Here is a 57,671-nt window from a genome sequence, read left to right on the forward strand (position 1 = left end):
GCGGCAGGGCCCCATAGAAGTCCACCAATTCCGACTTCAAAAAAGACCGTCCCCATAGATGGTCACCAATGAGAATTCCCATAAACCAGCACCTCAATCCCAAATCCACACACCCCATTCCCCACAGCTTTCCACCTAGGCCCCAAATCCACATACCAGTCAACCCAGATACAGTCACCTCAGCCCCCATAAACCAACACCGAAGTGCCGCTAAGTCCTTGTCGCGTCTGGACTTTTTTCACCCCAAAGGTATTAAAGCGATGAAAGTGTCTATAAAGACACAAAGGCGATGACGCTCCTTCGTGTCCCCAAATGCCAACGCAATTAAGTCTTGGCAAACAAAGGGAAAGGCATCAAAATACTTTCCACCATTCCACTTATTCACCATTCCACCTGTGGCAACCAAGCGCAAAACCCAAAATAGTTCCGCTGGCCAAGTGTCGCTGTTCCAGGCCACTGAAGTGCCCGAGCCATTCCGAAAAGCAGTGCAGGTTGTTCACAGCAAGCCACACGTGCAAATGTCGCTGATGGAACGCAAGATCAGCAACTCCTGGATCAAGAACGCCCTGGACCGGAAGCCCGATGAAGAGGGGTGGTGGTATATCAGCGTCTCGCACATGGGTGAGCAAATTGGGTTCGATTCAAACAACGTTGGATACCTCAAGGAGGTGTCACGCCGCGTGATGTCGATCCGCTTCGAATGGGACGTCTTGGCCAAGGAAGGGAAGGGTATCGGGTGGAAGGCATCGGTCTTGTTTCCTGAGGTGGAAATCCGTGGGGACCACATCCGATACCAGGTCAGTCGGCAATTGAGAGAGCAACTACTGAACCCAACCATGTACGCCATGCTTGACATGGCGGTCGTTCGAAAGTTCAAGCGAGCACCGGCACTTGGTCTCTATGAACACTGCATCCGGTTTGAGAACATTGGGCAAACCGCTCGTATTCATTGGACCCAGTTGCGCGACATCCTCTTGGGAGAAGGTACCGATAGCAAGTCCTACCAGGACTTCAAGTACTTCAACGCCAAGGTGGTAAAGCCCGCCGTCGCCGAAATCAATGCCGTAACCGACTTCCAACTGGAAGCACACACGGCGCGCATGGGTCGCACGGTTACCGAAATATGGTTCACCATCGTCAAGATCGTTCAGAAAGACGCGGCAGAAAACATAGACTCAGCTGAAGAGCTAGCCGCTGTTGGCGAACTCATCAAGATTGGCATGCCACAGTCCGAAGCAAAGCGGCTAGTACGCCAACACGGCGTGAACTCAGTCACCGCGGCACTCGCGTACACGGAGCGCCGCGCCAATGACAAGAAGCAAACCACACTCGGTAACAAGGCCGCCTATTTCCGAGCAGCCCTCACTCAGAAGTGGGGTGTCATCGATGAGTTGACTCAGCCTGAAGTAGCAGCAAAGGCACCTCCCAAACCCAAAGCGAAGTCGCTACAGGAAGCACTGAAGGACAAACGCTCCAAGGATGCCGAAGAGTATTTCAAGGAACTCGATCCAGCCGATCAGGCAGAGTTCATTACCAAATACAACCATTCGCAAGAAATCTCCGGCCTGCGAATCAAGAACAACAAGGTGCAGAAGGGCGCTCAGACAGCGTTTTTCCGTTGGTTAGGGCAGGAAGTATGGGGCGAGCCAACCCAGGAGGAAGCACTGCAGTTCGCCACGGAAATGATCGCTGCAAGGGGGCTCCTGTAGAGCACCGCGCCTGACTGCCATAGGCTGTACGCACCCCACATTGGGATGGAGGCTTGCACCTAGTGGGCAGATTGGTATAAACTGGCACCACTTTCTGGCTATACGCCACGCGCTTAACGCGCAACTCATACTTTCTTTCCACCCGCGCGGGATTCCAATCCCGCCAGGGCTCGGACTCTTTTCTGTCGCTCGGGTTTTCAACACGACACACCCGCAGCAGAACGGGCAGAAGGAGTTCTACATGTCTCTCTCAGCAGTCGCAGCTATGGACATCAAGTCCACTACTGCAGCCATTCGCTCGTACAACATTGATGTACGTGGCGATCAGAAGTCAGCATTGCGCTTTCTGTCCAATCTCCGCATGGAGTGCGAGCAAAAACGCATGGCATGGCAGGTCTACAACGCTGTAAAGCGCGAGGCCAAAAAAGCAGGACTCATCCCCCGGTGAGCTCTGTTTTCTCTCTTCATTTTTTTCCACATCGAAAGGAGCCCATCATGGGTTTGGTTATCTGCGCTATCGCCGTTTCGGGTTTCGCTCTGGGCATGTCTGTCGTCAAGGCAGGTCGTCGTCTGGGTGTTCCTGGTTTCGCAACAAACTGAGCTGAGGCCAAAATGATTCACGTCGTTTTGACCTTCATATCGCTCATTCTCGGAGCGCTGGCAGCAATGTCAGCCGCTCCGGGTTTTTGGACCGGATGTTTCGTTGGTGCCGTCATGGCAACCAGCGGGCTGAAGTGGGCCAAGCATCTCTGGACTGAGGCTCAAAAAGCCCAGCTCATGAAAGAAATGCAACTTGCTGCGCGGGAAGCCGCGCTGGCAAAAAGCATTGCCAAGATGGAGGCTGAGAAAGCCGCTGCCGCGCAAGCACCTCAGGCCTCACAGCCCACGGTGCCAGCACCGGTGGTGGTTCCCCCGCCCCCCCCACCACCTGTCGCCGCGCAAGCTGCAACAGTCCCTGCGCCTTCGGCCCCGTCGCGACCATCAACGGTCACGCCGAAGCCGGGGCCTCAACCACTTCCTGATAGCCATTTCACAGTGCCGGATTTGATCTGGCCGAAGATTGAAAAGGGAACAGGTACAGGGCCAGCCTTTGCTGCACCCCCAAACTAACCGTCGAAAGACATAAGGCCGCGAAAGCGGCCTTTTTTTTAGCTATAGATAGGAGAGCAACCATGTCCGAATCTATGACGCACGGAACGCCATTGATGGCCCTACACGGGTCCGTCATGCGTCATGACGTAGGGACGTTGTCGTTGTCCAGTCAGTTGCCCGTGTTGATCGATCACGACTACCCAGTCATGGTCAATCCGCACATCTTTGGCGGCTTGCTGGACATCGGGATCACAGAGATCCAGTCCCAAAAGAACGGCCTCAGTATCAAGACCACAACTGGCTTGCATGCAAAGCTACCGGTGATCCCTGACCCGCATCGTGTCATGGAGCTACGGCTCAGCGAGGGCGGCTCCGCAGTCGATCCAGAAGAGTTTGCGGCCTGGCTCAAACAGGCTGTCACCATCAGCAAAGCGATCAGTCGGCATGCAGGTTCTGCCTACACCTACCGATCCAACGTGTTTGTGTTCAATTCCAGTGTAATGGTCGCCGCCCGCCTCAAGAAGGGCTGGCCGGTACCCTGTACTGCGAATCCACGCTTGCTCGCGAGCATCCTGGCTCATACTGCAGCCGACCCGGTCAAAGCCGCCATCTGCGCTGAAAGCGAAGTGTTGGTGAAGACCGCATCTGGCAAAGTGCTGCGAGCGGAATCCGCCGAGAGTCAGTTGCCCAACCAGCCGGTCGACATGCTCGCGCGCTACAAAACGCACACTGCTGTTGCCATTCAAACCATTCCTGCTCAAGACCTCTGCAAGGCGGCGATACAGCTGCGCTGCATTGCCGAAGCATTTGGCAAGTCAGTCGCAGGAGCGGATGTCAAGATGGCTGCAGATGCCAGCGGAGTGACTGTGCAACTCCAGGACAACAAGATTCACTTTCCATGCGATGGGTGGACTCTTGGGAAACTGGATGTACCGTTGCAGTCGTTCATCACGCTGAGTGCCATACCAACTGACTGCGACGAAGTTCACGTCGTTAGTGCCCCCCATACAGGGTCACCTTCGCCGCTGATCTTTCGTGCGGGCAACCTGTCGTTTTTCATGGCTGCGGCTGCAAGAGGGTAGTGTGATGCTTCAACTCTTCAACACCGCACCAGAGAACGATCACAAGGTAAAGCCGACACCATCCGACCCGCACACATCCTTTCGGGATCTGCAGGGCCAGGACGTGGTGTTGTTTGCCAACACCATCTACGAAAGCAACCTTGCCCGACTCATGTCGGACCCGTCAGATGCCGAGGCTGTGGCCTGGTTGATGTCGGATGAACGCAGCCAACTGTCGTTTCTGCATTGTTGCGAAATTTTCAACATTGATCCCGACGCGGTACGTGCGTCGATCCCTTTACCAAGAAGGAAAACCACATGAGTAATCACATTGAATTGCGCGGCGTCATCACCCACGTCGCTTTGCGGGCAACCAGCCTGTTCATGACCGTTCGCGAAGAGACGCGCGCCGGCAGCCAATTCAAAGGCTCCCTGCACACCGTCAAGGCCTACTATCCCAAGGGTTCCAATGAACCGCCGGAGATGTGGGCGCAAAAGCTGCAGCACTTTGAGGCAGGCATGACAGTGATTGTCCAAGGTAAGCAGTCGTTCGAAAGGGAGACACGACTGGACCCCGCGTCCCAAGAGTGGGTGCCGGTGCGTCATCCAGTGGATGATCGAGACCTGTACTCACCCTTTATCTGGGTCACTCAGATCGACGCACTGTTTGATCCGGCGATACACACCAAGCGCAGTCAGCAACAGGCGGCGCAACCTGCTCAACGTGCTGCAAGTCAGCCAGCCGCAGCGGTTCCACCGGCCCGTCAGCAAACGCGGGCACCAACATCGCTGCCCGATGACGATTTGCCACCGATGCCTGGTAGTGAAGTAGCCTGGAACTAGACAGGATACGAATCATGTACACAGGGCAGGGTGTTGATGTCTTCGAGGAGGCCAAGCAGCGTTCGCTGCAGGACTACCTTGAAGCTGCACTTGGCGTTTCCGCCTACAAAAGCGGAAGCCAAGTTAGGATGGATGCCTGTCCTCACTGTGGCCACTCCTTGGCGGGTTCGGGAAAACTCCGTATCAAAGGCGACCGGACGTGGCAGTGTTACGGCTGCGGACTGTTCGGCTCGATCATTGATGCGGCGATGTGGTTGACCCCCGGCTGTGAAACTCCGCTGCTCGCAGCGAAAGACATTACTGGAGGAAACACACCACCCGCGATCTCACCCGTTGAGCGACAAAAACAGATCGATGCCGACAACCGAAAGGTTGAGTGGCAAGTTTGGGTGAATCAGCGCATCCATGAAGCCACCAGGCAAAGGTTTGATCCGGCTGTCTGGGACTACTTGGTTCGCACCCGTGGTCTAAGTCCTGATGTTGTGACCGAGGCCTGGCATCGAGGCATGCTTGGGAGCATGCCGGCCAATCGCGATCAAGCCACACTCTGGCTTAGTAGCGTGGTCGGTGACACCGAGTTGCATTACGCTGGACTCTGGAAGGAGGACTCGCCAAGCCCTTGGATTGCAGGGAGACCATTGGTGCAGTTTGTGGACACAAAGCAGTATGCGGAATTCCGCGTGCTGTTTAAGCCCACGAATCCCAAAACCAAAAAGTCGTTGGCTGTTGGGAAACCTGGGGTTCCGTACTACTGGAAGGGCTCAAATTCTTCCCGCTGTTTGGTCACCGAGGGTTGCCTGGAGTTACTTGCAGCCCTATCGATGGGCTACCCCGGCGACATGATCGCCACCGCCGGAACCGGTTCCTGGAGGATTTCCTGGTTCAAGGGGTTGGCGGATAAAGGCGTGAAGGTGTTTGATCTTGCCTTCAACAACGATCATCGGGTCGATCCGAGCACCGGGCAAATTTCAAATCCCGGGAAAGAGTGTCAGGTGGAGCTGGCTCGTGAATTGCAGTCAATCGGCTTGCAATGCGCGGATGCAAGCCCCAAGGAAGTGGGTGACATCAATGATGCACTGCTGAGATTGAGACAGAAGTCGCAATAGCGAAAACGCCTTGCGTTCCCTAGCCGGAACCGCAAGGCGTTTTTTTTTGTCTTGCGTTTTGTCACCTTGACGAGCATGCTGGTTTTTGGCAGACTAGGGAGACTTTCAGACCCCTAGTGGGTTACTCATACCATCCCGAGCGGAATCCTTCCGCTCGCGCGGACGGACTCCCTCCCAACCGGAGAACTTATGGAGGCCGTCAAACCCCAAACAGAAAACTCCGTTTTCGTTGCTACCAAGGAGGAGATCTCCTCCCAGGCGTATCACGAAGAACGGGGGCACATCAGCTCATCGCAGCTGATTCACGTACTGCGCACACCAGCCCATTTCCTCTACCACTCGTTGCAAGGCAGTGCGGAAGAGTCGGACCTGATGCGCATGGGCACCGCCGTGCATTGCATGGTGTTGGAACCCAACGAATTCAAGAACCGATACGTCTTTGCGCCGCGTCACTACGACCGTCGCAAGAAGGTGGATCTTGCTGAGCTGGAGGCTATTGCCGCCCAGTATCCAGGTCGAACCATTCTCGAACCCAGTGAGCGATTTACGCTGGAGAAGATCGTGACAGGACTGCGTAATCACGCAAAGGCCCGTCAGTTGCTCGCTGCCCCAGGGCAGTCCGAGCTATCGATTTTCTGGCGTGATGACCTCACAGGAATTGACCTGAAGGTGCGTATCGACCGCCTGGTGGAAGTGGGCTCCACGGGAATGATGTTGGAAGTGAAATCAACGGACAACGCATCACCCGAAGCCTTCTCTCGCAAGATCATCGATATGGACTACGACCTGCGGGCTGTGATGTACGCCGATGGCGTGCAAAAGGCCTATGGCTTCACACCGTCCATTGCATGGTTGGTGATGGAGCGCGAGACAGGTTTCGTTGCGATGTATCAACCCACTGCAAAGATGCTGCAGCGTGCGCGTCGACGCTACGAGGAAGCTCGTATCGCTTTGGCTCACGCCAAGTCTCTCAACTCTTGGCCTGCATACCAAACTGGTGAGTCGATTGAATCGATTGACTTGCCTCGCTGGGTCAAGAACTAAAACTGCCGCAAGGCGCAACCCCACACGGGCGCGCTTTGCGCCCGTTTTCTTTTTTGAGATCACTATGAAAACCATTTTCTTTCTCCCCACCGAGCAATTTGCTCGCTTTGAACGTCTGGCCACGATGCTGGCTGAGTCCACTTTCGGTGTACCCGAGGCCTACCGCGGGGATGTGGGCTCCTGCCTCAACGCCGTCGACATTGCGCACCGGTTGAATGTCAGTCCCCTTGTGGTGCTGCAAAACGTGCGTGACGTTGGCGGGCGGCCGTCGTTCACTTACCAGTTCGCCAAGGCCCTCATTGAAGACTCCGGCGTCATCGTCGGCAGTCTCCAATACGAGACGATGGGCGAGTTGCAATACGACGGTACAAGCGCGGAGGGCAAGCCCTACCAAGTGCGTGCGTTCGGAACTTCGCCGGCCGGCGAAACACTGGTAGGTCCGTGGATCACCTGGCGCATGGCCGAATTGGAGCGTTGGACGGATAACCCGCAATACATCTCCATGCCGGAAGTGATGTTTCGCGCCCGCGCGACAACGTTCTTCTACAACCAGTACGCCTCGTCGTTGATGATGGGATTCCAGATTGAAGGTGACCCATCGGTCGGTGGTGCCAAGGCAAAACCCGCTACTGCGGTTGAGTCTTTGACATTGCCAGTGATTGCAAGCGCAACCGCAGGTACAGAAGTCTTTGCGGCTGCCCTCGCGGGCGCTCCGCAGGCAACCCCGACAGACAGCAGTGCGGCGGCATCTACCGCGACGCCTGTTCAATCGGAGGCCTCCAAGACTACCGAATCCGTCCAAGGTGCTGCGCAACAGCCCAGTGGTGGGACCGCACCCGCTGCGCCTGCTGCAGGGCAGGGCGACGCGCCCAGGCCCCGCAAGGCCAGGGTGGCCAAGAGCGCTGGTGCTCCTGAGATGCCGCCTCCGCCCCCAGCGGAAAAGCCCGCTGCTGGACACGACAGTCCGCCGCCCGCCTTGGTGGGTGATGGCAATGTGTCCGAAGCGCCTCCATCTGACCTGCTCACACCGCAGGCTTCCGCACCTGCCGAGCAGGAGACTTCGCCTTCGACAACCGTTGAAGCGGGTGTTCCCGTCAACGAGGTGCCCGCTTCGAGCGGCGCAAACACTGGTTCGGTTGATGGCGCCGGATCTGTCGCGACTGGCAACAACGCCGATTCGATGGAACGTTTCAGCGAGGCATTCGCGAAAGTGGATGCAACGACTGCGACCGGTGCCTCACTGAAAGAGTCCATGAGCACCATTGCGCTCTTCAGCGGTCAAGACGCCGAAGACCTCTACCTGGTGCTGTTGGGCATTGTGGTGAAGCAACTCACGGCCTTCATTGGTCGCGATAAGGGGCTGACACCGGATGAGGGCGAGTTCGTCGCAGCAGCGCGTGAACTCAACACCATTACCAAGGAGGTCGCGGCCACCAACGCTGATGTTGCGAATCGTCGCAGCGAACTGCGAAGCGCGTACACAGGCTTGCTGTCGCACCTCGAAAGCGTTCGTCAGCGCGCAGCTGCCTGATCGCTTACTTTCCCCTCACGAAGGCCGGTTCTCCACACAAGGAGACCGGCCCTTTTTTTAGGATCATGTAATGTCCATCCTTTCCGAACATATGCAGAGTGCACTGTCGCTGGCGCGCAGCAATCGTGCCCGAGACAAGGGGGATGATCCTCGCGCCCACATCCTGCTTCGCCCGGTCAGTAACGACCAGGTCAGCGTCGTGTGTGCCGACGGAACAACCCAAACCGAGGTGCTTGTCAGCGGCAGCATCGAGGAGCCTATGGCCGTAGCGCCTCAACTTTTCGAGCTGGTGCAAACACTCAAGGCAGGCGTGAACGTCAAACTTGCGCCCACAGACAAGTCGACCTGCAAGGTATCGACCGGCAAAAGCCGATTCACACTGCCGACGGTCCCAGCTACCAACTTTCCCCTGCTTGAAGGGGAGGGGAGTGAGGTCATCAAGTTCTCTGTGAAAGCGCAGGTCCTGTCGCAGGCGATGGAGTCCGCGTCGCGTGGCCTGGGTAAGGCCGATACCGCGAAGCCATTCACAGCTGGGATCTTGCTGAAGTGCGATGGCAAAGCCGTCTACTTGGTAGGAACCAGCGGTTACACGCTCGTTACCGTGGGTGTAGGCGCACAAGTTCAACCAGGATCTGCCGCCCGCGAGGGAGTGATTCCCGAGATGGGTGTCAAGCAAATCCAGCGACTTGCAAGCGGGGCGACCGCTGAGGATCGCATCGAGATTGAGCTTGGCGCGCGACAAGTGACCGCCAAATTGGCCGGCGCTTGCGTCCGTTCTCGGCTGATTGCTTGTGCGTTTCCTCCATACGAGCGTGTCATCCAGGTGGAGAACCCCTTCACATTCGAGGTGTCCCGCTCGGCATTGTTGGCCGTTCTCAAGCGTGTGGGGCTGTTCGTTCAGGACAACAGTCCTTTCGTGACGGTCAAGGCGGAGCCCCTGCAGGAAGAGGCAGGTGCTGCGACCGAATGGAAGTTGACCTGCAGCGTGAAGACGCCTCAAGGTGAATGCATCGAGAGCATCGACCTGGCCGGCAGTAGCGTCAAACCACGCGCTGGTGAGGCGGCTCATGCGCAGGCGAACCTGAACATCACCTACCTTGCATCCATTCTCGATGCGATGCCGAAAGACAGCGTTCATGTTGACCTGGGAGTCTCGACCATTCGGGTGCGAGGCACAGGTCCAGCCCACAACGTCGTCGGAATCTCCGCCTACTACAAGGCATAACTGCAAACACCCCCATCGTTCGTGCTCACGCACGGGCTTTGGGGGTGTTTTTTTTTGGCCTGTGTGGCAAAATGGGTGCGCTTTATCTGCTTGGGCTTTCGCCTGAGCACCACTCATATTTCATCCCGCGGGGAACACCAGTTCCCTGCAGGGAACTCTCATGGTGTTTCCCGCTTCCTTTTTGGAGCAAACCCATGAGAGCCATCGCCAAACGGCGACCGACTGCTGACTTCAGCACGATGTCGCTTTTCGACGCTCCGATTGCGCAGCCGCAGGTTGCCGTCATCCGCGTTGACACCTCCAGCAATGACGACGAACTCCCTGAGTTCGACTTTGCTGCATACCTGCAGGCCGACACCGCCACCCATGCGTTGCATGAAGTGGTTCAGGCCTGCTTGGACAAACCGCAGGCCGAACCGGTCGCTATCGTCCGCAAGTCACTCGCGCAACAAGTGCAGGTGATTCGCAATCGAAACAACTTCCGCTTTTCGACATCCGACATCCCAAGTGGGACGGAGGCGCGTATCGAGGCCAACATCAAAGCGCTGGAGATCCGCAAGGAACTGCAGCTCAGCGGTGCATTGGCCACCGAAGAGCAAAGGAAGCTGCTGGCGCGCTACTCCGGATGGGGTGGCTTGACCGGCGCATTCTTGTTCGGTTCGCGTCACCATGATCGACTCAAGGCCGTTCTGACGGAAGAAGAAATCGCCGTTGTTCGCACCGGCGTTCTGACCCAGCACTTCACACCGGATGTTGTTGTGGACTTCATCTACCAAGCCCTCATCAAGCTTGGAGTGAAGCCCCGTCGCATGCTGGACCCGGCAACGGGTACTGGCATCTTTGCATCGCGGATTCCCGACGAATGGAAAAACGACGTTGCGATCTACGCAGCCGAAATCGACCCAGTGCTGGCCTCCATCACAGCCCATTTGCTGCCGGATGTCACGTTGCACGCAAGCGCATTCCAACAGGTGAAATACCCTGACAATGCCTTTGATCTGGTGGTGACGAACGTCCCGTTCGATACCACCAAGATCTACGACAGTGAGACGCCCGGCCAGAAGCTGAGCCTGCACAATTTCTTCATCGCCAAAGCGCTGCGCAAGGTACGTCCTGGCGGGGTGGTTGCGGTCGTGACGAGCACCTACACACTGGACTCCAAGGAGACGGCGGTGCGCGACATGTTTGCCGATTCGGCAGACCTGATTGCAGCAGCTCGCTTGCCTGACTGGATGTTCAAGGGAACAGCGAGCACTGAGGTGTCTTCGGACATCCTGATTTTCCGCCGACGCGAGCAGCACGCGATGCGCCCTATCAACCCCACATGGGTTGGCAGTGGCCATAGCGACAACGCGCTCATCAACAACGCCATGGCCGAAAACGACCACTGGTGGATTGGCCAGCGCGGGCTGGTCAGTACCAAGCATGGGCAACGTTGGGCTGCCTGCTGCTCCGAGACAGAGTTCAATGAACTGCTGGCCAGATGGCAGCAAGCGCTCCCGCAAGGGACATGCTCATTGGCTGACATGAGCGCCCGAGAGGGCGAGCACGTCGACCGCCAGATCCAGCTGGAACACCTGCGCAAACTGCGAGTAGGCTCCTTCGCTGAACACAAAGGCTGCGTTGTCGAGGTATTGGCAGGCGGCGATGTGATGCAGTTGGAGCATGCCGAGAGCAAATTGCAGCGCATACGTGCCTACATCCGCTTGCGTGACGCCGCGCGAAAGCTGCTGCTCCTGCAAGCGGAAACGGAAGATGACGCCCCGGTGTCGTCTGCACGTTATGAGCTCAACGTCCGCTATGACGCGTTCGTCGCCCAATACGGGGCTGTAGGTGCTCGCTTCAATCGATCCGTACTGAAGAACGATCCAGACTACCCGCTGGTGAGTGCTTTGGAAGTGTTTGATCAGGAAGAGCAGACAGCCACGAAGTCACCGATCATGACGCGCCGTACACAACGGCCGCGCCAGGAGGCGACTACGGCCGACTCACCGTTGTCAGGTTTGCTGCTGGTCCTCAATGAATTGGGGCGAATTGACCTTCCCCGCATCGCACAACTGTGCGCGCAATCAACGGACCAGGTGGAGGCAGCCTTGCAAGAGGCTGGGCGCATCTACCGCAATCCCGAGAGCGGGGCGTGGGAGCTGGCTGAGGTGTACCTTTCTGGGAACATTCTCAAAAAGCTAGAAGCCGCCGAAATGGCGGCCATGGAGTCACCGGAGTTCACGGTCAATGTCGAGGCGCTCAAGGCGTCCATGCCGGAGCGCATTCCCTTCGCGGACATCGCGATTCAGCTTGGATCAACGTTCGTCAAGGCATCTCACATTGAGGACTTCATCGACCACCTGATGGACAACGTCGGGGAGAAGATTCGTGCTGCTACCGTCCACCATTCGCCTGGCATCGCCCGGTGGAAGGTGGACGCAAGTGGTGCAGTCTTTGGAAACGACATGACCAAATGGGGAACAAAGCGCATTTCAGCTCGCAAGTTAGTCGAAAAGGCGTTGAACATGATGACCCCGACCATTCGCGACAAGGTAGTCGTGGAGGGCTCTGAGCGTTACGTGGTCAATGCCGATGAGACCTTGTCGGCGCGCGAAAAACTCATGGCCATCCAGGAAGAGTTCAAGACCTGGATCGGAACGGATGAGGGCCGTGTTCGTGAAATTGAAGAGCGGTACAACCGTGAGTTCAATTCCTGCCGGCCACTGCACATGAGTGGTCGACATTTGACGCTGCCTGGGTTGAGCGACGCCATCACGCTACGCGACAGCCAAAAGGACAGCACCTGGCGCAATCTGCTGGGAGGAAACTCCTTGGTCGGTCATTGCGTTGGTGCAGGAAAGACACTCATTGGCATCTGCACAGCCATGGAATCCAAACGGCTAGGGATTCGTCGATGCACGCTGCTGACTACGCCAAACAGCGTGGTTGGGCAGTTTGCACGCGAGTTCATCTGGGCCTATCCATGCGCAAACCTGCTGGTGATCGATGGTGTCGATAAGCAAGGGCGTGAGCGACTGCTCGCCAGGCTGGCGACAGGCGACTATGACGCCGTCATCATGAGCCATGAATCCTTCAAGTCATTCGGTGTATCGGAAGAGCAGCTGCTGTCAGCGGTTCAACCGATGTATGCGTCAATCAACCGACAGCTGGCCAGCGCTTCTGAGCGCACTCTGGTCAAAGAACTGGAGCGGCGCAAGTTGGCGTTGGACGAATTGGTTGAGAAGACGCTGGACGACGCGAAGAAGTGCAGCCTGACGTTCGACCAGTTGGGGTGTGACGGGCTTGTCGTGGATGAGAGCGAACGTGTAAAGAACCTTTTTTACACAACCTCGATGGAACCCATCCCTGGATTGCCCAGAGCGTTCTCGGCGCGCGCATTCGATATGTTCGTCAAGGTGCGGGCACTGTCTGCAAGCAACAAAGAACGCGGTGGTGTGGTGTTCATGTCAGCAACGCCCATCGCGAACTCGGTAGCCGAGATGTTCCACCTCATGCGTTACCTGATCATGCCAACACTCGTTGAGAAGAACTTGGATCAGTTCGATGCGTGGGCGGCCAACTTCGGACGCACGGTGGTCAACGTCGAAACGACTCCGGACGGTGGAGGATTTCGACTGCAGACACGCTTCGCGCGCTTCGAGAACCTACCGGAACTCATGGCGCTCTTCTCGGAGTTTGCTGACATCCAGACCAAGGAAGACCTGAAGCTGCCGGTACCGCGCATCGCGGGCGGTAAGCCGACGGTTATTGCGGTACCACCCAGTGCGGCACTCAAGGCCTACATCCAATCGCTGTCCATGCGAGCCGAAGCCATTCACTCGCCGGACAAAGAGGTTCGGCCGCATCCCAAAGTCGACAACATGCTCAAGGTCACAACCGACGGCAGAAAGGCGGCATTGGACATGCGCATGGTGGGTGGCCAAGACGAACCTGGCAGCAAGGTGAATGTGTGCGTAGACAACATCTATCACATCTGGAAGCAGACCCAGGCCCAGAAGCTCACGCAACTGGTGTTCTGTGATATTGGCACACCGGGCAATGACCGGTGTGACATCTATCAGGACATCAAGAACAAGCTGATGGCCAAAGGCATTCCGGAGCGTGAGATTGCGTTTGCGCATGACTACGAAACGCCGTCCAAGAAGATGCTGCTTGATTCACGCATCAACCGGGGCGAGATCCGTGTCACCATCACAAGCACCGAGCGCATGGGCGTGGGTCGTAACGTGCAGCGACTGCTGTACGCGATGCATGAGCTGGACTGTCCATGGCGGCCAGACGAGGTGGAGCAACGTGGCGGACGTATTGAACGGCAGGGGAACCTCAACGAGGAGATTCTGATGTTCCGCTACGTCACGGAGCAATCCTTCGACGCCTACAACTGGAACTTGATTGAGCAAAAACTGCGGTTCATCCTGCAGGTCATGTCGAGCAAGTGTGCCGTGCGCAGCATCGAGGACATCGAGGTGCGCGCACTCACGGTGGCCGAAGTGAAGGCTTTGGCGACCGGCAATCCGCGAATCGTCGAACGCGCACTGCTGCAGCAGAAGGAAGCGAAGTTGACTGCGCTCAGCCGTACGTTCTACTCCGACCAAGCGGCAGCGCGCATGCGTGCGGGACAGGCCAGGTTCAACATCACATCGATTCAGGAAAACCTGGAGCAAGTGCTGGAGGATGTGGCTACTGCAGCTGCGAACCCGGATGAGTTGCAGATTCAAGTGGGTGGAGTGCGCTATACCGAGGCTTCGAAAGCCGAAGTTGCCGATGCCCTCAAGGCGGTCTTTGCGGACTGCGCAGCTAGGTTCGCGCTGTGGAAGACGTCCTCGCAAGTGGATGTTCCGGTGTTTGAGGTCGGGTCATACCGGGGCTTCAAACTCGGCATCGGTGCGACGTTGACCCTGCAGGGCCTTGTCTACGAGTGGTGCCTGGAAGGGCGCCTGCGTTGGGGGACTGAACTGGGCTCGGACTGGGATGGCAACTTCACCCGCATCCGCAATCTGGCAAAGAGGCTGCCCAACGAGGCAGACAAACGGCAAGAGCGGATCAGGATGGCCGAAAAGGCCTACGAAGACACCATGAACGCATGTGAGGGTGTCTTTCCCCGAGCTGCAGAGTTGCAGCAGGTTCGACAAGAGCTTGCTGCAATTGAAGAGGAGCTCGGGATCGCAGAACTTGACTCACAAGCGACCGAAGTCGATAGCGGCACCGAAGTTGTCGCAGAGGCGACATAACCATGTAACAGTGTGTAATTTGGGCAACACTTCAGGAAGAAATTTCTGGAGTGTTGCCCCTTTTTTGCTTAAATAGTGGGCCTGGCGGCCCACTATTACGAGGTGTACTGGTATTTCTGACATGAAACTGAACCGTGGAGTGCTGAAAATTGTGCTAGCTGTACCAACATTGATTTCCAGCACTTCATGTCCGAAGCGATCACAAAGATACAAAAACGAATTGCCGCGAACAAGTATTCGCGCGATCAGGGTTTGCGTGCGATCTGCGCTCGCGCAGATGCTTACGAAGCCATCCATGGCGGGCCTGCGATCAAGTACGAGTGGTTGCGCAAGGTGGTGGACGGGCGAACGGTGAATCCGGGGTTTGATCGGATTGAACGCCTTAACGTGATTCTGGACCTGATGGATCTGGAGGGCGGAGAGGGCTCCAGCAAGGACATGATGGCTGAGAAGCCTGACACAACAACAGCTAAAGGGACGAACCCGGTCAGAGAACAGGGCAAGGAATGATCAGTATCGGATTCAGCCTTGAGCAGTTACTGGACAGTCTCGCGGAACATCGAGGTTTGTCCAGGGAAGAGTTGGTGGACTGCATTAAGGACGCAATTGTTGAAACTTTTCGATTGAGGGGCAGGGTGGTAATTGTGGAAGTTGAAGACGTCGAAGCAGCTGCACGCATCAGCGTTCAAGAGATGATCCTCACAGGATCGCAGCCGTTCTACCGTGAAGTGAATTTGGTGCCGCCGGTTGCTCCAGATTTGCTGACTCAGATCATCGAGGAAGCCCAGCAACGTAAAGCCGCAAACCACATTTGGTCGCTGTCGGAGACGCGTGTCGTTCGTGTTGAAAAGGATCACTACCTGCTGGAACTCATTGGGCCGGTTGATCTACCCACGGCAGAAGGTAAAGTGGCAGTGTTACCAAGGCGTGACTGCAATCAGGCCGACGCTTTTGCGATGGGCGACAACATCTGGGTCGGTTTTAAGCCGAATGTCTCATCCAGCGTAGACGGTGGGCACGTTGAGCCATGGCGCGATGTCGAAGCACCGTACATTGCGACCCGCTCGGAATCAAATTTCCTGACCTTGATGGCCATTCAGATGCTGGGAGAGGCAGTTCAGGGCGTAATCCACACCTCGCGCGGCATCCTGATCTTTCCGGCCGGAACCGACATCCAACCGCTCTTGGCTGAGGGTGGAAAGCACAAGAATATCCTCCAACGCCTGTGCGGGCTCAGTCGTCTGGCCATCGCGCGTCGCTCCCCACGGGAGGAGATCGACAAACGCATGATTCATGCGATCAATGAAGTGGCTGGGCTCAAGTATGGCGTTGATTACAGGATCGGCGCGGAAGACCCAACTCAGCTCCCGCGGGTCTATGTATCACACGAGAAAGCAAAGCAACTGATCGGGGCTGGAGGCCACAACCTGTTCTTCCTAAAGTGCGTTGTGCAAACAGCCTTTGATGTCAAGGTAACGGCTCAGATCACCCGTTCCTCGAAGCCAGCGCGACGCCCCGGGAATCGATGATCGAGTCGCTGCACGCCGTGCTGATTGCGCTGGCTTCGGCCGTGCAAGGGGCGCAGGGTATGGTCCGCATTGAAACGCAAGCGATTGCTGCGCCTTCAGTGATCATGGCCCTGGAGGGCGCACGCAAACGAGGTGTTCCAGTATCAGTTGTTCTTGGCGCAAAGGCTGAATACACATTGGACGCTAAGGGGCAGCCGACCGGGGGCAATCGCCCGTACGACTCCGGGCCGCAGGGCATGGAATTGCGCGCACTGGATGCCATGAAGGCCGCAGTATTCATTCCGCCTCGATTCTCTGAGCTGGACCGTCCTGTGTTTGAGCCGGGCATTGAATTGAATGCAAGCTTTGCCATAGTTGATTCACGCCGGGCAAGTTTGTGCACGGGCGCGTTCAGCATCGGCAATGCAGGAGTTTGCTGGACGACAAGCGATCCAGGCGTCGTATCGGCGCTAATCGGCTTACACGATACCGATCGTACCGATGGGGTGTCCGAGTCGGTTGAGGCGAGTGTGAGCAAGAAGCTGGCCGCCCAGGACATGATCCTGACACCTGCGAATAGCGCTGACTTCCTATTGCTATTGCGCCAACCGTGGAAGCAGGTTGTCGCATCGCATCTCGGTGATGGTTCGGCCTTGGAGGCGCTACTCGCCTCTCGAATGCCGGCTACGCTGTGGACGGCCCCCAATGGGACATACGCGCGCACAGCGCTCGATCGCCTGCGCCGTGCTGGCTGGCAGATTCGGCAACTACCACAGCCCTTCTCGGGCACTGTTTTGGTGGGAAGCAAGATGGCGTACATCGGATCGCAAAAGGTCGAGCAGGCTCACCTTGAGAAAAGTCGAGGGCTGGGAATCGTTCTTGGCCAACAACACATTGCACGGATCGAACAGACCCTGCAACTCCAATGACCGGCACTTTTTTTACACCGCCGGCCCAGCCAGAAACTTTGGTTTCTGGCTTCACTCGGTGCGCTACAGCCGACACAGACCGCTTGCAACGATGTGCGCTCGTGCAAGCAATCGCAATGCAGCACCTCTGCATTGATACTTCAACTCGAAAGCTCAAACCATGAACGACCAAGTCCAATCCGCTGCACCCGCAGCCACATCCAAGACGCCGAACAGCAAGAAGCCTGGTGGCAACAACCAGTCAACCCGGCCACTCAACGAGCAGGAAATTGCGGAGATCACCAATGCGATCACACGTACCCCAGGCTTGGGACGTATCGTCCTGAGCCTCACCCGCAACCGAAACGCGCGAATTTTCGTACCTGAGACTGCTTTGGGCAGTGAGATGTTTACGATCGTGGGTGAGCTGGACCGCGTGTGTGCGCGTGGTGACCGCCTGCTGGCAAGGTCGTTGACTCTTGAAAATATGCAGCAAGCTAACCAGCTCAAGGAGCAGGCACTGTCGCTGATTCTGCCCATGGCCGATCTGACTGCGGATCTCGCGCTGAAATTCGATAATCCGCAGAACTCGATCGTGCGGCACGCGCGCACCAAAGCGCTGCTCGCCCAAAAGCGAAAAGAGGCCCAATCCAAGGGAAAGGAAGCGACTCCTGTGACTGATTCGCAAGCCGCGGCCTGAGGGTTACCTTCATATGCAACAACCCGCAGGCAAAATTGATTGCCTGCGGGTTTTTTTTTGGTTAAACTCCCCACCTGACGCAGTTACGCCAATTGCGTCCCGGAAACTCCCGGTCAACGAGCAACTTAACCCCGACGCCTTTTACGGTTGACGGCTACTCCCCAAAAACGGCGTTTTCGGACCGGGTTAAGTGAAAGCTTTTGGCGAGGCCGTTGGCCTCATCGTCGCCTTTGTTGCGCTCCTTTGGGGAGCCCTGATTTACTACGCAGGGCCCGATCAGAAACCCATCATCGCCTGCAAGCCTTTGCTGGTCATGACTAGTGGTCTGCAGACCACTGCTGCCGCGGCCAGCTCCGCTAATTCCGGTAGCCAGGCGAGCAACGCCGCCCACATTCCCAAAGTAAATGACTCCGGTATCGGACGCGAGGTGCCGTTGGCTGATCGCGTTGCGCTGGGTTGTCTGCGGTTCACCGATCGCCTGTTCAACAAATGATCCGGCAGATTGCGTCCCTGTCCATTCTGACTGCAGCGGTACTGAGTGCCGTCGCAGTAAGTACTGTTGACCAGGATCGCGTGGCTGCACGTTTGTTGACCGTGCATGGCCCCCAGAAAGCGTTGGAGATAGCGCAGACGAGTAGCACGTCCTCAGCGCTCATGAACCTGGTCCCTAGTCAGGTTTACCACCAGTGGATCTATCTTGTCGCAGGCGTTTTGGTGGGTGTCATTGCTAGGTTTGCTGTGGCAAATTGGGCCAAGCAGCCAAAGGTCGACGCCGCGTCTAAGGTCTCAGTCACTGATGAGGCAGGCGGTCGATACACCATGCATGGTGTGCCGTTCGCACACGCTCCACACGCGCCAAAGCTGGTCATCGCTGATGTATCCGATGTACCAGGAATCGAAGCCGCAAGCCTGATCGAGGTTGAGTTGCTTGGTGCCTATCGCGCCGGCGGCCGGCCTGCAGACGTGGATGGATACCACGGTGTCTCCCTCTTTGAACATTGCCTGTCGACATGGAGGAAGGCAGTCGAAACCAATGGGCCGTGCACGCTTGAAGCCATCCTGGCCCTCGCCCACGATGCCGGAAAACTCATCACCTTTGTTCCCGCCAATGACGGTGCCTGGAAGCGTCTGTCGCCAAAGCACGAGTCGTACAACGCCGAGGTTGTTCGCCGCCTACCGTCCTTCTTCGCGATTCCGAAGGAAGAGCGAGACCTACTCATGCTGGCTCTGGGCTATATGGAGGGGGACGTGGCCGCCAAGGATGTTCCTGATGTCGTGGTTACTGCTGTCGAGCACGTGCATATCTTGGACATCAAGGCAACATCGACTGAGGTGCAGGAACGTCGCGCTGGTGAGGTCGATACGTCCCAACTCATACGCGCAGTGATTGACCTCGCCAAATCCCCACCCGAAGACTGGAACGTCAACCGCAGCCAGTCGAGCAGCGCGCCTGCAGGGGCCATTCACTTGCAAGACGGTTTGTTGCTGGTGGCTGGCCGCGCGATGCGAGCAGCAATAGCTAAGCGTGTTGACGCCGCGACATCAGCAACTCTTGGCCTGCAGCTACCTTCAACGGAATGGCACCAGTCGTACGAAGAGATAGCCGCCGCAGTTCAGAAAGCGGGTCTGGGACAGCGGATTGTGAACAACGTGGCCAGCAGTAGCGGCTGGTTCTCGTTGCGCGTGGGCGCCGCAAAGATTCCGCACGCCATCGCAATCAAGACACAGGCGACCCCAGCCACTCAGGGATTGTGGGGCGTTAACCAACTCGAAATCGTAGTTAGCGAAGCAAAGAAATGAAGAACATCCTAATAGCAGCCGGATGGACGTCGGTGTTGGCCATCGCGCCAGCGTTCGCCCAAGAACCGAATCTGCCGCCGGTAAGAACGAGCGTCGTGACGACTCAGCGCATAGGCGACCTGGTGGTGCAGAGTACGGTCACTCCAACGTGGTACATCCCGAATGGTGTTGCAGTGGCTGTGCCCGCAGGTCAGCCGAATCAGTCAACGCCTCCAACTCGCCAGGTCGCGCCAGCAGAGCCCCGTGCAGCACAGGTGGATTCACAGCCACAAACACCAGTAGTGCCCCCGGTTGTGGCGACTCCGCAAATGCAAAGCCAGATCACAACGGTGGTGGTTACTCAGCCAGGTGCTGGGGTGACTCGTGAAACACCAGAAGCACGAAAAAGCAGCGCAGACTGGAAGCAGAAAGTCGAATCGCTGACAGGTGAGCTGGAAAGTAGCAAGCTGGCGATCATCGATGCACAAGCCCAAATGCTTGTCGCGGCAGAGGAGGAACGCCGCGCAGCAGAAGAGCAGGTGGCAGCTGCACAGCGGCGCTTGGAAGCAAGCAAGAAGCAGGCGGAGCGTGCATCTGCCTATGCAGCTTCTCTGCAACCGGTTCAGACCAGCGTTGTGGCTGCCAAACCCCAGGAGGTTGTCGCACCCGCTGCAATTGCATCCCCTGCCACACCTGCGCCTGTATTCACACTGCGTCGACAAGACCGAACGATCCCAGCTGCGCTGACTCGCTGGGCTGAAGAGGCAGGCTACACCCTACTGTGGGAGGCCAGAGAAGACCCGGCCTCGTTCGAGGAAACCTATGCAAAGTCGTTCCCGGATGCCGTCGATGACGTGATCCGAGATCTCCGGCTTGCAGGCCGAGATGTACGGATGTGCGAATACCGCAACAAGGTCGTTCGCATTGTTCCCCGCGCAGCGACTTGCAAGATCGTTCCCCCCGCTGAAAGCGCCCACGTCCAACTCGGAGCCACTGAATGAATCTCTTTGTCCGCACAACACTTTTCGCTCTGATCGCCTGGGGGCTGTCGGGTTGCTCCAACCTTGAGCAACCGACAAAGGATTTGGCCGCGCGTCAAGAGGTCACTCTGGACAAGATTGAGCAAATGCGAAAGGCGCGCGAGGCCGCGATGGCAGCCGACCAAGCGTCAAATGCGTCACGGCAAAAAGTTGATGGTGCCTGGGTCACCAATGCAACGACGCCCGTCGCCATCCAACGCCGCCCGCCTGCCATGGACGCAAAGATCGAACTCACTGGTTTGCGGCCGTACACGGTGACAATGTTGGCCGAGCGAATCACCATGCTGACCGGAATGCCCGTCAGCATCGCGCCTGATGTACACAGGCTCCCCATCGTGCCTCAGCCGGCAGGCTTCAGTGGTTCCGTCGAGGACCTGTTGAGCCAATTCACAGGAACCAATCGACTGAGTACGCGCTTTGAGAATGGCGGGGTCACTGTGTTCCGGTACGAAACTGCAGTGCTGCGGGTCAAGCGCAAGCAGGGCAAGATCACATCGCAAGCCCAGATTGGGGTCAGCGGAAGTGCCACTGCGAGTGCATCAGGGTCCAGTAGCGCTGGCGATCAAAGTGCCAGCATTTCTGGAAGCAGCAGTTTCGATCCCTGGACCGAACTAGCGGCAAAGGTCAGGGCGGTACTGACCCAAGAGGGCAAGGTTCAGGAAGCATCGGCGACATCGAGCATCATCGTTACGGATGTGCCTGAAGCTGTCGCGTTGGCTCGCAAGATCGTGGACGACGACAACAAGCTGGCGACCACAGCGATCAACGTCAAGATCGAAGTGATCAACGTCACAAACGACGATGACCAGAACCTGGGAATCAACTGGAACTTGGTGTTCAATGAAATTGAAAACGCCAATCCACTGGCAGCGGTAACGTTCAGCGGCCCCACGCTGGCGTCGACTGGATCGGTCGGTAGCTTCAAGATCGGGGTTCCGTCGACATCGGCGTCGCGATTTGCGAACAGTGACTACCTCATTCAGGCGCTCAACAAAGTTGGCAAGGCCCAGACACTCCTGCGCCGGGACTTCACTACCATTCACAACGTTCCCAGTGGATTCTCGCGCACCAACAGCAAGTCATATCGGGCTAAGACAACAGCCGCCCCAGCTTCCTCTGTAGGCGGGAGCGGTCAAGTGGGCGTTGAACCAGGCCAGGTTACTACCGGAACTAGGTTCATTGTCACTCCGACCTATCTTGGTGATAGCGAGTTTGCCATCGAGATCAGCTACAACGACTCGTTCCTGCGCGAACTGGTAGCACTGGGCATCGGCCAGCAGCAGATTGATGCTCCTGACGTAGATGGCAATCAGATATTCAGCATCACCACCGTCAAGCTTGGTGAGACGAGCATCCTCAATGCATTCGAGATTGACAGCACCAAATCGGCCAACCAAGGGTTGACTGCTGACACAACATCACAGCTCACCTCAAACAAGAACAAGTCCCGCATTTACATGCTGGTGACTGTTACCGGCGGCCCTCGCGAATGAGCACCCTGCTGAACCGACTCAAGGCGCTGCGCGGCGCGCGCGCAATCGATGCGGCTGGTGACTCGCAGGGACAGGAGCGTCGTTCGAAAAAGCGCCGTCCTGACAATGCACCGGCGATCTGTGTCCCTGTAGAGGGGAGCACTAAGGGGGCGTTTGTTCTGGGCGTGCAATGGGTGCATGACGTTACAGATGAATCGATTGACCGCATTGCCAGTCGCGAGGCAAAGGCAAAAGGCTTTTCCCACATCTACACGAACGGTCGCAATGGACAGGTGTACGGTCTCATCAATGTTGATCCGCAGGACCTGTCACAACATGGGGCACTGATCCCACTGGCTGCGGCATTTGCCAAGTCAGTGCAGGACAAGAATGCCCGCTCGATCTATGTGTTCGACATGCGCGAATCAGCAACGTCGGGCAACGTGTACTTTGCAGTGACGAGCCGTGGTAGCCCCATCAAAGAAATCATCTGCCCGGCGGACCAGTACTTCGGACTTCTGACCAGGTTGGCAAACGAAGCTACGACGCCAGCAACGGTCTTCGTGGACACACCTTTCGAGGAGACGTTCAAATACATCTCCGGTTCGTTTTCATCTGCGACGAGCTGGCCGATTACGAAGATTTCAGCGGTCAATGTAGACGTCATCCACAGACCGAATGCGTTCAACATCAGTAGGACACACTTGGTTTTGCTGGGCCTCATCGCAGTAGGCGTACTGACCTATACGCACGGGATTGATTACTACCAGTCCAACATGCAGGCCAAGTCGGACGAGGAACTGCAGCGCAGCATTGTTCAACGGTATGTCAACGGTCGTCAGCAGACTTTCAACGCTGGATACGCTGCGACCCCAGCCGATGCGATAGCTGCATTAAAGGCCACCGTGTCTGAAATGCCGCTGTTCCGCAATGGCTGGCAATTCAAGGAGGCCGTCTGTTCGGTTGAGTTGAGTGGCTGCACCTATGAGTGGGTCCGTGTCTATGGAACCAATGACAGTTTCATAGAGAGCGCATCTTTGGACAAGCTCAAGTTCGACGCCGCGGATTACAAGAAGATCATCGAAGAGCGAGAGTTCAAGCCAGATGTCTCTGTGCGCCCCCAGTGGGATCAACTACCAGTCGCGAGCGCATTTGTGCGCGACAACGGTGATCGCAAGGACACCTTTTCACTCGCTGGTATCGATGAATTCACCACCGAGGCAATGACCGACCTGATTCCGTGGACAGGCAAGGGCGCTCCACCCAGCCCGGTGTTGGCCGTCGCGGGTTGGAGCATGAGTGCCCCGATCGAGCAAGTGTACGAGGCGATTGCCAATCAGCGAATCGGTAACGAATTTGGAATCAACAAGCTGACTGTCACGAATCGTGAAGGTCAGATTCTTTTGAAAGTGGAAGGCAAGGTCTATGCGCGCAAATCTTGAAGTCATCATCGCCACCCTGTGTGTGGCGTCTGCCGCCATGGCGCAGACACCGAACCCGGGAGGCGCCGGCGCAGTTGGCGGCGTGCAAGCAGCTGTTGCCCAGCAACCTGCAGTTGCCCCACAGCCGCAGGCGGTGGCATCAGCACCTACTCTGGCGCGACCATCCGACACGATTGGTGAAGCCGCGGATCGCCAGCGCATGGCCCGCATGCTTGCGACGCAATCGCGCCCAACAGTTGCAACGACAGCACAACCCACACCGGTAGCTGCGCCGATTGTTGGTGGAATCAGTGTTGAACGTGCCCCAGCTGGCCCTGCGGGTACCCAGATGCGCCCATCGCAACCAGAAATGGCACTGATCGAAATTCTGCGTGGTCCAAAGGCTACTGTGGTGGCAATTGAGGTGGCAGGTGTTGAACGACGAGTCGCAGAAGGTGATGACCTGGGCAATGGTTGGAAAGTGAAGAAAGTCGGTCGATTCACTGTTGAGCTGGAAGGGACCGGCGATGAGGGACAGCCCATTGCTGAATCTCCACAGTCCAAGGCAAAGGCCAAAACCGCTCGCACCAAAAAGCCCTTGAAGACCCAGACTTTGTCGCTCAGGGCTCCTTCCAGAGGTGCACTGGATCAATCCAGCCAGCCCGCCATTCGCTAAGGCGACGTCAGGATTCAGCAATGGTCACTTGGAAACGTCCTGGACACACACCCAGCAATGATGGACGCAATTTGGGTCCCTCTGGAAGTGTTGTGACTTCCACAACGAAGGGTGGGGCATCCGCGCCCGTCGACAGCCGTAGACAGACGGCACTCACACCTGCCAATGGCCATGGAGTCCAGCGGTCGGCGAGTGCGACACCAACGCGACCAATACCCACAGCATTGCAAGCCGCTGGTGCCGGTACGGGCATGAATGTAGGTGCTCCAAACACAGCAGCAAAGAAAGTGATCAGCAGGATCGAAGAGTTGACGCGTCGTGACTACTCGCGTCTCTTTGGTGAGGCTGATGGTGTGCGCATCGCCGAAGGAGTTCGCTCTGCAGCTTGTGGCCTGGTACATGCGGACGGAACGGTGACGGTCCTTATCACCCCGGACCACATGCACATCTTCCCTGCGTTTTCGAAGCAGATGGAAGAGAAGGGGTTCAAGACCACGGCGCCAGTATTGGCTACGTCGGACTTCATTTTTGGCTTGTATGCGGGATCTGCCAGAGAGAACGAACGGCGGCAGAACAATTCAAACATCAGCCAGGCTGATTCAGACAAGATCCTGCATGACATTGTCACGAAAGCGATGAACGCTGGTGCCAGCGACATTCACATCCATGTGTTGCAGGATGCGCGTCCTCCGACGTCGAAGGTGAGCTTCCGTATTCATGGAGAGTACCTGCTGCAGAAGGACTTGCTCACGAATCCGCACATTGCACACAACATCTGCCGTGCTGCGTACTCAGGAGGAGCCGCCGATTCAGCTTCGCGCTCTGACACCAGCTTCAAAACAACGTCCGGAATGTACGCAACGTTGCAGCTGGAGCCGGTACGCAATGTACGACTTCGCCTTCAAACCATGCCGCATGTTTTGGGCTATGGGATGAATCTGCGCATTTTGAGTTACGACGGGATGCTTGATCGCTACAAGGATCTCGTGTCCATGGGGTTCTCGGAAGAGCATCAGCGGGAAATAGTGGATGCGTTCAGCACAGAAAAGGGCGGTCTGATTCTTTTCATTGCGGGAACAGGCGAAGGCAAGACGACCACAGTCATGACGGCCGTACCGATGGAACGCAAGTTCGAGTCGCGCAACTGGGTTTCGATTGAAGACCCAGTGGAGATCATCAATCCGAGGCTCTTCCAGTCACCGGTCAAGCGCAAGACCGGCGATAAGTCGGACGATTCGGAGCACCAGGCCGCGATCGTCAATTCACTGCGATTCGACCCAGACGGAATCATCGCTGGTGAGATCCGTGATGAGATCACGGTCAAGATGGCTGAGCGTGCCGCAATGACCGGGCACGTAACCGCAGCCACGCTTCATGGCAACGATGTCTTCTCCGCATTCAACCGTTTGATCGATTTGGGCGCTCGCAAGATCAATCTGCTGGACGGTGTCGCCCGTGTTTTCTGCCACCAGAAATTGGTTCAAACGCTGTGCAAAGGGTGCGCCAAGCCGGCATCAGAGTCGACTGATCCGCATACCAGGATTTTCCTCCAAGAACTGGAGGAGACCTATCACGTTGACACTTCCAAGGTCCATGTGAGGGGGCGAGGATGCAAAGACTGTCACCCACCAGGTCATCCTCTGGCTGGTATCAAAGGGCGGACTGTGGTCGCCGAGACCGTGCGTTTCAACCGCCAAATCGTCGAGGCATTGAGGGATCACGAGGACACTGAAGCAGCACGACGCGTTTGGCGATCACAGCGTGTTGCTGAGTACAACGAGCCCGGAACGCTTGGCAAGACACTGGCCGAACACGCTCTGTTCAAGCTGCTACATGGCGACATTTCGCCCGAGACGTACATCGGAGTAGCAGACTCGTTCGACACCCATAACCCAATCCCTATGCAACGCAGGAGTAGTGCAGTATGAGCTCGTCTGCGTCATTCGCCAGCGTCAATCTGGACAAGATTCGTGAGGCCTTGGCCGAGAGCGACATCAAGGCAACCCGGTTGCGTCTTCTACTGCGGCTCGCTGTAGCCGTCCGCGGGGGGATGACTCCTGCGGACTTTCTCAGTTCACTCGCCGACGTGGAGGCCGTCAACGGGCGATTAGGACATGCCAAGGTTTACCGCAAGGTCGAAGCAAAGATGCGTAGCGGTGAGTACGCGATCTACGAGGCACTTGAGAACCTCACGACCGCAGATGATCGGTGCTTTCTGTATGCAGAGGACCGTGTAGCGGATCTTTCAACGCTGCTTCAGATGGCCCATGACACCGCAAAGAAGAAGAAGCTGATAACAGCCGCGATTACGAAGCCATTCATCCTGCCAATGTACCTGTTCGTCATGGCGTGCGGTTTGCTCATGCTTGGCGGTACTGTGATGCTTCCCAACTTCGTGACGCTGATGCCCGTTGCGCAGTGGGAACCACCTTCCAGGGCGATCTACTACATGGGGCAAGCATTGATCAAATTCTGGCCCTTCATCGTGGCTGCAATAGCTGCTTTCGTTGCATGGGTTGTTTGGAGTCTGCCCAACTTGCACAACAACTTTCGCAGGAAATACCTCGATCGGGTGTTCCCCTGGTCGCTCTACAAGTCATTGCAATCAAGCAACTTCATTTTGAACATCGCAGCAATGTTCAGGGCAAAGGTACCGATTCTGGATGCAGTAGGGGGGTATGCAACGGTTTCTACGCCCTACGCAGCCAGTTGGGCACGTCGCATGCAAATGCGCCTGGAGTCCGAGCAAACAACATCGGATATGCGGGCGCTGGACGTTGGGTTCATTGATCAGCCGACGATGGATTCGATGCGGATCTTGAACACCAAGTTGCCCGCAGACATCGTGGTTCAAACGATCGGTGACGCCGAATTTGAGATGCTCGCGCAGGAAGTCGCAGTGACTGCTGAGAGGACGTCGAAACTCGTAACCGTGGTTGTTGGCGCCTGCCTGCTTTTTACTCTCTACGGAACGATGAGCGTCATACCCATGTTCACGGAAAAGATGATGGCTTCAACGAGCCAGCGTCGCTGAAGGAGTTCGAAACGTCAACTGCGATTTGCCCCTAAACAGTTGACCATCAATAAGGGCAGTACCACTGGAGTAAAACTATGAACCTGAGCTACAGCACCCACCAAAACCAAATCGGCAAGCGTCGTCAACGAGGTCTGACCCTGATCGAGTTGGGCATTGTCATTGCAGTGATTGGCATCATCGCCGTGCTGGCTTTGCGTGGAACCTCCGTCCTGGGCAAGTCCAAGGGCTTGACCGAGGGACAGAACGTGCTGGACACAGTAACCGCCACGCAAAATTGCTTCCGTTCGACATCTGATTTCACTGCCCTCGGTGCCACTGCTACAACCGGCACTGCGTACGTCGTCGCGAACTGTGGTCGTGAAGCGGTCAATCCTCCAGCGACTGCGGCTGCCGGTGTCATTACCAACCAATTTGGCGGAACACGCACGATTGCTCGCGCGAGCATCAACGGTGGTACCAACAACGCGATCACTGTGGTTGACACTCAACTGTCCACTGAAGTCTGCCGCGAAGTGGTTCAAGGTCAGTGGGACAACTTCACATCCATCACCATCACGCCGAATGGTGGTGCCGCTGTTTCCGCCAAGGCCGCACTGACCGATGCATATACCCCGGCAGCGACTGCAGCATGTGCAACTGCAGATACCGCAACGCTGACCCTTGTCGCCGCCAAAAACTGATATTCGAACCGAGCCGAACTCATGTTGCTTTTGAACGCATTTAGCGCACATCAACTACTGCTTGCCAATGGAACAGACCCATCTGATGGGCCCAAGAAAGCCGTCGGTGATATGTCCGATCTGTACATCCAAGAAGGCGAACGGATGCGCGTGCGCGTTCCTGATGGCCTCATCGAGTTCGGCGAAGTTGTTACAAGTGAGGCGTTTCTCGATACCTTTGCCAGAGAGGACATCGTTCCGAACTTTGAGGCGCGACTCGAACAGAGTGGGGGACGAATTGAGGAAGCCTACGATCTAGCGGTCACGCAAACCGTTACCAGGCCGGCCAAGGATGACCTTGGACGCGATTTGCCCGATGGCTCCATGCACACCGAGTTCGTTGATACGATTACTCGGGTGCGAATGACCATCTACAAGCATTCGCGGGGCTCGAAATTGGCTGCGGTGGTTCGCTTCAATCCGGCGAAACCATTAGCCTTGGATGACCTGCAGCTGGAACCGTTGGCTAAAGGTTTGCTGCAAGATTTGAGAGGCGCCATTTTGGTGACCGGGCCAACGCACGCGGGCAAGACTTACACCATGTCCAGCATGGTTGCTCATATCAATGCCAACCAGCAAGGTCACATCGTCACGATTGAAGACCCCATCGAAATCCCCATCACGCCGGAAAAGTGCGTGATCAGCCAACTCGAAATGGGCCTCGACGTAGAGTCTTTCGCGTCAGGCGTGATTGGCAGCCTTCGGCAGTCGCCGATCGCTGTGATGGTGGGGGAGGTGCGTGACGCACAGACTGCACAGGCTGCACTGCGCGTTGTTCAAGGTGGCCACTTTTTGCTCGCGGGTCTGCACGGGCCCGATGCAGTAGGCGCTCTTCGCGCCTACTGTTCGTTCCTTGATCCGACCAGGTTAGATCAGGAGCGAGCACAGTTCGCGCAACGTATCAACGGGATCATCTACCAGGTGTTGGTGCGGTCCATCGATGGACTCCAGTATCACGTTGCGTGCGAAGTAATTTCATTCCTCGAAGCGCCCGGGCTGCGCACTAAGTTGGCCCTGGGCGACTACGACGGGCTTGCAGCCGCTCTGCGTGCAAATGAAGCTGGGACTATTTCGCTGAACAGGTCGCTGCTTCGACTGATCAATGAAGGGAAGATCACATACAACGACGCCAAGAAGGCCACCTACGACGCGATGGATCTGTTTGGGCAGGCGAAATCCAGTGGCATCTCTATCTAGTTTGGGACACACAATGCCACAACCAAGAAGTACCAGGAAGAGCGCACGGGGATTCACTCTCGTAGAACTCGGCATTGTCATCGTCGCCATTGCAATCCTGGCTTCCTTGGCTGCCCGTCTGAGCAAGTCATACACTGCCAAGCAACGCGGGGTCCTGATCGGTCAGATGATGGTGGAAGTCCATACAGCGGCGGAAGATTTTGCGCGTAAGTACCGGACACAGGTTATTGCCAATGCCACAGGAACGCCAACAGCGATTGCGGGCGCAGCCAATCCTTTGGCTCCGACACTTGCTGAATTGTTGGCCTTGGGGCATCTGACAAAGAACATCACGACGGCGGTACCGCGAGCTGGCAATATCGTAGTTGGCTACAGCGTTACACCGGCAGGCTGCATTCCTGCGAACTGCGCTATTCGCATTCAGTCCTACATCAATGGCCCTGTGCTGGAGCCTGACATCAACGTGGTTGCGGTGGGTGTTCTCGGTGTCGCCCTTGACACCGCGGGATCGAAGGCTGGGCGTAGCGATAGCACTGATCCAACAAGCCTGCACGGCCGCGATGGGCAGTGGTCAGCTCCTAACCCAGTAGCAGGAAATCCAGTTGGGATTTTCGCGATGCTTTCGAGCTCGTCTGACATCGGCATGGATGCCTATGTGCGAGTGCAGGACACCCGAAATCCTGATCTCCAAGGACCATTGTCTGTCGCAGGGGCGGTGACGCATAGCGGTACGACGACCCATACTGGGGCCACTACGCTGAACGGGGCCACTACTGTCAATTCCAGCCTAACAACGGTGGGTGCTGCGGGTACGCTCGCTGTCGGGGGTGCTGCGACCTTGAGTGGCGCGACAACGATTAACAATACTGCAAACGTTACAGGTCGGATCACAGCTGGTTCGGATGTACTTGCTACAGGCATGCTCAGGGGTGATCGCCTGACAGCAACCGGGGCATACACAGTTGGTGCTGTGTGTGCCGATGACGGAGCCATTGCCAAGAGAGCGGGTGGGCAAGGCGCCGTAATGTGCATTGGTGGCTTCTGGCAAGCCGTGGTTACGGTGTCCACAGCGGGCGCCGCCTGCGCACCGAATGGGTCCGATGCCCAGGATTCCACAGGGGTGAAGCTGACTTGTGTCAATGGCAGCTACAGGGCCCTGAGCACGTTGATAGTCGCTGGCACCGTTGGAGCGGTTTGCGCCACACAAGGACAGTCAGCGTACGACTTTACTACCGCTGTACCTACCCAGCTCATTTGCAGGACAAATCCCTCGGGAGGGGCTTCGAAGTGGATGCGAATTCAGGACATTACAACCCACATGGTATTCGTCAATTCCTGGGAAGTAACCAACGGTCAGAGCATCACAAAGCCAACGTGTAGCGTGGCCGTAGGACAGACGGTCACACCTATTCTGTTGCTCAGGCCGAAAATCGAAACATCCACCGATGTAGGTTTCAATCGCTATGCAATTGATAACGGAGCATCTTGGTCAGTGGTCTTGACTGATGCTTCAAACAAACCTTTGGGCACTGCGCTTGGTGAGGCTTATTGCTATTACAACTAACTTCAGGAGTTAATCATGGACATCAAAAAGGCGATCTTCGTCAGTTTCATCTGGGGTATTTTGGGAATAGCCAATGCCCAACGCATTCCAGATTCATCAGTAACTGGAACCGCTCGCGCTACGGTTGGGATAGACCCTACTCTTGTAGAGTGCCTGAAAACCGGGAACAACTGTTCCGGGTGGCAGGTTGGCTCGGGTTCTGGCACCGGCACCGGGCTGGGCAAGAGAATTGGGACTTTTACTTGGAGAACAGCCGGCGGTAATGGCACGGACTACTGGTGGGGATGGGTGAATGCTCGCCTGTGTATTACTTCGGCCTCAGCCGGTGGGCTTGCGATTGTGCCAATTCGTCAAAATGCAGATGGCTCATTGTTGTGGCGCATCAACTCAGCTACAGATACGTTCGTGTATGAGCCAACGAACACTGTCCATCAACCGACTAGTACCACAAAGAATGGCTACTACCTATCGGCCATCTGCTATTTTGACGGTCCTCAGGGTACGTTCAATATGTCTCTGTTCGATAAAGATGACAACAATGAAATGATCACCGAGAGCTTTGTTTATTCCACTACAACAAAAATCATTTATGACACAGTGAATACTTACAGATACCTGGGTGGACGCGATAAAAGTTGCGTGTATCTGGGTTCCAGTCAAAGGGCGAGGTCGGTACCGGCGACTTACCACATTCACCGAAAGTCCAATCATTTAGATCCGATTACGGGGGTGTTTTCGGTTATTGAATACGACACCCAGGAGACCACCAACAATCCTCCTTCGCAGGTTATCACCGACAGCGACTGTCCCACTGGCGGACTTTAAATGAAGTGGACTTCGGCCAAAGTCGATGGCTGAATAGGTTGCGAATGGGCCCGCGGAATCATTCTGTTGCTGCGTGGAATGCGGAGTACAGCTATTTCTGGGGCATTCATCGGGGCCAACGATTGAGGCGCCAGTGGCCCGAAACGCAGCACGGCTGGCTCCCACGTTCGATCGCCACCCATCACTGGTGATTGCTATGTGAAGCTCCGCCGTCCTACGTGGGCTAAGCGCTGGCTACAGCGTGTGGGGCCACATCAACGCGCCTGTGATGCTGCGAAGGGACGCAAAGTCGACTTCGCTGACTTGAGTGTTGCGCGGTGTGCATTGGCATCCAATTGGGCACAGGTAATCGAATGATCCCAGCGGGGTACCACCAGCCCGCCACATGGCGAACTCATCCTCACTTGTGAAGTCCTTGCAACGGCGATCGGATTTGCTAATTTGGTTGCAGCCTAGTGCGAATACCAACCCCATTTTGTGGAGAATGAAATAATGAATTTGCAAGTGTTGAAGTCAGTGACGGCCATGGTTACTGCAAGCATCCTGGTAGCCTGTGGCGGCGGGGGCGGGGGCGGGGGGGCATCCACCACCCCGACCGTCACCACATTGAGTGGAACTGTCGCAGTTGGTTATCCGATCGTGGGGGCCTCGGTGACCGTGCGTTGTGCCGCAGGTACTCCGCCTGCAGCAACGACAACCGATTCGAACGGGGCTTGGAGTATCGATGTCGCCAATCAGACGCTGCCTTGCGCTGCGGCTGCGTCTGGAGGCACGGCCAATGGTGTAGCCAACACGACGCAATACCACTCGATCGCGACCTCGCGTGGCGTGATGAACATCACTCCGATGACAGATTTGCTCGTGGCCAACGTCATTCAATCTGCTACACCATCGACTTGGTTTGCCAATTTGGTGGGCACGCCAACGGCGCTGAATGCGATTTCCCAAGCGGATATTGATGCCTCTCTGCAACGTTTCCGTGACGCATTGCCATTGATCACAACGTTGTCGTCAGTTCATCCCGTTACCAGCAGCTTTTCCCCGACTGCTGGCGATTCCATGGATGACATGCTCGAAGCTATCGCGCAAGCACGTACACAGGTGAGCTCCACCCACACGGATGATCTGACAAAAGTCGCTGCGGCCGGTGCCATTCAGCCAGGATCTGCCTACTACTCCGCAATGGTCTGGAAGTACCGTGGGACGTCCAGCGGTGGGAATAGCTACCATGCGTCCAGCATTGTGACCACACCGGTCGCCACGCCTACATATGGAGCCGCCACCGAGGAAGAGCTCGCTTTCAACCTGATTACGTCCGAACGTAGCCGCTGTGGATTCGGTACCGTCGCACAAGACACTCACATCGATGCTGCAGCAGGGGCGCATGCCATTTGGCAGCTGAAGAACCAGTACATCAGCCACTCCGAAGATGGCAATGCCTATCCGACGGGCTTTACAGGTACTACCGCTGATGATCGTGTCACATTCCAAGGGTATGCCAACCTTGGTGCAGCGCGCGACTTCTACAGCGTCCGTACTGGCGATGGAACGAAAGCAGGATTTGCTACGCTCGCGGCCCGCAAGCTGTTGTCTGCACCTTTCCATTTGGAAGGGCTGATGGATGGTTGGCGTGACATCGGCTTGGCAGTCAAGAACCACGTTGATGCAGGAAGCGGTTCAGCCGCCGTGTTTCTACAGGTAAATGGTGCCTACACAGCGTCCGCCTCCAAGCAATTGCAGGCCAGCGACTCCGTTTTGACCTACCCCTGCCAAGGATCTACCGGCCTCAACTACCAGTTGACAGCAGAAACCCCTAACCCTGTACCGGGACGCAATCTGGCCACAAATCCTCTGGGTCATCCAGTTTTGATTAAGGTACGCGATGGCAATGCCCTGTCGATTACATCCGCCACGATGGTTTCGGTGCCCGGCAACGCATCGGTGACGCTGCGCAGCGCATCCCAAACCCGCTCCGATGACACCTCCGGCATCTTCTCCTCAAGTGAAGCGTATGTGATTCCCGACGCACCCTTGTCGCCGAGCACCACCTATCAAGTGACCATCACTGGTACAAACGCTTCGGTGCCTTTCACCAAGACGTTCACATTCACTACTGGTACCGGCGGTTAAAACCCGCTGCTTGTAGGTGGCCCTTCGGTTATTCCGAAGGGCCATTTTTTTTGCATTTGTGAAGTGACCACTCATGGGAGTCGGCGTTCATCAAAGCAGGGCTAGCGAAACCTGGGGCACTCTGCTATGATTTCAGCTCAGGTCAACGCTACTCAACCATCCCGCAATGGGACTTCTCAGACCTTGTTGATTCACTGGCGAGTCGAATCAATCAAAAAGTTTGGGATTTATGGTTTTAACTACGCTAGTAGCGTTGTTGCCCCATTGCGCTCCCGCGGTAGATCAATCAACAGCCCTGCGATTGATCGCGGCCGAGAGCGGTGGCAGGCAGTTCGCAATCAACATCAATGGCAATTTCAGGCTCAGTCGACAGCCTGCGAACTACGACGAGTTCCGTGACGTTGTGCTCGCCCTGGATGCGAGTGGCTACAACTTCGACTTCGGATTCACCCAGGCCAACAACCGCGAAATAAGGCGACGCGGCTTTGGGGTTGACCAATTCGTTGACCCCTGCAGCAATCTCCAGTTCATGGAAAAAGTTCTGGTCGACTGCTTCAACGGGACTTCGCCCAAGCAGGACAGCCAGAGCCGAATTGCCTACACCCTGAGTTGCTACAACACGGGCCGCTACGGTCCGGGCTTCACCAATGGCTATGTCAGTCGGGTTTGGAAGTCAACGACAACCAAAGCCGGCTCTGCCAGAGCCTACATCCCCTACGAAAAGATCCCACATCAACTGAAGGAGAACCCACTATGAACACAACCGCCCTCAATACGGCATTGCACTGGCCCGGCGCCTCTCGTAACCTGATGCGCAATCTGGGCTTGATTGTCCTGATGGCATTGATCTTCGTTTGCAATGCCGATGCACAAGTAGTGGTGGGCTCCGGAGGAGGGGCTGGGATGATCGGCCAAGATGCCTGGACCAGCATTAAGGGGCTCTGGTTTGGTCCCGCGGGCCTGGCCTTGGGAGCCCTGATCTTTGCGTTGTCAATCTACTTCTATTTCAAGGAAGGTGTGCTAGCAGTCCTGGGAGTGATTGCGATGGGCATCATTTTCTTCTTCATCCCGGGCATGACTGCAGCTGTTCAGAACTGGGCGCGTTCATTCTGATCACAACCATGCAAGAAGTCGAGTTCCGCCCCGTTCCGAAGCACATCGATAAGTCCGAGCGCATCGCTGAGATCGCGCTGATCTTTGCATTTGTGTTCTTCATTGTCCGAATCCCCGTTGTGCTTTCGATCAAGAACCCAGATGGCTCTGAGGTGGGCTACTTGACCATTCTTGCATTCACTTGTTCCTACCTCTACCACAAGGCCACGGCGCGGCAGAAGCCCGGATTCATCCTGCACAAGGGCTACTTGCTGGGCATGCCTGTGCGGGGTCTGATCGAGCAATCCATAAAAAGGTTGGTGAAGTAATGAACTTGGACGAATTGAGCAAGGCCGTTAGGCGGATGATGACCGTAGTGGTCGTCTTCGCAGGTTTGGCTACGGTGCTTTCCATTTCCTCCCTGCTGGCGCTGTTTCGGTCACAGGCGGCCCTGGAGCGGGCAGTGAACGAGCGCGCGGTCATGGTAGTGCCTGGTGCCGTAGCAGGGGAATACATCGCTGGCTTGTCAGAGGAAAACCTAAAGGGTGTTGCGCGTTACATCGGTCAACTAGGCACATCGTTCACGCCGGCCAACTTCAAGCTGCGCATGGACGAATTAATGGCCTACGCAGACAGTGCCTATCTTCCGACACTGGCCAATGAGGCAAAGAAGCTCGAAATGGAAGTCGTAGCCCAAGCACAAGGCCGCTTCTTTCTGCCAGACACACAATCAGAGCGCCTGGTCGTTGTTGGCAATAACGAGTTCGAATACACAACGACCGGCAGTTGGGCGTTTTCTGCTGGCGGGCTGGCACTCTCGCAGGATGACATTGGAAGGGTTACCGTACGCTTTCGCCTGGGCCAATCTGATCAGCGCAACAAGTATGGTGTCAAGATCCTTCGGTTCTCTGCCGTGCGCGCCAAAGGAGCCCAGCAATGATTCAGACGATCACAAGGCATGCACTTCTGGCTTTGCTGCTGCTCGGCTCGATCGTCAGCCACGCGACTGACTTGGTGTGGGACGGAAAGACCTATCTCGACATCGGTCTTCGGATGGGGGCCGACACATCCGTGGTCTTCCCTGAGCCGGTGGAAATGAGTGCCGAGATCACTTCGGCTTTCTCTATGGTGACTTCCACCACCGATGAGCGAATCCTTTCAATTCGCCCACTCCAGCTGCAAGAGCAGCGAGTAACCTTCATCGGCACAAAGACCAAGACCATCTACCTAGCCCGATTCAGTACGCGGGCTCCCTATTCGCCTTTGTACCGAGTGAAGGACGGCACTGCAATTGAGGCGGCACGGGTTGCAGCGACAGCCAAGCTGAGCCCAACCGGGATGATGAAGGCCCTGATGGGGGGACAACCCATCAACGGGGTAAGCACCAGGCAGCACAAGCAGGAAATAGTCGTTGGCCCTGAGTACCGGATCATGGCCACTGAAATATGGGAGTCCCCCACCATTACCGGCGTGATAGGTACTTTGGTATTGCGCCCTGAAATCCAATCGACCACCGTGCGCCCAGGAGACATCAGTCTCAAGATTCCGGCCTTTGGAAATTTGCGGATGATGGGTGCTGACCGATGGGACCTGGACCGCGATGTCCCCAGCACTACCGTGTACTTCGTCTTCACCAAGTAGGACTCGCCGTGGAGAAAAACAACGTTCCATTCATTCAGCGGAAGTCGACGATTGTTGGAGGTCTGCTGATCCTCGCCGTCATTGTCACGATTGCTTCGTTGGGTCAAGGCGATGGTGCAAGACCTGCTTCTGCTGGTGGCGCACCTGGGCAGCGCACCCAGCCGAACGGCGAGTCTGCCGGCATGGGAAGCGCCGGACAAACCGCTGAGTTCAACCAGACCTTCGCTGCACGCCTACGCGAAGAGCAGGCGAAAGAAATAGCAAGGATTGAAAGCGAAGTTAAGCGCGAGATTGATAGCAAGGTCTCCGCTGAAGCTGAGCGCATCCGACAGGATGCGCGTACGCAACAAGCTGAGTTGCTACAGCGCTTGGACTCGATGACTGCCGCACAGAAAGAGGCTGCTGCTGCGCTGGAAGAACGTAACCGCCAGGATTCAGCGAAGACACACAAATTCGTGTCGCCGCGTCCGCAGCTGAGCGATCAGAAATTGAGCACCAGCACTGGCGGTGAGCAAGTGGCTTCGGCAATCGATGCAGGCCTTGCGGGGAGGGAGGGCACTACCAGCAAGCCGGTTATTCCGCCGAATGGTTTTGTGCGCGGACGGTTGCTCAACGGTGTGGTCGCAACAATTGGCGATGCCCCAACCGCATTTTTGGTGGCGCTGGAAGGAACCTACAAGGCCGCCAATGGTTACACCGTCAACCTCAACGGGTGCATGGCAAGTGTCGAAGGGCGTCCGAATCTGGCGGCTGGACGAATTGACGGGAAGCCGGCCGAAATCACCTGCAATTTCGAGCAGGAGGGCAGGGTACAGACATGGCAGGTTGCTGGATGGATCGTTGACGCGACCGACGGCATTCGCGGGCTGAATTCTGTGATCGTGGACAACACCGGCAAGAAGATCACGGCCGCGGCCTTGGCTCAATCACTCGCCGTTGCTGGTCAGGCACTCAACGAGTCACAGTATTCAACTACCAACAGCGCCAATGGTGTGAACCGGTCATTCACAGGGCTACCCGAAAAGGCCATCGCCGGCGGCGCCCTAGCAGGGGCCGGTCAGGGGTTGAACACGGCCATTGCCGAGCACTATGCGCTATACAAGCCGACCCTGCAAAAGGGAGCGAACTCCCCGGTTACCTTGGTCATCACAAATGAGTTGCAGGTGCCGCAGCAAGGTGCACACATTACTGGCAACACCAACACCGTGGAATCGAAAAAGCCATGACTAGCATGAGGAACACACCCTTTGTCGTGATGATTTGTGGCTCCTGCCTACTGGCCGGATGTGCCACTCCAGCCAACGAGGTCAAGATCCCGACTATGCCCATGGAAGCTGCCTACGCGGCCTCCCAAGAGGCCCAGGGGGCAACCCGGCAGCCACTGGAGTCACGCATTGTGCGCGCGGTCATTGCGCCTGGACGGCCATCGCCCCTCGTGACGGCTCCCGTTGTTCGCACAGCTTACTCATACGAGTGGATTGATAGCGAGGGCAACATGCACTATCCGGGGTGGCTCGCCATACAGGTCGACACCTTCAAATGGGTAATGCCCGACGAAGGACCGTTGCCTATGGATGGAAGCGTCTCGCGGCCTCCTCTCAGCACAGGCGGAGGTGCGAATGTCAAGCAGCCGTGAAAGTAGAGTCAGGCTGGCGCCAGAGGACGCCATGCGCGATCATTTGGAACCATTGTTGAACTACAACTTCTGCGGGCCGACTCATGGTCTGGAGAACGTGTTTGATCTCAAGGAAGGCGGCTATGGCTACGCACTCAAAGTGACAGTGCCGCCGATTGAATGTCTTGATGGGGGAGCAGGTCTTTGTGCAAGCGTGATCAACACGGTGATTTGCTGCTTGCCAATGGATTACACCTGCCAGATAGTGCGGCGCACGGTTTCAAACATTCGTCACCAGATGGTGCTGTACGCCGAGGTCGAGTCCGTTGGGTTGATTCCCGAGGCTTTTGCCCAACAGAGGTTGGATCAATTCGCCCATGCCAGCAGCCATGGGTTTGTGCCGGACAAGCCCGAGTTGAACTTCTATCCGGGTACGGAAGAGCTGTATTTCTTCATCAGTACGCCGAACCTCGAACGATTCTCTTTTGACCGTCTGTTTCGTGGCCGGGAGCAGCACATTGAGGACCAGATACAGGCCTTCCGCGCAGCGATTGCCGCGACCAAGGAGACTTTAAGAGACGTCGGACTTCGCTATGAATCGCTCGGCCCGTCAACCTTCGTTCAGTACGTGGTTTCTGTACTAAACCCCCGATTGATCGAGGATAAGGACTACCTTCCGCCAGTGATGGGGGACGAAGTTGCTTCGGCGATCAGTAGGGCAGTCCATCTGGAGGATCTGGATTCAAGAGTGGGCTTCGTGTCCCACTACAACGACACCCAGACCCACTTCCGCGCCATATCGATGATCTGGCAACCGGATGGCGTCAAGCCTGGGATGCTGGACGAAGCAGTGGCGCGCGAACGAGACTGTTCCTTTGTGATGACGGTGCGTGTGCTTGACACGCGCTCCGAGCAGTTCAGGTTGAAAGCCAAGCGATACCTGGCCAGCAAGATGCGCATGGGCAGCTTCAACGCCGAGGAAATCGACGAAATGGAAGGCAGCATTGGCGAAGCACTCACACGTGTCGTCAATGGTGAACGCTTCGTAGACGCCCGCCTTACGGTCATAGTGACGGACTCCAGCAAGCGCAAAGTCGATGATCGCGCCGCTGCGATTCAGTCCCTGCTTGGGCGGTGTGGTCTGCAGTACACCGACATCGAGCGCGACATTGGCGACAGCATCATCATCAACGGGTGCTTGCCATTTCCGCGGCGCGATTACGAGCGGGCATTCCAGCGAAGCAAGAGGATGCTGTCCGCAGATGTCGCCGAACTGACGCCCATGGGTGGGACATGGCCAGGTATTTTCGACAAGCCTTATGCCCTGTATCCCAACCGTCAAGGGCGACCAACGCTGCTCAATCCTGCGGCGCCGGTCAACAAGAACTCAAACCTCTTGGTGGTTGCTGAGTCCGGCTCAGGCAAGTCGTTCTGGGTAAACGACTATCTCACGCAGACCGCTCGACTACCAGGTGCGTGCCAGTTCATCATTTCAACCAAGCCGGATTACCGCAAATGGGCCAAGTTGTTCGGGAAAGAGGTTGAACTCACTTTGGATAGCTGCCCATCGATCTCACCTTTCTGGGGGCCTGCTGACAATAACGCAATCGACTTCTGGTCGAAACTTGTCCTTGGTATGGTGCACACGGATCGCAACAAGACACCAGACACAGAAGTAAAGCAAGCCATTTCGCGTGCGGTGACTGAAGCGGCTCACAAGGTCAAACATGTCAGCTCGGGTTATGCGGAGCTGCAGCTGGCCGATATTCAGCTCGCCTTGAACAATGAGGGGACAGCGCTTGGTGCGAAACTCTCTGAGGCTCTATACGACTACCTGGACAACGGGCGGTACGCAAAGATGTTTCGCGGCGATTCGGCCATCAAACCGGAAATTGGACGCAGGATCTTCTTCAACCTTGCGGGGATCATGGCGACCGATGCAGGCCCCACTGCGCTCATGTGTGTCATGCGGACTATCGATGCCGTAATGGCTGACCCAGCGTTGCGCGACGTGCCAAAAATTGCCATGTTTGACGAAGGCTGGAACATCATCGGGACGGACTTCGGTGCGGCCTTCATTGACCGCGCGGTGCGCACCTATCGCTCAATGGGTGGAACAGTGGGCTTCATAACCCAAGATCCACGGGACCTCGATACGCCAATGGGACGCTCGGTGCTGAACAATACTGCGACCAAGGTCGTATTGCCTCTGGCAAAGGCTGCAGCCGACTCACTGCCGATGTTCATGGACTTGAACGAGTCCGAACGCGACGCGATCACCAGTTTGCGTCCGGTCAAAGGCTTCTACAGCGAGTTCTTCATTCAGATGTCAAGCGTGGGATCAACCGTGGCTCGGGTGACACCTTTCCCGCTTCTCTATTCCATGAACACCACCGATCCAGATGATGAAGCTGTTCAGTTTCAGATGCTTCAGTCGGGGATGGACTATGAGCACATGATCGAACAGTTTGCGCATCGGTACCCACGTGGTGTGGCGGCTGCCAAGGCGGGGGCAAGGGTATGAATATCAATTTGGCATTCGGTGCAGCAGGCGATGCTGCAGCCATGCAAGAGGAAGCACATCGCACGGGTACAAAGAGCTTCGCGCGAAGCGTGCCGCCAGCGGGCAGTGGTTCCGAACACCATCCGGAAAGCCTACCCGATGCGCCACCGGCAGAGCCAACAGCGGCTGAAGGGACCGCACACGAGCCGAGTGTGCCCGCTTTCAAACAGGCCGCATCACGCCCCATGTTCACTCGCGCGGCTACAGCGCAACGTGTGCCTGATGCCGAACAGGTTGATTCCGTCAATCAGCAAGAAGCACCTGCAGAGGCTACAAAAAATGATGCGCCCGCCCGCTCTATTCGCTGGCGCTGGCGGCCCACGGGTAAGCCAGGCAAGACGGATGAAGCCAGCTCGTCTGCCAAAGTGCCGAACAAGTCACGTCCTGCAGTGATCATTGCTGCCATGTTTGTCGCTGGAATCGTTGCGGGCCCTTGGCTGTTGCAGAAGACGGCACCCGCACAGCCGCAGGCGGCCGGCCCAAATCCTTCTGTTCAGGCTGTAGCCGACACGTTGAATCGAGGGACATTTGCCAATGCGCCTGCCTCGCCAGTGGCAGTGCCAAACGAGGTCGCAGCGCCGACACCTGCAGCGGACGTGAAAGATCCCATCATTCCCGCTGCAGGTGAAGAGCGCTATGCAGCGATGCTCGAACGCATGCGAGCAGGGGGGCAAGCTCAGCCTCAAGAGCCGATCACTGTCATCAAGAAAATCAATGCTGCGCAGCAGCCAACGCCCACAACGTCATCCCAAGTGGATGGCAGTGCAACACCGAAAGACCCGTATCCTGCTGAAGCTATCCCATTGGAGATCGAGAAGACAGCGAAATCGGCCAAGGCCCAAGAACAAGCCATCGTGATCGAGCGCCACCTTAGTCCGTCGGGTAACTACACGGTGCTTCGGATAGAGCGCAATCCCCAGGGGCAACTCGCAGCGCTGCTCATGCCTACGGGTGGGCGGCAGGCGATTGACTCGGCCTGGGTATTCGTGGGTGACGCGACAACGGACGGAATGGTCATCGAGAACATCACAGGGAACTCTGTGGTCCTGAGAACCCCAAGTGGTCGGAGTATCCAAATTGCAGTGCACTGATCCTGATTTTCTTGACGCATTGGGCGGCACCAACCTCGCATTGGCCAGCGATGCCATGTGCTTGCTCAGCAGGCTCGACAGCGATGGCGTGTTGCAAAAAGCGCGCGCTGGCCTAGTACCCTATGGATCGCGCGATTTCCGCGTCTATACGGGCCTGTACGCATTGGCAGACACGCTCTTGCAGCAGGCTTTGCCGGGCGACGAACTGGCATTTGACCTCTACGATGCATTACGGTTGGCATGGCCCGAGAAACAGGTACCAGCCACCGACGAATTCAAGGCCATGCACGACGCATGGAGAACACACACACCCTACATGGCAAAGGCTGAAACGGAATGCGTCGATCTCGCCATGCACCGGCGTGTGAAGCAATTCATGGAGGGTTGCGCGTGATTCGTTGCATCGCGTGGCTTGTCGCAGTCTTTGCAACCGTGGTTTGTGAGGCCCAGCAGGTCGGGCCGCAGGACCGCTCCTGTCTGTCGAGTTTCGCTGTTGGCTACAGTAAGTGCACGAATCAAGTCCAACAAGCCGAGTTGAGCACCAATGCTCTTGCTCCTAAGACAGCGCCCGAAAGCGTTGAGGTACCCAGAGAGAAGAGTGTCATAGCTGCCAAACCAAGCAAGCAGGGCGTGTCTGAAGCTGAGGTCGACGCGTATCTGCAGAACTACGGCAAACCGACACGAGAGTCAGCACGCGCGATGCTCGATCCAACGGACGAAAACATCGCAGCGATGGCCCGTAGCATTCGTCAGCAGACAGCCACTGCAAGCTATGTTGCCGGGCGCATGACGGCACTGCAGCAGGTCGATCCTGGCCTGGTTGCGATCAACCCATCGTTCGCCAGCGAGGATTTGCCATACCTCAGCGGCATGCGCATCGTTCTCCATACGGCAACGGGATGCTCTGAATGCGATAAGGCTGTGGTGATGCTGCAGCGCCTGGTTGCTGAGTCGCCAATTCTGGATGCACGAGTAGTAGTGCACGGGGTTTCAGATGGCAAGGCTTTGTTGCTTGAATTGGCTCGTGTTGGCATCACTCTGCCCGCGACGGCGGCCACACCTGCCCAGGGACGTTTTGCCAAGTACGTGCCGGTCGCACTCGCTGCAGATACCCGCTACGGCAAGGAAGCAGTAATGAATGAATTCCGCAACACACAGGAATTGAGAACGTCGTTGGCAAACATCCGCAAGTCCGCTATGGAGGAGAAGAAATGATTACGGCAATGCAGTATCTGATCCGCACCGTTGCCATGACCGTAACGGTTGGCTTGATCGTGCCCACTGCCTACGCACAAGGCGCATCCGGCACTGGCGCCTTCGGCAGCACCACCAGTGCCGATAGCGCCCGGTTTGGCGCGCTGGTAGGGGCATCAACCGGATACCGGCCTGCATTCGCCGCGCCGGCACTGACTGCTTCCGCTTGGGGTGGGGCCCCAGCACAAAGCTGTGCTGGCGTGGACTTCGATACCTTCCTGAATACCGTCAAGCCAGGGGAGGTACTGAATAACCTGCAGACGACGTACCAGAGTGGCCCGCAAGCAGCTGTCGCCAACTACGTCCTGTCCCTCAACACTGCCAATCCAACCTTGGCAGCCACTTTGGACATGATGGACCGGATGTACTCTTCCCGTTACCAAGCATTCGCGCAACTCTGCCAGGCGCAGGAAACGGCCCGACTGAGCTCGGACCCCAATACCCGCAGAATGGCGGAGGCAAGTGACCAGTGCTTCGCATCCCAGGTCGCCACAGGAACATCGCCAACAGAAGCCTTGCGCCAGTGCAAGAACGTGTCGGTTGTCGCGGCACAAGCCATACCAGCCAAGGATGATTTGAAGACGTTTTTGACCAACAACACCAATGTGACGGTTACTGGTGAGGTCGAGAAGCTGCTCCCTCTACTCTCGGATGAGCGAATCACTTCCGATGGGGTGCAGGTGCGTGCCCCTGAGATGAGCCTGACACAACTCAAGGGGAACATTGAGGATCGCGCGCACAACGCACTGATCCAGATTCTTGATGGCAAATCGCCCAACACAATCGCTCCGTGCAAGGGTGATGACTACTCGAAGCCCCCGGCAGCAGCTTCTGAGGCATGTATACCGGACGCAGCCAGTGGTCTGGTGCGCGGGCAGGTGTTCCTGGCCGCAAGGCAGTTGAACGCTACGGAGCAGGAGATGTATGTTTCTGCCCTGAGTGAACAGATTGCGGCGGTAACCGTGCAGTCGACCATCATCGCATTGCGTCAGTCCCTGCTGAACATGACTCCAAAGAACGGAGCCGCCATCCCAGCTGGTGAACTGGCGACACGACGAGCACGCATCACCGGGGAAATTGTTCGCCTGGAAAACGATGCCACGCAATTGGCCAAGATCGCCGACCAAAGGGCCCAAGTTGCCCGCACCCAATTGCTCGCGATGCAGCGTGCGACGGAGCAAGTTGCAGTGCGGCGGGAGAATGCGGAGAAGGCAATCCCCAAGCCGAAAGAACACGCAATGACCGGCGTTAAGTCGTTTTTCGGTCTGTGAACAAAGCAGAGGTGACCAATGGGTGACGCAGTCGATCGCATGTACGAGGTGGCCTTGTTCGGCTATGCATTCGGACAGCATTTCTACCCATTTTTCAAGAGCGGGATGGCGACGTACTTGCTGTTCCCACTGATGGCTGCAGCATTTGTGTGGCGTATGTGGGGAGCAGTTCTTGAGCAAGACGATTCCACCGTGCTCGCCACCATCAAATGGGTTGCAGGAAGCATGGCTGTTCTGGCCTCGCTGTACAACCCCGCGACGTTTTCACTGGCAGAGAAGGCTGACCTGAGCGGCAGTCAGCTTGGGATCAAGTATCTTGAAACGAAAAAGGAGTTGTTTGGCACTGACCAGGGGTCGATGCCATGGCTTGCGCACAAAGTTGATCAGTACATGAATGGCTGGGTCCAGTTCAGCGCCGAGCTTGCTGATAGGCGCAATCGCTTCATCTTCCCAGGAACCGCACAAGCGGCACTAGAAGAGTTCTCGAAGGCGTCTTCCCTGGAAGATCCACAGATTCGATCCATTCTTTCCCAGTGGCAGCAGATCGTTGTGCCCTATCTGCTGCAGAACGCAAGCTTGAAGCAAAAGCTGGAGGCCGAGAAGCTTGTTGCCTTTCTGACGTACCCAGTCACATCTTCGTCAGATGTTGCAGACGCGGACCAAATCGCAGAACGGTCGCGAAGAGTAATCCAGATTCTGAAGACAGAAACAACTCTCGATCTCGTTGCGGCAACACGCAACCTATCGGCCATGCTTAACGATCCACGTTACCGTCTTGGCGGGACCGCTATGAGTGTGGATGCAAACGAAACGGCCGTCCTGGCACCGATGATTGGAGCCTACACAACCAATGGCCCGGTGGCACCCGCGATCGCGCCAAATGGGTATCCATCGTCCGCCGTCAATGCCTATAACAAGGGCTATTCCGTGCTCAGCGCTATAGCGAATGACTCCCGTCGACAACCGTTAGCGAGTTATGACAATTTCGGCGATCTCTATGAACACATCGGGCTTGCTGTGGATGTTGCCCTGGCACGGCGGCAGTTACAAAGCGCAGAAACCGTTCAAGTATTCGGCATAACCTGCCTGAATCATGGTGATGCATATTGCAGGCAAGCGCTTGTTACGGCACCAACGAGTATGCAAGCGACAAAGGATGGAATTGACTGGAGCAACAAAATACTGAGGGCAACCCACATGCTCGGAGATCTGGCTGCAATAGTCGATGCAACTCAACTTGAGTTCGCGAAGGTCAAAATCCCGTTGTACATTGGTGTAGCTAAAGGAATTGTCACCATTGCAACTCCTTTTTTTATGATTTTCATGCTCTGGCCAGGGCGCTTTGTCATGGGGCTGACGTACATACTTGGCGGCTATGTGTTGGTTGGGCTTTGGATGAGTTGCTACATCATTTGGACTTACTTGGTTTCGGATTTCATGTTCGGTACCGAAGCACTGTCCAGCGGTAAACAAATTTTAGGTTGGAGCAATGCGATAGGTTCCTACGGAACTATGGTTGATGCATTAAAGATGGGGTACGGTGCCCTTGGGACGTTTTGCTTTCTTTTGGTATTTGGTGGCATGGACAAGATCAATCGGTCTGTGGGGCGGCAACCCACTGCAATAGGCGGAACCATTAAACAGGGTATTCAAGGTGCAGCAACCAAGACAGTTACCGGCGGAATATTGAAGAAATTGCCGGGGAAGTTCTCGCCTGGTGGTTAACGAATGAAGTCGTCGTACCAATAGGTCGAACGTCGCAACGCCCAACTGGAGCTATTTTTTATGGCAACCCGAGTTAAACAAGAGCACTGGGTGATGACGGTACTGCTGGCCATTTTGTGGCCACTGAAGGTCACCGCAGTTTATTTCCTCGACTGCCTGCGCGATGTTGTCGCCAGTGTGAAGAGAGAGTGGAGCACGCGCAAGCGGTATACCGGGTGGGAGCGATAAATGGGTGACATGCCTACTATTCGCAGGTGCGTCTACGCGCTTGCTTGCTTGTTAGTGCTGTACTCCGCATTGTTTGTTGGCGTGGAGAGCCCAACATTTTTTCGTATCAGCCTGGTTGTCTCTGGATTCTTCATGGCCTTCCCGGCCGATCAACTTGTCCGCCTCTTCAACATGACGACTGATAGAAGGGCGGAGGCCAAAGATTTCCTGTTCGCTGCGGCGCTAGACCCATCAGAGGGACACTTCGAACCTGAAGACTACACGCTGGTTGGCGTCATCACCGACGTGATCAAACTCAACCCAGACGACCCAGACTGATGGGCCGGAATGCTTAACAAACAGGTCGTTTCCGGGTATCATCAGGGCGCGAGATAAGCCGCCTCCGCGCTGACTCATACCTGCCCGTCTGGGCACATCAGCGGATCTCGTGCACATGGCGACTCATTCCAACAACAGGAATGGGCCGTTCGTACGTGCAAATGCATATGCGGGTAGCCCATGAACGGGCATGCCGCGAAACCTCTACACAAAACGTCAAGGTGTCGTAAGACACGAATTCCTGCTCGGGAAGTCCGGGCAGGGTAAGACCGAGGCCATCCTAACAAAGCTGGCGCAGCAGACCCGTCGTGGCGGCGGCTGGGCTTTCGTGGATGCCAAGCCTGAAGAGAAGACGGAGACCATCATCAACACGATGGCCACGATCTATGGCCGTCAACTTGATCTGCGCGTGATCGACCTTCGCAACCCGAAGAACTCGCACACATACAACCCAATCCTCTCGGGAAACACCACCCAAGCGGTATCCACCGTCGGCAACATCTTCGGCGGGGATCTGGACGCCAGCGCCAAGCACTTCAAGACCATGATGCTGGCCGCTCTGCAACCGGCTATTGGCTGCATCAAAGAGATGAACAAAGCATTCAACTGCCAGGATCTCCTCATCCTGCTGACCAACCCGAATGCAATGAACTGGCTCTACAACAACACGCCTCAGTCGGCGGCGAAAACCCAGTACAACATTTGGCTTGATGGGTACCGAACGCGACGCACAGACAGCCGAGGCAACACCACAACGGAAATTGACACGCAGCGGCTGCGCACGCAGATCATGGGGGGTGCCACTGCAATGCACACCTACAGCGTGGACGAGCTCGGCGAGATCATGAATCCCTATTCGCCGCAAGTGACCTGGCGGGATGTGATCGAGAACGATCGAATGCTGTACATCAAGCTCCCGACGATGGAGATGCGCGAGCAGGCGATTCCGTTCGCTCAGATGATGCTTTCCGACTTCAAAGCATACGTGGGCGAGATGTATGACAAGGGGTTCAAACCGGCGATCCCGTTCCTGTGGGTCGGCGATGAGTTTGGCTCCTGGGCAATTGAGGGCGCGGAAGAGCTGGTTGAGAAAATGCGTGGTGCCGGCATCGGCGGTATTTTCAGCTTCCAAACATACGCCAACTTGGTGAGGCTGTCCGAAGAGTTCGCGGCCCGCATGGTGGGGTCGTGTGAAACTCGTACCTTCCTTGCATTGGGCGACACGCAGTCGCGCGAGTTCGCATCCGAGTTGATCGGTGAGTTGCTAAAGGATTTCAAGAGTCAGTCATCAAGCGTGGGGGAGAGCAAGGGAAACACCAATCTTGATATTGAGCTCTTCCACAAGGTCTCCCAGTCAACCGGGGAGAGCAGGGGTACGCAGCAGCGCTACGACTATGCAGTTCGGCCGGAACGCTTCAGGGACCTGGGCCTTGGCGAAGCCATTGTTGTGCCCATGGCCGCGCGCCGGGCCTTCGATGTCAAGTTCCCGCTGTTCGACCCGGTGGATTCCTTCCCCTACAGGAAGCGCGACATTCCAACACCGGATGTCGTTGGCTTGAACCTGCAGGCGATCTTCGAGCAGGAATTGGCGCTGGGATAAGCATGGCCACCAGACAGGACTTCGCGAATCCGGACTTCTGGCGCTTGGACGATCGTCAAGCGCCGGTGTTCCTGTGTGACAAGCCCTGTGTCGCCATCGCCGGGCCAGGGTCCGGGAAGACCAGGACGATCATCGCCAAGGCTGCGCGCTTGATTCAGGCAAACGCCAATGACCTGTCTTCGATTGCGATGGTGACATTCACCAAGGCCGCTGCGAAAGAAATGGAACACCGGTTGAAGCTGGCATTGCCCGATCTTTTCGCTAGCCGTGCCGGAAGGTCGCCGTTCATCGGGACTTTCCATGGGTTGAGCTATCGATTGCTGCAGAACTATTGGCAAAAAGCCGGCATCCGCAGAAAGATCCTATCGGATCAAGAGGTTTACGACCTGATTGTTCAGTCGACCAGCGAGGCTGGAAGCAAATTGCGGTTCGACGAAGCACAGCGCGCCATCGAGCGATACAAGTCGTTGCCGGCGGACTTCCCTTTGGGTGACGAGGAAATCCTTTCTGAGGCCTACCAGATATTCAGCATCTACGAAAAGCGAAGGGTTGCCAATAGTGCATGTGATGTGAACGACATGGTTCGCGAATGCCTGGCGGGGATTCGCGCCGGCACGATCAAGCCATTGCCGGTCAAACACCTCCTAGCAGACGAAATGCAGGATGCTGACCTGGCTCAGATCGACTGGGTGCTGGCTCACTACTCCCATGGCGTTACGCCTTCACTGGTTGCTGACGACGATCAGAGCATCTACGCATTTCGCAATGCGGCGGGGTTCCGCGGGTTGAAGTTGTTCGTGGAGGCGACGGGGGCTCAGGTCTTCCCCATGACCTACAACTATCGGTCATGCACCTCGATCGTTGAAGCCGCAGACCTGATCATTCGAAATTCGCCCGATAGGTTCGCGAAGGACATTCAGGCCAAGCGGACAGAAGAGGGCAGCATTGACATTGAAGTCCATCGAGCATCCATCGATCCCCAGCTTCAGCCTGAGACCGTGCAAGCGAAGCAGGTTGTTCTGGCCGCGAAGCACTGGATGGAGTCTCACCCAAAATCCAGTGCTGCAGTCATTGCCCGAACCAACATCGAGCTCGACTCCATCGAGTTGGCTTGCAAGATGCTGCAAGTGCCCTTCATTCGAATGGGTTCTTCGGACTTCCTCAAGCGTCCGCACATCGTTCGTGCATTGCTGGCGCTGAACCTTCCGAACAATCCAACTGACCACATTGCATTTTCGAGCGCATGCTTTGTCAGCGACAACATTGCAGCGCCGGCGCGCACTGCCATCCTTGAGTTTTTCCACCAGTCCGATGGGATGACCCATGTTCTTGACTTGGCAAGCGCTCAATCGCTGCTTGCCACCATGCGGCGTGATGACCAGACGGCGTTTCGTGCATTCCGAGGCTGGATCTCCGAGTGGTTCGAAGAATTCGAACTGGGAACTGAGCACCTGTCGGCCTCGATCGTGAAGTTGCTCGGGCGATTTGCCAGTCAGTGCAAGGACAGCCAGGCTGCCAAGGATCTCAATTTTCTCGCAGTCATGCTTTCCCAATGGAGCAGCGGCACGCTGGCCAATCGCATCAATCTGCTGAATCAACGCAGCGAGCAGCCCAAAGACAAGGTCGGCGCCATCACCCTGTGCAGTGCACATGCATCCAAGGGATTGGAGTTTGAGCACGTCACCATCATCAATGCGACAGACGACTACTGGCCGCATGACAAAGACGAGTCAGCGTTCGGAGAGGAGAAGCGACTCTTCTATGTCGCAGCCACGCGCGCCAGGGACCACCTGACGATCAGTATGTACGAAGGGGACGGCAAGAAGAAGGTCGCACTGACCTGCTTCGTGCAGCCGATCCTGGAGGAGGCGATGAGAGTTCAGCGGCTTTCCGAGATCGAAGGCACTGCCCAGACGGCGCACCGTGTCGATGGGGAAGCAATCAATGCTTGATCATCAGTTGTTTGGACGCTTCTTTGAAGTCCAGAAGCATCGAAGCGATCGCAGTCTGTATCAGACCGTTGGAGTCTGTTCCAAGAGTGTCTTCCAACAAGAGCAAGTCGCCGTGGCGAGAGTAGCGAAGCCGTTGCTTGCGGCTATTGCAGTGCAGGATGTTCAACTCGAACCAGCCCGCATCCTGGGAAACAGCGACAGTGGCGCTCTCATACTTCACCGAGGTTCGGCAGCCGTTGCACCAAGCAAGACTCTCGCCCGCCCGCATCGCTGCGCTCACTCCTGCGACCGCGAGCATGTCTTGGATGTAACCCGGCAGTGGCTCTGCCTCTGGTTGGGCCGCGATCAAGCTGGCCTCAAGTTCCAGCATGCTGTCTTCTCCCTCTGGGGGGAGGGCAAACAGGCACGGGGGTTGCACCACTTCATCATGCGGTGTTTGTTCGGTTTCGTGAGTTTTCGTTGTCATGTATCGCTCCTTGTTGCTTCGAAGGTAGCAAATGCCACCGAGAAGTCCAGCGATTCACAGCTCATGCGGGTTGCAGTGTGATGGCTCGTACCGACGCTTCGCTTAATTTGGCATTCGACTTCGGCGATGTGGCTGCGGCCCCGTCTGTTGACCCGAAAGGCAACAAAACGCCGAAGAACGACGGCCGCATGAGCCGACAGGATCGTGCTGGTCGCCACACGGTCGCTTCAGGTGTGCAGGAATGCCGTGGTAATGCAGGAGAGGTTGCAAGTAGTGATCCGTGTGTCGTAAAGGGACGCACTGAATTCCCAGAAGGTCAGTTTGCCAACTTTTCGGGGATCAATCATTCCTCCATTGGGGATGCAAAAGGTCTTGCAGGGAGTGATTTGGTACTCAGCGATGACTATGGAGTCGCGAAAGATGCAGAGGAAGTATTTGCAGGGCAAGTGCAGGGATTAAGTGGGATTGAGGGCGTCGCCAAGAACCCTTCGAAAGGCGAATGCGGGGATTTGAAAGTGCGTTCAAAGGATCGTGCGGGTCGTAACGAGGTCTACGAAATCAACCCAAACGTAGTTCTTGGAGAGACACTTTTCGATATTGACCCGCCGAAGCGACGTAATGCAGGCTACCGTGTCAGACGTGATCTGCTCCAAGAGCGGCAAGTCGATATGCCCTTGTTCATCACAGGGGTCGAAATTCGAGCCGGGATAGCGGAAGATGATCGCCACTGGAACCGCAAGTTCAACGAATTGCGAGATCAGATCACCAAGGAAGTAGGCGACCTTCGCTTTGTGATTGGTGATCGCATGAGCGTTGAAGTCACCTGGAACCTGCCTTTGAACTGGCCCTACGTTGCGCTCAGAGCACCGGATGGCCGACGTATTGTCGACACTGATTCCGCTGAATTGGGAAGTTACGGACTTCGCTCGGTGACGATGCTATGGAAAGGCATTGTGGAGAAGCAGCGGGCCATGCAAGCCATGGCCAGGAACTATGCAGCCATGCTGCGGTGGGCTGAAAAACTGCGGACGAAGGTGCCCGTTGCCATGGACGGTAGCCGCACATGCAAGTTGCTGCTTGATCCGGAAATCCATAAGCAAATCAACGCCTTAGAGTGGCCCACGTATCTGCGGGACACCTCAGGTGGGCCATTCTCGCCGTTGCCATTCAACGTCTACGAGTCCATGCGCGTTCGGCTGTGGGCGTACGTCAAAGCCGTCAAGCAGCACGTGCACGCCATGAACTTGAACTACAACCGAGTGACCAACGAAAAGCGTGCTTCCCTCGGTAAGACCAGGGGGGCCGCTTTGGCGGTGGCCATCATGGATGGCCCTGCAAGAACGCCACAGCACTATTGGGCGCTTTGGGTCCGCAAAGGGTCCGAAAACCTCTTCTACAAGGTAGTTACGCCCCGCTTTTTCAGTCTCGAACGGGGGAAATACATCACCTCCGAATCCTTTGCGGTGTCCGATGAACGCGGCCGACTGTCGACATACGCCGTCGATCGCTGTCATCTGACCCACATGAAAGACCTCTACCGGGCTGCTGACCATGTGCTCGCTGATCTGCTCGTGCTGTCAAAAAAGACCGCCGACCTGGTTGTCGAGACGATGGGCAAGCGCCATGGAAAGGAGAGTTCAGCTGCGAGCGGAAGGGGCTCGTGGCGCGGCTCTGGTGTCCTCTTTAGGTGGATTCCAGGGCAGTGAAGCACCCCGCCATTTTGCAAAAAATGAACCTTTAACCCGTCTACTAAGGCAAAAGAATGAACACAACTACATACCCGGTAAATCAAGCCCAACAATTCGGAACTAGCGACACCGTAGCGGTGGCTGGTGCTAATCTGGGTTTCGGCTTTTGCAAGTTGGTGCTCGATGGGCGGGACCACACCTTCATGTCGGCACTGACGCCGGTCAATCCTGGCGTGGAAGGTCTGGCTTCGCGCAAGCCACTGCGTGAAAACGTGGTGATGGGTGACGACGGCAAGTTGTACGAGGCCGGTGTCGATGGCGTGCTGGCTGCGACCGAAGAGCCCCTCAAGGTTCTATCCCGCGACTGGGCACGCTCCAAGCACTACAAGCTGCTCATGGGCGCTGCATTGAATCGTATGGCAGCAACTGGCAAGCGCCGCTGGATCGTTGTGACCGGTTTGGCTGCCGACCACTTCAAGGACGCTGAGTACCGCGCAGACGTATTGAAGCTGTGGAAGGGCCTGCACGGCAAGCACGTAACGCCATTTGGTGACATCGAGATCGTTGAAGTCCAAGTGATCCCCGAGACCGCTGGCGGATTCCTGACGCTGCTCAACGACAAGTACCTCAACGGCCTGATCCGTGCCGGCTCCAACGGCGTCATCCTTGACTTCGGCCGCATGACAGTGAACTGGCTCCCCTTCCGCGGAGAACAAACCGATGGCAACCGATTCAGTTCTGTGGACGTCGGCGTCTCCAACGTCATCAGCGAGGCAACCAAACTGGTGCGCCTGGACGCCCGTCAACCCAACCTGCACCCCTTGGACGTTGAAGCGGCCATGATGGGCTTGCGTCCAATTCATAAGATCGTGGAAGGCATTGGCGGCAAAAAGGAAATGCGCGCCGTATCGACGGACATCCCCGTCAGCAAAGCCCTGATCGAAGTCTGGCCACGCATCGAGCAGGCCATCAGCAATGCCCTGGGGGACATGCGCGGCAAACTCCTGATCGGCATCGGTGGTGGCGCCCAACTCTTCGAACCCATGCTGCGCGAGACCTACAAGCAAAGCACCGTAGAAATCGCCCCCCATGCCCAGATGGCCAACGCCCAAGGCATGTACAGCCTCGGACGCCAGCTAGCGATCGCGAAGGGCTATGGAGTAGGCGCATGATCGTCAAAAGCGACATCGGGGACCTTCCCCCAACGCTGCGCAGCCAGTTCACCAACGGGGTAGGGCGTACCCACCCCTTGTGGCGCATTGCCAGCCAAGGACTGGCTGCCGATGACCTGGACAGGCGCATCAACTTCCATGCCTGCATGCCCAACACAAGCACCCCGGAGCGCGCCTTCAAGCTCAACCTGGCGGACAGCGACCCGTTGGCCAGCAAGATCAAAGAACTAGCCGGCCGGCACAACCTCGCAAACTCGCGCGTATTCGAAATACTGGTCAACCTCGGCTGGCAGACACTGGAGTCGTACGCCAACAAGATTGGCTACGCGGCGTCACCCAGCGGCCACCATACCGCCAGCCAACCGCCATCAGTGCCAGTGGTACAGACAGCGGGGCCTCAACCGGTTGTGACCACACCAGCACCGTTGCCAAGCGCGCAACCGCAGGAAAAGCCCCAAGAGCCTGAATTCAGAGACACACCCGAATTCGCGAGCATCGCCCAAAGCATGCTCTCCCAATTCGGCATTGGCATACACGCGACAGAACAGCAATGACCAACCAGCGCGCAGCCAACGGAAGGCACCTGATTGGTGCATTGGCGTTTGTGGGCCTGAGCTGCATCGCGCAGCCGGTGGGCACCTTGCCATCCGAACTGGAACCCTACTTCAACGCCATCCGCATGGTCGAGTCGCGCAACCACCCCTGGTCCATCTTTGACAACACCACACGGCAGAGCCATCGCCTCAACACCAGGGCGGAAGCGGAAGCCAAGGCCGCGGAACTCATCAAGTATGGCCACAACGTAGACCTTGGCCTCATGCAGCTCAACTGCCGCTACCAATGCAGTCGGCCAGGAGTAGGGCTGGCCAACATCTTCGACCCGGAAATCAACGTCAACACCGCCAAGATCATCTTCATGGAGTTCTGGGAACAGGCCCGACGCATCTCCACGGAATTCAACGCCCGCATCGTCGCCGCCGTCGGTGCGTACAACAACGGCCGCGTAGGCACCCCCAACGTCAGCTACGTCCAGAAAGTCTGGCAGCAAATGGGCAAGGCGGTTGACACACTGCCGGACGCCGGCTCCGGTAGACCAGAGCAGGCGGCTGGCAATCGCGGGATGATGGATGAGGCCCTGGGAAGGGCATCAAAGGGCATGGACTGGGCGCGTGAGCGCTTGGCAGCAATGAGCAAGCCCAAAGAACCGCAACAGGCCCAAGCCCAACCACCCGAGAACACACGCGAAACAACCACCATCCTGGGTGGTCTGGGACTGGCAACGGCGGGCATCGTCATCGGACTCGCCATGTACTTCCTGGGCCCCGTCCTGCTCCCTGCATTCAAGCTATTCGGTGGAAAGAAAGCCGTGGCCAAAGCAGCCGTACGGTACGCCAACAACCGGCGCAAGCAAACACAGGAGCAAATGAATGGCTGAGCACACATCAGACAGCCCTGTCAGCATGGAGCAATGGAGCGACAGCGAGCTGCTAGCGCACATCCACCGCTTCACTCCCATAGCCCTGGAAATGGTCGACGGCTTCGACCCAAGCGCCCCTGACCGCATCGACCACGCCAAAGACCTGATCCAGCAAGCCGTAGACATCCTACAGGCACGCGCACACCAGTTCGACTACCCGACACGGGCAAAACTGCGCTTCGTCAACTGGATGCCAACCGACGTCGACATGCGCCTCATGATCCGCGCCCTGATCAATGGAGAGCCCCCCGCACCGGGAATCCATCCCAGCGACTTCAAGATACATCTTGCGCCCCAAGGCGACAAGGAAGCGACCACACACCAATACCGAGCGCTCGGCGAAATCATCATTGAAGAGGCAATCCGCCGCGGCGTCGACCACAAAGACGCTGTGCGGGCTTGGCTCCATCAGATAACCAACGCGATCAAGGGCGGGTGCATCGAAATCGAAGTCCCCACCCACCAGGCCATGTGGGAAGACATCAGCAACCACCTGCACCAGCACCCACAAACCCAGATAGCACTGCACTGCCTGCGCCCCAAGTGCCCCAACCCATACGTCAACATCCGCGACCTCGTACCGAAGCCCAAGACATCACGGCGATGCACTACGCAACAGCCGCCGCCCGCACGTCCGCCAGAAATCATCATCGTTGCAGGGCCAAAGCAGACCGAGCACCCCCTACAGAAATGGCTCCAGCGATTTATTAGCAGAATGAAGAGAACACCATGACAGAGAAGAACAAGGAACCCCTAGTGACCGCAAAGAACTTCCAGCTCCGTGTTGTCCAAGCGGTGGCCATAGTACTCGTGGGCATGCTGGTCTTTCGCTGCTCCATTGCAACCTACACCCTTGTCAATCCGAAGGAAACCGCAGAAGCGCCTGCCAAGGCAGAACAGCCCCCAGTGGTCGTGTCCAAGGCCCAGCGCCAACAGCGCGCGGCAAAGCTGCTCAGCGGCATGGGTCGCGCCGGCAAAGTCAAGGACATATTCAGTGCCCCGGACGGCAGCACCGGCGTCATCATCGAAGCGCCGGAAGGAACCTTCATCGGCTGGATGGTCGACGGCGTCGACGCACTCTGGGTAGGGGCCAAGTTCGACCCCCAAGGCCGCAACCAGACCCAGCAGGAAATGATCGCCCGCGGCTACGCCCAACCCAGCAACACCCCCGCCAATGCCCCAACGTCAAGCGCATCAGGGCAGGGCGCAACCAACGCCACCCCCATCACCGGACAGGGACTGCTCAAAGCCGCCATGCAAAGCCCGGGCTTTACCGAAGGCACGGCGGGTCCGGTATGGACCATCTACATCGACGGCAACTGCGGCTTCTGCACCCAGCTCTGGCGCAACCTGCGCAACCCCATAGCAGCGGGCCAGCTCCGCGTGCGCTGGGCACCGGTGGCCGTCATCGCCCCCACCAGCGCTGGCCAGGCCGCCGCATTGCTCCAGTCAGACCAGCCCATCAACTTGCTCACCCAGCACGGCACCAGCGGCAGCCACATCCCGGGCGTCACCATCCTGCCGGCCACCCAACAGCAGATCGACGCCAACAACGCCATGCTGCGCGCCCTCAATGCAGGCAAACCGGCCGCCACGCCCACCATCGTCCTGCCAGCAGCAGACGGCCCGCGCGTCATCACAGGCCTGCCACCCGACCTCAACGCACTGATACAGCAGGGAGGGCGCTCGTGATACAAACGCACCCGGTGCGCGATTGTGGAATGCTTGAAAGCGCGTTTTCAACAGGTAATCTGAAAGCACAACTTGGAGGAAAACACCATGGAAAACCAAACCAGCTTTCTGAGCAACCTGCAAACCGCATACACCGACGCCTTTCTGAACAGCAACTCGAACGTCCTCACGCCCGAAGTCATCACGGTCGTGATCCTCGTCTCGGTCGTGTTGGGCGTCCTCTACGAAAAGGTGCTGGAGCCCGGCTGGGTCAAGCGCCAGGTCATGAAGACCAACCAGTTCCCCGAGCAAAAGCAGTTCGTCTGGTTTCGCCTCGGGGCTGGCGCCTGCATCTTCCTGGGCACCGCACTGGCCATGCTCATCCTGCACTGGCCGCGCTGAGGCCAAGTCGCCAGAACCCACAAGGCCCCAGGTGGCCTTGTCCGCTACCGTGCATCTGCCGCCGCGCCATCAACAGGCGCAGCGCCAGTGCGCCCCGTCGAGTTGCCTTTACGAACAGGGACCAACCATGAAACCATCCGCAAACACCCCTATCGTTCCGGTACCGGAATCCACCTACCGGCTCTTCACAAAATCCCAAAGCCCGCAAAGCATTCAGGCAACGCGCATTGGCGTCAACGAAAGCGGGGCACTGCTCATCATGAAGCAAAACCCGGCAACCGGCCGCCACGACCCCGTGCGCATCCTGGCCAACGGCCACTGGAGCGACATCGAACTCATTCAAGCCGAGCAATGAGCGAACACACCTCCGCGCGTGGCGCTGCATGGAGCGGAAAGCTGCGCCGAGTCTCTGATCGCGGGCGCGGGCTCCAACAGGCCCGCTTCCTGCATCCCAGCACCCCCTTTGACCACGACATCACCATCTCCCCGGAGCTGTGTGAGGAATACATCCGTGGCGCACAGACCCACCTCATCCAGCACGCATCCAGCCATTTCGGACGCGGCCAAGTCATTCGCCTGCGAGGCTTTGACCGCACCATGGAGCGATTTACCGGCCATGTC

At 56.8% G+C, this 57,671-nt stretch carries 53 protein-coding genes (1 of these 53 running past the window's edge); 52 read left to right on the forward strand and 1 reads right to left on the reverse strand.

Translation table 11 applies throughout. From position 1 onward, the window contains the following. Positions 1 to 395 precede the first annotated feature (395 nt). The 43 genes from RQP54_RS18330 to RQP54_RS18540 all read left to right on the forward strand — a co-directional run bounded on the left by RQP54_RS18330 (position 396) and on the right by RQP54_RS18540 (position 50,174). Positions 396 to 1,709: a replication initiation protein gene (locus tag RQP54_RS18330; protein ID WP_315679891.1), complete on the forward strand. Its 1,314-nt coding sequence runs from the start codon at positions 396 to 398 to the stop codon at positions 1,707 to 1,709. A 241-nt stretch (positions 1,710 to 1,950) separates the two neighbouring features. Next, positions 1,951 to 2,157 (forward strand): hypothetical protein, encoded by a 207-nt coding sequence (locus RQP54_RS18335; RefSeq protein ID WP_315679892.1) that lies wholly within the window; start codon positions 1,951 to 1,953, stop codon positions 2,155 to 2,157. Positions 2,158 to 2,321: 164 nt separating this feature from the next. Beyond that, entirely contained in the window at positions 2,322 to 2,819 is a 498-nt protein-coding gene (locus RQP54_RS18340; protein WP_315679893.1) for a hypothetical protein, read from the forward strand. Between the two features lie 62 nt (positions 2,820 to 2,881). Then, positions 2,882 to 3,883, forward strand: coding sequence for a hypothetical protein (locus tag RQP54_RS18345; protein WP_315679894.1), 1,002 nt, complete (start codon positions 2,882 to 2,884; stop codon positions 3,881 to 3,883). A 4-nt stretch (positions 3,884 to 3,887) separates the two neighbouring features. Then, a complete protein-coding gene (locus RQP54_RS18350) occupies positions 3,888 to 4,184 on the forward strand; it encodes a hypothetical protein (protein WP_315679895.1) in 297 nt (98 codons plus the stop codon). Beyond that, entirely contained in the window at positions 4,181 to 4,705 is a 525-nt protein-coding gene (locus tag RQP54_RS18355; protein WP_315679897.1) for a hypothetical protein, read from the forward strand. Before RQP54_RS18350 ends, RQP54_RS18355 begins: the two co-directional genes overlap by 4 nt. 14 nt (positions 4,706 to 4,719) lie before the next feature. Then, on the forward strand, positions 4,720 to 5,811 hold the full coding sequence (locus tag RQP54_RS18360) for a hypothetical protein (protein WP_315679898.1): 1,092 nt from the start codon (positions 4,720 to 4,722) through the stop codon (positions 5,809 to 5,811). A 189-nt stretch (positions 5,812 to 6,000) separates the two neighbouring features. After that, the gene (locus RQP54_RS18365; RefSeq protein ID WP_315679900.1) at positions 6,001 to 6,855 is read left to right on the forward strand and encodes a PD-(D/E)XK nuclease-like domain-containing protein; all 855 of its coding nucleotides are present in this window, start codon (positions 6,001 to 6,003) and stop codon (positions 6,853 to 6,855) included. Positions 6,856 to 6,919: 64 nt separating this feature from the next. Continuing rightward, the gene (locus RQP54_RS18370) at positions 6,920 to 8,386 is read left to right on the forward strand and encodes a hypothetical protein (RefSeq protein ID WP_315679902.1); all 1,467 of its coding nucleotides are present in this window, start codon (positions 6,920 to 6,922) and stop codon (positions 8,384 to 8,386) included. Between the two features lie 70 nt (positions 8,387 to 8,456). Then, positions 8,457 to 9,611, forward strand: coding sequence for a DNA polymerase III subunit beta (locus tag RQP54_RS18375; RefSeq protein ID WP_315679904.1), 1,155 nt, complete (start codon positions 8,457 to 8,459; stop codon positions 9,609 to 9,611). A 194-nt stretch (positions 9,612 to 9,805) separates the two neighbouring features. Then, positions 9,806 to 14,848, forward strand: a complete 5,043-nt coding sequence (locus RQP54_RS18380; protein WP_315679905.1) for an N-6 DNA methylase — start codon at positions 9,806 to 9,808, stop codon at positions 14,846 to 14,848. A gap of 186 nt (positions 14,849 to 15,034) precedes the next feature. Further along, positions 15,035 to 15,358, forward strand: coding sequence for a hypothetical protein (locus RQP54_RS18385; protein ID WP_315679906.1), 324 nt, complete (start codon positions 15,035 to 15,037; stop codon positions 15,356 to 15,358). Beyond that, positions 15,355 to 16,377, forward strand: coding sequence for a hypothetical protein (locus tag RQP54_RS18390; RefSeq protein WP_315679907.1), 1,023 nt, complete (start codon positions 15,355 to 15,357; stop codon positions 16,375 to 16,377). Before RQP54_RS18385 ends, RQP54_RS18390 begins: the two co-directional genes overlap by 4 nt. Then, the gene (locus RQP54_RS18395; RefSeq protein ID WP_315679908.1) at positions 16,374 to 17,285 is read left to right on the forward strand and encodes a hypothetical protein; all 912 of its coding nucleotides are present in this window, start codon (positions 16,374 to 16,376) and stop codon (positions 17,283 to 17,285) included. Before RQP54_RS18390 ends, RQP54_RS18395 begins: the two co-directional genes overlap by 4 nt. Before the next feature lie 160 nt (positions 17,286 to 17,445). After that, positions 17,446 to 17,964: a hypothetical protein gene (locus tag RQP54_RS18400; RefSeq protein ID WP_315679909.1), complete on the forward strand. Its 519-nt coding sequence runs from the start codon at positions 17,446 to 17,448 to the stop codon at positions 17,962 to 17,964. A 190-nt stretch (positions 17,965 to 18,154) separates the two neighbouring features. Further along, positions 18,155 to 18,457 (forward strand): hypothetical protein, encoded by a 303-nt coding sequence (locus RQP54_RS18405; RefSeq protein ID WP_315679911.1) that lies wholly within the window; start codon positions 18,155 to 18,157, stop codon positions 18,455 to 18,457. Continuing rightward, complete coding sequence (locus RQP54_RS18410; RefSeq protein WP_315679912.1) at positions 18,454 to 19,764, forward strand: hypothetical protein; 1,311 nt, start codon at positions 18,454 to 18,456, stop codon at positions 19,762 to 19,764. The genes RQP54_RS18405 and RQP54_RS18410 overlap by 4 nt, the downstream gene beginning before the upstream one ends. Positions 19,765 to 20,072: 308 nt before the next feature. After that, positions 20,073 to 20,744 carry a TcpQ domain-containing protein gene (locus RQP54_RS18415; RefSeq protein ID WP_315679914.1) on the forward strand — a complete coding sequence of 224 codons (672 nt, stop codon included), beginning with the start codon at positions 20,073 to 20,075 and terminating at the stop codon, positions 20,742 to 20,744. After that, the gene (locus tag RQP54_RS18420) at positions 20,741 to 22,276 is read left to right on the forward strand and encodes a hypothetical protein (RefSeq protein ID WP_315679915.1); all 1,536 of its coding nucleotides are present in this window, start codon (positions 20,741 to 20,743) and stop codon (positions 22,274 to 22,276) included. Before RQP54_RS18415 ends, RQP54_RS18420 begins: the two co-directional genes overlap by 4 nt. Then, a complete protein-coding gene (locus RQP54_RS18425; RefSeq protein WP_315679917.1) occupies positions 22,273 to 23,697 on the forward strand; it encodes a hypothetical protein in 1,425 nt (474 codons plus the stop codon). The genes RQP54_RS18420 and RQP54_RS18425 overlap by 4 nt, the downstream gene beginning before the upstream one ends. After that, the gene (locus tag RQP54_RS18430; RefSeq protein ID WP_315679918.1) at positions 23,681 to 24,352 is read left to right on the forward strand and encodes a hypothetical protein; all 672 of its coding nucleotides are present in this window, start codon (positions 23,681 to 23,683) and stop codon (positions 24,350 to 24,352) included. Before RQP54_RS18425 ends, RQP54_RS18430 begins: the two co-directional genes overlap by 17 nt. Before the next feature lie 251 nt (positions 24,353 to 24,603). Further along, a complete protein-coding gene (locus tag RQP54_RS18435) occupies positions 24,604 to 26,280 on the forward strand; it encodes an ATPase, T2SS/T4P/T4SS family (RefSeq protein ID WP_315679919.1) in 1,677 nt (558 codons plus the stop codon). Then, positions 26,277 to 27,386 carry a hypothetical protein gene (locus tag RQP54_RS18440; RefSeq protein WP_315679921.1) on the forward strand — a complete coding sequence of 370 codons (1,110 nt, stop codon included), beginning with the start codon at positions 26,277 to 26,279 and terminating at the stop codon, positions 27,384 to 27,386. Before RQP54_RS18435 ends, RQP54_RS18440 begins: the two co-directional genes overlap by 4 nt. A 77-nt stretch (positions 27,387 to 27,463) precedes the next feature. Further along, on the forward strand, positions 27,464 to 28,069 hold the full coding sequence (locus tag RQP54_RS18445) for a prepilin-type N-terminal cleavage/methylation domain-containing protein (protein WP_315679922.1): 606 nt from the start codon (positions 27,464 to 27,466) through the stop codon (positions 28,067 to 28,069). Between the two features lie 111 nt (positions 28,070 to 28,180). Then, entirely contained in the window at positions 28,181 to 29,305 is a 1,125-nt protein-coding gene (locus tag RQP54_RS18450; protein ID WP_315679923.1) for a type IV pilus twitching motility protein PilT, read from the forward strand. A gap of 106 nt (positions 29,306 to 29,411) precedes the next feature. Further along, positions 29,412 to 30,869, forward strand: coding sequence for a methylation (locus tag RQP54_RS18455; protein WP_315679924.1), 1,458 nt, complete (start codon positions 29,412 to 29,414; stop codon positions 30,867 to 30,869). Positions 30,870 to 30,884: 15 nt separating this feature from the next. After that, positions 30,885 to 31,694, forward strand: a complete 810-nt coding sequence (locus tag RQP54_RS18460) for a hypothetical protein (RefSeq protein ID WP_315679925.1) — start codon at positions 30,885 to 30,887, stop codon at positions 31,692 to 31,694. A 492-nt stretch (positions 31,695 to 32,186) separates the two neighbouring features. After that, on the forward strand, positions 32,187 to 33,824 hold the full coding sequence (locus tag RQP54_RS18465; RefSeq protein WP_315679927.1) for a hypothetical protein: 1,638 nt from the start codon (positions 32,187 to 32,189) through the stop codon (positions 33,822 to 33,824). Positions 33,825 to 34,053: 229 nt separating this feature from the next. Further along, the gene (locus RQP54_RS18470; protein ID WP_315679929.1) at positions 34,054 to 34,581 is read left to right on the forward strand and encodes a transglycosylase SLT domain-containing protein; all 528 of its coding nucleotides are present in this window, start codon (positions 34,054 to 34,056) and stop codon (positions 34,579 to 34,581) included. Then, the gene (locus RQP54_RS18475; RefSeq protein WP_315679930.1) at positions 34,578 to 34,937 is read left to right on the forward strand and encodes a hypothetical protein; all 360 of its coding nucleotides are present in this window, start codon (positions 34,578 to 34,580) and stop codon (positions 34,935 to 34,937) included. Before RQP54_RS18470 ends, RQP54_RS18475 begins: the two co-directional genes overlap by 4 nt. 8 nt (positions 34,938 to 34,945) lie before the next feature. Next, a complete protein-coding gene (locus tag RQP54_RS18480) occupies positions 34,946 to 35,245 on the forward strand; it encodes a hypothetical protein (protein ID WP_315679932.1) in 300 nt (99 codons plus the stop codon). Beyond that, complete coding sequence (locus RQP54_RS18485; protein WP_315679935.1) at positions 35,245 to 35,856, forward strand: TraE/TraK family type IV conjugative transfer system protein; 612 nt, start codon at positions 35,245 to 35,247, stop codon at positions 35,854 to 35,856. Before RQP54_RS18480 ends, RQP54_RS18485 begins: the two co-directional genes overlap by 1 nt. Next, the gene (locus RQP54_RS18490) at positions 35,853 to 36,557 is read left to right on the forward strand and encodes a hypothetical protein (protein WP_315679937.1); all 705 of its coding nucleotides are present in this window, start codon (positions 35,853 to 35,855) and stop codon (positions 36,555 to 36,557) included. Before RQP54_RS18485 ends, RQP54_RS18490 begins: the two co-directional genes overlap by 4 nt. Positions 36,558 to 36,565: 8 nt before the next feature. Then, positions 36,566 to 37,783, forward strand: a complete 1,218-nt coding sequence (locus tag RQP54_RS18495) for a hypothetical protein (RefSeq protein ID WP_315679938.1) — start codon at positions 36,566 to 36,568, stop codon at positions 37,781 to 37,783. 441 nt (positions 37,784 to 38,224) lie between these two features. After that, the gene (locus RQP54_RS18500) at positions 38,225 to 40,696 is read left to right on the forward strand and encodes a hypothetical protein (RefSeq protein WP_315679940.1); all 2,472 of its coding nucleotides are present in this window, start codon (positions 38,225 to 38,227) and stop codon (positions 40,694 to 40,696) included. Further along, entirely contained in the window at positions 40,693 to 41,826 is a 1,134-nt protein-coding gene (locus RQP54_RS18505; RefSeq protein ID WP_315679942.1) for a hypothetical protein, read from the forward strand. Before RQP54_RS18500 ends, RQP54_RS18505 begins: the two co-directional genes overlap by 4 nt. A gap of 19 nt (positions 41,827 to 41,845) precedes the next feature. Next, positions 41,846 to 42,220: a hypothetical protein gene (locus RQP54_RS18510; protein ID WP_315679943.1), complete on the forward strand. Its 375-nt coding sequence runs from the start codon at positions 41,846 to 41,848 to the stop codon at positions 42,218 to 42,220. Next, positions 42,217 to 43,041: a hypothetical protein gene (locus RQP54_RS18515; RefSeq protein ID WP_315679945.1), complete on the forward strand. Its 825-nt coding sequence runs from the start codon at positions 42,217 to 42,219 to the stop codon at positions 43,039 to 43,041. The genes RQP54_RS18510 and RQP54_RS18515 overlap by 4 nt, the downstream gene beginning before the upstream one ends. Further along, positions 43,038 to 44,351 (forward strand): hypothetical protein, encoded by a 1,314-nt coding sequence (locus RQP54_RS18520; RefSeq protein ID WP_315679946.1) that lies wholly within the window; start codon positions 43,038 to 43,040, stop codon positions 44,349 to 44,351. Before RQP54_RS18515 ends, RQP54_RS18520 begins: the two co-directional genes overlap by 4 nt. 39 nt (positions 44,352 to 44,390) lie before the next feature. Then, positions 44,391 to 46,076 carry a hypothetical protein gene (locus tag RQP54_RS18525; protein ID WP_315679947.1) on the forward strand — a complete coding sequence of 562 codons (1,686 nt, stop codon included), beginning with the start codon at positions 44,391 to 44,393 and terminating at the stop codon, positions 46,074 to 46,076. Between the two features lie 228 nt (positions 46,077 to 46,304). Beyond that, positions 46,305 to 46,622 (forward strand): hypothetical protein, encoded by a 318-nt coding sequence (locus tag RQP54_RS18530; RefSeq protein ID WP_315679948.1) that lies wholly within the window; start codon positions 46,305 to 46,307, stop codon positions 46,620 to 46,622. 190 nt (positions 46,623 to 46,812) lie between these two features. After that, on the forward strand, positions 46,813 to 48,222 hold the full coding sequence (locus RQP54_RS18535; protein WP_315679949.1) for a type IV secretory system conjugative DNA transfer family protein: 1,410 nt from the start codon (positions 46,813 to 46,815) through the stop codon (positions 48,220 to 48,222). Positions 48,223 to 48,224: 2 nt separating this feature from the next. Beyond that, on the forward strand, positions 48,225 to 50,174 hold the full coding sequence (locus RQP54_RS18540; RefSeq protein ID WP_315679951.1) for an ATP-dependent helicase: 1,950 nt from the start codon (positions 48,225 to 48,227) through the stop codon (positions 50,172 to 50,174). Here the strand turns inward: RQP54_RS18540 and RQP54_RS18545 are convergent. Then, positions 50,164 to 50,640 carry a hypothetical protein gene (locus tag RQP54_RS18545; protein ID WP_315679953.1) on the reverse strand — a complete coding sequence of 159 codons (477 nt, stop codon included), beginning with the start codon at positions 50,638 to 50,640 and terminating at the stop codon, positions 50,164 to 50,166. The genes RQP54_RS18540 and RQP54_RS18545 overlap by 11 nt on opposite strands. Before the next feature lie 80 nt (positions 50,641 to 50,720). Between RQP54_RS18545 and RQP54_RS18550 the strand changes: the two genes are divergently transcribed. The 9 genes from RQP54_RS18550 to RQP54_RS18590 form a co-directional block, all read left to right on the forward strand. Beyond that, on the forward strand, positions 50,721 to 52,346 hold the full coding sequence (locus tag RQP54_RS18550; RefSeq protein ID WP_315679955.1) for a hypothetical protein: 1,626 nt from the start codon (positions 50,721 to 50,723) through the stop codon (positions 52,344 to 52,346). A 56-nt stretch (positions 52,347 to 52,402) separates the two neighbouring features. Then, positions 52,403 to 53,500, forward strand: a complete 1,098-nt coding sequence (locus RQP54_RS18555; RefSeq protein WP_315679956.1) for a ParM/StbA family protein — start codon at positions 52,403 to 52,405, stop codon at positions 53,498 to 53,500. Next, positions 53,497 to 54,054 carry a hypothetical protein gene (locus RQP54_RS18560; protein WP_315679958.1) on the forward strand — a complete coding sequence of 186 codons (558 nt, stop codon included), beginning with the start codon at positions 53,497 to 53,499 and terminating at the stop codon, positions 54,052 to 54,054. The genes RQP54_RS18555 and RQP54_RS18560 overlap by 4 nt, the downstream gene beginning before the upstream one ends. Beyond that, complete coding sequence (locus tag RQP54_RS18565) at positions 54,051 to 54,935, forward strand: transglycosylase SLT domain-containing protein (protein ID WP_315679959.1); 885 nt, start codon at positions 54,051 to 54,053, stop codon at positions 54,933 to 54,935. The genes RQP54_RS18560 and RQP54_RS18565 overlap by 4 nt, the downstream gene beginning before the upstream one ends. Continuing rightward, the gene (locus RQP54_RS18570) at positions 54,928 to 55,710 is read left to right on the forward strand and encodes a hypothetical protein (protein WP_315679961.1); all 783 of its coding nucleotides are present in this window, start codon (positions 54,928 to 54,930) and stop codon (positions 55,708 to 55,710) included. Before RQP54_RS18565 ends, RQP54_RS18570 begins: the two co-directional genes overlap by 8 nt. After that, entirely contained in the window at positions 55,707 to 56,669 is a 963-nt protein-coding gene (locus tag RQP54_RS18575; protein WP_315679962.1) for a hypothetical protein, read from the forward strand. The genes RQP54_RS18570 and RQP54_RS18575 overlap by 4 nt, the downstream gene beginning before the upstream one ends. An 87-nt stretch (positions 56,670 to 56,756) precedes the next feature. Beyond that, positions 56,757 to 57,050, forward strand: coding sequence for a hypothetical protein (locus RQP54_RS18580; RefSeq protein WP_315679963.1), 294 nt, complete (start codon positions 56,757 to 56,759; stop codon positions 57,048 to 57,050). Positions 57,051 to 57,177: 127 nt separating this feature from the next. Beyond that, entirely contained in the window at positions 57,178 to 57,405 is a 228-nt protein-coding gene (locus RQP54_RS18585) for a hypothetical protein (protein ID WP_315679965.1), read from the forward strand. Beyond that, positions 57,402 to 57,671, forward strand: partial view of a DUF3850 domain-containing protein gene (locus RQP54_RS18590; RefSeq protein ID WP_315679966.1) — the 5' portion only. The gene runs 183 nt beyond the window's last position; 270 of the gene's 453 nt are visible here — the first part of the coding sequence; the start codon lies at positions 57,402 to 57,404; the stop codon falls past the right edge of the window. Before RQP54_RS18585 ends, RQP54_RS18590 begins: the two co-directional genes overlap by 4 nt.

Source organism: Curvibacter sp. APW13, assembly GCF_032337135.1.
GTDB lineage: Bacteria > Pseudomonadota > Gammaproteobacteria > Burkholderiales > Burkholderiaceae_C > Allorhodoferax.

What these genes read in the sequence shown, in the direction of transcription:
- RQP54_RS18335 (WP_315679892.1), top strand. Translation starts at nt 1,951, where the DNA reads ATGTCTCTCTCAGCAGTCGCAGCTATGGACATCAAGTCCACTACTGCA.
- RQP54_RS18340 (WP_315679893.1), top strand. Translation starts at nt 2,322, where the DNA reads ATGATTCACGTCGTTTTGACCTTCATATCGCTCATTCTCGGAGCGCTG.
- RQP54_RS18345 (WP_315679894.1), top strand. Translation starts at nt 2,882, where the DNA reads ATGTCCGAATCTATGACGCACGGAACGCCATTGATGGCCCTACACGGG.
- RQP54_RS18350 (WP_315679895.1), top strand. Translation starts at nt 3,888, where the DNA reads ATGCTTCAACTCTTCAACACCGCACCAGAGAACGATCACAAGGTAAAG.
- RQP54_RS18355 (WP_315679897.1), top strand. Translation starts at nt 4,181, where the DNA reads ATGAGTAATCACATTGAATTGCGCGGCGTCATCACCCACGTCGCTTTG.
- RQP54_RS18360 (WP_315679898.1), top strand. Translation starts at nt 4,720, where the DNA reads ATGTACACAGGGCAGGGTGTTGATGTCTTCGAGGAGGCCAAGCAGCGT.
- RQP54_RS18365 (WP_315679900.1), top strand. Translation starts at nt 6,001, where the DNA reads ATGGAGGCCGTCAAACCCCAAACAGAAAACTCCGTTTTCGTTGCTACC.
- RQP54_RS18370 (WP_315679902.1), top strand. Translation starts at nt 6,920, where the DNA reads ATGAAAACCATTTTCTTTCTCCCCACCGAGCAATTTGCTCGCTTTGAA.
- RQP54_RS18375 (WP_315679904.1), top strand. Translation starts at nt 8,457, where the DNA reads ATGTCCATCCTTTCCGAACATATGCAGAGTGCACTGTCGCTGGCGCGC.
- RQP54_RS18380 (WP_315679905.1), top strand. Translation starts at nt 9,806, where the DNA reads ATGAGAGCCATCGCCAAACGGCGACCGACTGCTGACTTCAGCACGATG.
- RQP54_RS18385 (WP_315679906.1), top strand. Translation starts at nt 15,035, where the DNA reads ATGTCCGAAGCGATCACAAAGATACAAAAACGAATTGCCGCGAACAAG.
- RQP54_RS18390 (WP_315679907.1), top strand. Translation starts at nt 15,355, where the DNA reads ATGATCAGTATCGGATTCAGCCTTGAGCAGTTACTGGACAGTCTCGCG.
- RQP54_RS18395 (WP_315679908.1), top strand. Translation starts at nt 16,374, where the DNA reads ATGATCGAGTCGCTGCACGCCGTGCTGATTGCGCTGGCTTCGGCCGTG.
- RQP54_RS18400 (WP_315679909.1), top strand. Translation starts at nt 17,446, where the DNA reads ATGAACGACCAAGTCCAATCCGCTGCACCCGCAGCCACATCCAAGACG.
- RQP54_RS18410 (WP_315679912.1), top strand. Translation starts at nt 18,454, where the DNA reads ATGATCCGGCAGATTGCGTCCCTGTCCATTCTGACTGCAGCGGTACTG.
- RQP54_RS18415 (WP_315679914.1), top strand. Translation starts at nt 20,073, where the DNA reads ATGCAAAGCCAGATCACAACGGTGGTGGTTACTCAGCCAGGTGCTGGG.
- RQP54_RS18420 (WP_315679915.1), top strand. Translation starts at nt 20,741, where the DNA reads ATGAATCTCTTTGTCCGCACAACACTTTTCGCTCTGATCGCCTGGGGG.
- RQP54_RS18425 (WP_315679917.1), top strand. Translation starts at nt 22,273, where the DNA reads ATGAGCACCCTGCTGAACCGACTCAAGGCGCTGCGCGGCGCGCGCGCA.
- RQP54_RS18430 (WP_315679918.1), top strand. Translation starts at nt 23,681, where the DNA reads ATGCGCGCAAATCTTGAAGTCATCATCGCCACCCTGTGTGTGGCGTCT.
- RQP54_RS18435 (WP_315679919.1), top strand. Translation starts at nt 24,604, where the DNA reads ATGAATGTAGGTGCTCCAAACACAGCAGCAAAGAAAGTGATCAGCAGG.
- RQP54_RS18440 (WP_315679921.1), top strand. Translation starts at nt 26,277, where the DNA reads ATGAGCTCGTCTGCGTCATTCGCCAGCGTCAATCTGGACAAGATTCGT.
- RQP54_RS18445 (WP_315679922.1), top strand. Translation starts at nt 27,464, where the DNA reads ATGAACCTGAGCTACAGCACCCACCAAAACCAAATCGGCAAGCGTCGT.
- RQP54_RS18450 (WP_315679923.1), top strand. Translation starts at nt 28,181, where the DNA reads ATGTCCGATCTGTACATCCAAGAAGGCGAACGGATGCGCGTGCGCGTT.
- RQP54_RS18460 (WP_315679925.1), top strand. Translation starts at nt 30,885, where the DNA reads ATGGACATCAAAAAGGCGATCTTCGTCAGTTTCATCTGGGGTATTTTG.
- RQP54_RS18465 (WP_315679927.1), top strand. Translation starts at nt 32,187, where the DNA reads ATGAATTTGCAAGTGTTGAAGTCAGTGACGGCCATGGTTACTGCAAGC.
- RQP54_RS18470 (WP_315679929.1), top strand. Translation starts at nt 34,054, where the DNA reads ATGGTTTTAACTACGCTAGTAGCGTTGTTGCCCCATTGCGCTCCCGCG.
- RQP54_RS18475 (WP_315679930.1), top strand. Translation starts at nt 34,578, where the DNA reads ATGAACACAACCGCCCTCAATACGGCATTGCACTGGCCCGGCGCCTCT.
- RQP54_RS18480 (WP_315679932.1), top strand. Translation starts at nt 34,946, where the DNA reads ATGCAAGAAGTCGAGTTCCGCCCCGTTCCGAAGCACATCGATAAGTCC.
- RQP54_RS18485 (WP_315679935.1), top strand. Translation starts at nt 35,245, where the DNA reads ATGAACTTGGACGAATTGAGCAAGGCCGTTAGGCGGATGATGACCGTA.
- RQP54_RS18490 (WP_315679937.1), top strand. Translation starts at nt 35,853, where the DNA reads ATGATTCAGACGATCACAAGGCATGCACTTCTGGCTTTGCTGCTGCTC.
- RQP54_RS18500 (WP_315679940.1), top strand. Translation starts at nt 38,225, where the DNA reads ATGCGCGATCATTTGGAACCATTGTTGAACTACAACTTCTGCGGGCCG.
- RQP54_RS18505 (WP_315679942.1), top strand. Translation starts at nt 40,693, where the DNA reads ATGAATATCAATTTGGCATTCGGTGCAGCAGGCGATGCTGCAGCCATG.
- RQP54_RS18520 (WP_315679946.1), top strand. Translation starts at nt 43,038, where the DNA reads ATGATTACGGCAATGCAGTATCTGATCCGCACCGTTGCCATGACCGTA.
- RQP54_RS18525 (WP_315679947.1), top strand. Translation starts at nt 44,391, where the DNA reads ATGTACGAGGTGGCCTTGTTCGGCTATGCATTCGGACAGCATTTCTAC.
- RQP54_RS18530 (WP_315679948.1), top strand. Translation starts at nt 46,305, where the DNA reads ATGGGTGACATGCCTACTATTCGCAGGTGCGTCTACGCGCTTGCTTGC.
- RQP54_RS18535 (WP_315679949.1), top strand. Translation starts at nt 46,813, where the DNA reads ATGCCGCGAAACCTCTACACAAAACGTCAAGGTGTCGTAAGACACGAA.
- RQP54_RS18540 (WP_315679951.1), top strand. Translation starts at nt 48,225, where the DNA reads ATGGCCACCAGACAGGACTTCGCGAATCCGGACTTCTGGCGCTTGGAC.
- RQP54_RS18545 (WP_315679953.1), bottom strand. Translation starts at nt 50,640, where the DNA reads ATGACAACGAAAACTCACGAAACCGAACAAACACCGCATGATGAAGTG.
- RQP54_RS18550 (WP_315679955.1), top strand. Translation starts at nt 50,721, where the DNA reads ATGGCTCGTACCGACGCTTCGCTTAATTTGGCATTCGACTTCGGCGAT.
- RQP54_RS18555 (WP_315679956.1), top strand. Translation starts at nt 52,403, where the DNA reads ATGAACACAACTACATACCCGGTAAATCAAGCCCAACAATTCGGAACT.
- RQP54_RS18560 (WP_315679958.1), top strand. Translation starts at nt 53,497, where the DNA reads ATGATCGTCAAAAGCGACATCGGGGACCTTCCCCCAACGCTGCGCAGC.
- RQP54_RS18565 (WP_315679959.1), top strand. Translation starts at nt 54,051, where the DNA reads ATGACCAACCAGCGCGCAGCCAACGGAAGGCACCTGATTGGTGCATTG.
- RQP54_RS18570 (WP_315679961.1), top strand. Translation starts at nt 54,928, where the DNA reads ATGGCTGAGCACACATCAGACAGCCCTGTCAGCATGGAGCAATGGAGC.
- RQP54_RS18575 (WP_315679962.1), top strand. Translation starts at nt 55,707, where the DNA reads ATGACAGAGAAGAACAAGGAACCCCTAGTGACCGCAAAGAACTTCCAG.
- RQP54_RS18580 (WP_315679963.1), top strand. Translation starts at nt 56,757, where the DNA reads ATGGAAAACCAAACCAGCTTTCTGAGCAACCTGCAAACCGCATACACC.
- RQP54_RS18585 (WP_315679965.1), top strand. Translation starts at nt 57,178, where the DNA reads ATGAAACCATCCGCAAACACCCCTATCGTTCCGGTACCGGAATCCACC.